Origin of the sequence: Mesorhizobium sp. CA13 (assembly GCF_020165235.1) — a bacterium.
In the GTDB taxonomy this organism is placed as follows: Bacteria; Pseudomonadota; Alphaproteobacteria; order Rhizobiales; family Rhizobiaceae; genus Mesorhizobium.
The window spans coordinates 1-54,671 of record NZ_JAIUHS010000004.1; the positions used below are offsets into that span (position 1 = coordinate 1).

Genomic DNA, 54,671 nt, shown 5'->3' on the forward strand with positions numbered 1-54,671 from the left:
GGGTTGGGTGGGGACTCGACCGGGTTTCTCCTTAGGCGCATCGCGTTGATGCGTAGCGCCTGGTCTCTGGTTCACGCGTGCCGGTCCCCCAGAGCTGCGCGTTGGTCGCCATGGATCGACGCCTTCAGCGGACGCTGGCGACCGCGTCGGCGCGGCCGTCGTTGATCGTCACCCATACGCCGGAGTTGGTATCCGACTGTCGCTTGAGGTAGGTGTAGTCGGTGTCCGTCCAGGACAGGACCTTGGTTTCCAGATTGTCGAGGATGAACTCGCCGAGGCTGGTGCGCACGGTCAGCACCGCATGGCCGTCACCGTTCGGCTGGCGCGCGACCGTCATCAACAGGTTGCCGGCCGGAACGCCGGCGTCCATCAGCTCGCGGCGCTTTTCCAGCGCGTAGTCCTCGCAATCGCCATAGCCATTGTCGGGATAGGCCCAATATTCCTCGACGCCATTGTTTTCCATGTCGGTGCGCGGCTTGATGCGGGTGTTGACCGAATTGTTGATGCTGACGATCGTCGCCCACAGCTTGCGGGTCAATTCGACCGGCGCCCCCTTGGGTGTCCGCTCGCTGCACTCGCCCGGTATGCGCCGGCAGAATTCATAGTGGCCGACAGGCTGTGTGGTGCGGCCGCCGGTGTGCATATAGGCCGGTCCCGCGGCATATGCTGATCCCCAAGCGGAAAGCTGCATCGCCATTGCCATCAGCAACAGCTTGCCCCTCGTTTTCTTCATTGTTCTTGTCTCCCCGTTCGAAGGAGACATTGCCACAGGTGGATTTATTCGACGCAAAAGCGCGCAGTAGATATTGAGTAAAACGCCCCTAGAATAAGTATCAATTTTGAAACTTTTGAGCGGTCAATCGTTTAACGTTTCGGGGACTGAAGTGCCTCGAATTGCGCTTTCGTGAAATACAAAAACCGGCCGCGAGGGCCGGTTTTGATTTGGACGCTGTTGCGCCTTCAGGCGCGCGGCGTGTTGAATTCCGAATCGAGCGTCTCAGGCCGCTGGATGACGGCGAATTCGATGGCGACGCCATCCTCGAAATGACGCACGATCTGTCCGCGCATGGTGCCGAGCATGACCTGGACGCCGATCGCCGGCTTGACGTCGATCTCGATCGCCGCGCCGGAGAGCGACAGGTCGATGATGCGGCACTGGTACTGACGCCCGTCGGTGAGCTGCAGGGTGCTGGTCGGGTTGCGGGGGGCGACGCGCTCGTGGCGGCGGTCTTCCGGCAGATCGAGCTCGTGCTTGTTGGCGAGCCACGTCAATTGCGCGGCGAGCTTGTCCTTCTTGCGGTCCGACGCAATCACCGTCATTGCGAAACCGTCCTGCAAGGTGCGGGTGACGACGCCTTCTATGCGGCCGATATGGTCGATATAGGCGATGACCTTTTCGCCGGGCATGCCGATGCGGTCCGTGCGAAGCGCGACGTTACCCGGCGACATATCGACGACCTGGCAAGGATGTTCGGTGCGGTCTTCCAACATGAAGCGCCCGTATATCTTGACCCGGACGCGCTGAAAGTTACGTCTCTCAGCTTGGGACGGCGCATAGTCGACCGCCGCTGACCTCATGACTGCCTACACCCCGTTTGGCATCCCCGCGCGCCGATGCCAGGGACTTCATCCCAGAACTACAGCAAAGCGGGTTAACAAAGGGGAAAAACGGGCCGGCGGGGCTGTAGGATCGTCAACTATTCCTCGCGCCCGCCATCGAAGACGACGAGGTGGCGAATGCGACGCGCGCGGCCGAGCGCGGAGATGGTTTCGGGCGCCTCCAGCTCGGCGGGAACAAGCGAGGGAACGTCGATCGCCGGGCGGCTCGCCAGCAGCTCTTTTTCCGGATCGATGACACGGATCGAATCGATCAACGCATCCGTGATCGGGTCGGCGCCCAGCCAGAACGGCTTCTCCACAGCGCTGATCACGCCGAGGCAACGCGGGTTTTCGACGCCGCCGTCCAGCGGCAAGGCAAGCAGTTCGAACTTGTTGGAACGGCCGTTGCGGCTGAAGCCCTCGAACATGATCAGCACGACGGATTTCTGGTCGAACACGCCATGGATCAGCTTCGAAACCAGCCGCTGGTCCTTCTCGCGCCACAGCGAAGGGAAGGAGAACCCCTTGAGTTCGCGGCCGTAGGAGGCGCAGAGCCTTGTGCCGGCCAGCCGGAACACAGCTTGCCCACGCGTGTCCCTTTCCAGGATGAACGTGTCGGCCAGCAGCGACTTGATGTCGGCCGGCTCTACTTCCGAGCGCTTCGGAGCAGGGCGTCCATCACGCAAGCGGTTCCAATACTGGAACAGCGTGATCGATCCGTTCTGGTTCATGCTAAGCAGCTCCGCGCATTCTGTCGTCTGATGTCCCATCGGTGAACAGAAGGGCGCCCTCCGATGACCTACATGCGTTGCGGAGCAGGAAGCGTGCCAGCGTCGTTAACACTTGTTCACGGGTCGGGGCCGTTAAGGTTAACAAGTGGTTTACGTTGCACCCAGGCGAGCCGCGTGGCACACAAAAACCACTCCAGAAGCGGTCGTTTCGCGACGATCGGCAGCACTTCAGTCAAGAGTTCGGGGGAACAGGGGACTCGACAGCCGTTCAAGGGAAACCTTGGACGGCTTTCTTTTGATTCGGCACTTTTGATTCGCGCTCGGCGATTCGCCCTTTGTGGTCCGGCGGGCAGTGGTCTAGATGCTCGCAACAACGAATCCTGGACCGAGTGCTAGTGCGCATGAGTGAACCTTTAAGCCCACCGGAAATGGAACAGGCGGATCGCGAGCCCGAGCCGCGTCGCGAGCCGGTCTTCAACCTGCCGCCGATCGTGCTGGCGGTGATCGCCATTTGCGTGGCCATCTACTTGTTGCAGCAATACGTGCTGAGTGATGCTCAGCAAATGACACTGCTTTACGACGGAGCCTTCATCCCTGTCCTCTACACCGGCCAATACGGCTTCGACTGGTTCCTGTTCACGCGGCCCTTCACCTATGCCTTCATGCATGGTGGATTTGCTCATATCGCCATCAACATGGTCTGGCTCGCTGCCTTTGGCTCGCCGCTGGCCAATCGGCTCGGAGCCTTCTGGTTCGCGTTGTTCTTCGCCGCGACGGGACTGGCTTCAGTGGCGCTTTTCTGGGCCATGCATCCATATGGCGAAGCGCCGCTGGTCGGCGCTTCCGGTGCGATATCGGGCATGATGGGAGCGGCGGCACGCTTTGGCTTCCGTACGGATCGTTCGGCGGGCAAAGCCGCATTCGCCGGCCCCGTACTGCCGATAGCAATGGTGCTGCGTTCACGTGGCGTGATGATCTTCCTTGCCGTTTGGATGGTGATCAACCTTGTCACCGGCCTTGTCGGCTTCGCCCCCGGCGTCGACAGCCAGATCGCCTGGGAGGCTCATATTGGCGGCTTTGTCGCCGGCTTCTTCGGCTTGCGCTGGTTCGACAGAAATTGGCAGCCGCTCGACTGGGAGACGACCGACCACCGCACTTGAAATGCAACCGATCGCGGCGCACGATGTTCACTCTTACGTGAAAGCCGGTCAGGGCAGGAACCGGTTGGCAAAGTAGAGGAGGACGCCATGACGGTTAAGGCCATTCTTGAGCAAAAAGGCCACGACGTGTTGACGCTCGGGCCGAACGAAAAACTGAGCGAAGCCATCCGCATCCTTGCCGAACACAGGATCGGAGCGTTGGTCATCACCAATGGAGACCGCAAGATCGTCGGCATCCTGTCCGAGCGCGACATCGTGCGCGTCGTCGCCAGGGAAGGCGCAGCCGCGCTCGACATAGCCGTTCGTTCCGCAATGACGCCGAAAGTGAAGATCTGCAACGAGAACCACACCGTCAACGAGGTGATGGAGATCATGACCCGGGGCCGCTTCCGCCATCTTCCGGTGGAAAAGGACGGCATGCTCGACGGCATCGTGTCGATCGGTGACGTGGTCAAGCGTCGTATCGAGGACGTCGAGCGCGAGGCTGAGGAAATCCGCGCCTATATCGCGACCGCCTGAGCGGTAAGCAACCGCCGGCCGCGCAAACGGCCGGCGGGGCGATAGCTACCTGTTGTCGAGTTCGGAGCGGACGAGTTGGAGCCCGCGCCGCGTGATGCGGTAGGGGCCGCCGTCCGACGACGAAACCGCCTTCTTGCGTTTCAGCTTCCGAAACAGGTCGAGGTCGACGCCGGGGTAGTGCCAGCCGTCGCGGGTCAGGCATTTGACGGAGGCGATCCGTTTCTTCTCGCTCTTTTCGATCTCGATGCGTCCGCCCTGCGCGAGCAGGTGCAGAACGCGTTGTTCAATACGCGAAATATCCATGGGAGAGTTTCCGGGAAAACAACAAAAGCCGCCGCCGCGAAGCTTCGCGGCATGGGGTTTCAGGTTTTCTGCCCTGCCTCGCTACGAGGTCAGGGCCTTACCGGGACTGAGCGTAAGTGGACATCCACTCTCCATTGGGATGGATGGGCTATAGGCGAAAACGGCGGAAAAGGCCAGCGGGCGGCTTTACGCTTGTCTCGCGATGCGCTTTGCACTAGCGAAGTTGCAAATCAGGATGTGCAAAACGCACGTTCCCATCGTTCTACTACGCAGGCCACCATGAGCATCATCGATACCCGCACGCCCGACGCGAAACGCCTGATCCCCGGCGCCACCGGCGATTGGGAAATCATCATCGGGCTCGAGGTCCATGCGCAGGTGACATCGGAAGCAAAACTGTTTTCCGGCGCTTCGACGTCGTTCGGTGCCGCCCCTAACGCCAATGTCAGCCTGGTCGATGCGGCAATGCCCGGCATGTTGCCCGTCATCAACGAGGAATGCGTCAAGCAGGCGATCCGGACCGGCCTCGGGCTGAAGGCGCAGATCAACCACAAGTCTGTCTTCGACCGGAAGAACTACTTCTACCCGGACTTGCCGCAGGGCTACCAGATCTCGCAGTTCAAGCAGCCGATCGTCGGCGAGGGCACGGTGATCGTCTCCGTCGGTCCCGATCGCCAGGGCGAGTTCGAGGACATCGAGGTCGGCATCGAGCGCCTGCATCTGGAGCAGGACGCTGGCAAGTCGATGCACGACCAGCATCCGACCATGTCCTATGTCGATCTCAACCGCTCCGGCGTGGCGCTGATGGAAATCGTGTCGAAACCGGACATGCGTTCGGCCGACGAAGCCAAGGCCTATGTCAGCAAGCTGCGCACCATCGTGCGTTATCTCGGCACCTGCGACGGCAATATGGACGAAGGCTCCATGCGCGCCGACGTCAACGTTTCGGTGCGCCGGCCGGGCGGCGAATTCGGTACGCGCTGCGAGATCAAGAACGTCAATTCGATCCGCTTCATCGGCCAGGCGATCGATTTCGAGGCGCGCCGGCAGATCGCCATCATCGAGGATGGCGGCACGATCGACCAGGAAACGCGGCTGTTCGACGCCGTCAAGGGCGAGACCCGGTCGATGCGCACCAAGGAAGAGGCGCACGACTACCGCTATTTTCCAGATCCCGACTTGTTGCCGCTGGAGTTCGACCAGGCCTATGTCGAATCGCTGGCCAAGGAGTTGCCGGAACTGCCTGATGACAAGAAGGCGCGGTTGATCTCCTCGCTCGGCCTGTCGACTTACGATGCCTCGATCCTGGTGTCGGAAAAGCCGATCGCCGACTATTTCGAGAAGGTGGCCGCTGGCCGCGACGGCAAGCTCGCCGCCAATTGGGTCATCAACGACCTGCTCGGACAATTGAACAAAGCTGGCAAGGACATTGAAAACGCTCCGGTTTCGCCAGACCAGCTCGGCGCCATCATCGATCTGATCAAGGATGGCACCATCTCCGGCAAGATTGCCAAGGACCTGTTCGAGATCGTCTGGAACGAGGGCGGCGACCCGCGCCAATTGGTTGAGAGCCGCGGCATGAAACAGGTTACCGACACCGGCGCTATCGAAAAGGCGGTGGACGAGGTGATCGCGGCCAACCCGGACAAGGTCGAGCAGGCGCGCGCCAAGCCGACCATGGCCGGCTGGTTCGTCGGCCAGGTGATGAAGGCGACCGGCGGCAAGGCCAACCCGCAGGCCGTCAATGACCTGGTCAAGGCCAAGCTGGGCATCGAGTAGACTATGTTCGTGCGCACCGCCGGGGATCGCGACCTCGCCGCCATCCGGGCGCTGCTGGTCGAGACTTGGCATGCGACCTATGACGCCATCTACGGCGCCGAACGGGTGACCGAGATCACCGATGAGTGGCATTCGATCGCCTCGCTCACGGCGCGGCTGGCGAAGCCGAACAGCGAGTTCCTCGTCGCCGACGATGGCCAGCGCATTGGCGGCATGGCATTTGCCGAGGCGGTCGATGGCGGCGGCTTGATCATGCTGAAGCAGCTTTACGTGCAGCCCGGCCTGCAGGGCCGGGGCATCGGCGGCATGCTTCTCGACGAGATCATCGAAAGCTTCCCTGAGGCCCGCGCCATCCGGCTGGAAGTGGAAGAGAAGAACACGCGCGCAATTGCCTTCTACCAGGCGAACGGCTTCGTCCGGACCGGCCGCACCGACAATTGCGGTTCGGCCCAATCCGCTATCCCGGCGCTCGTTTATGAAAGGCCGCTTGCCGCATAGCGGCGGACCTTTTCGGGTGCGCAATCCGGCGGGTCGAATTCAGCGATCGAGCCGCGGCCTAACTGGCGGAAACATCCACATTGTCGATCAGCCTGGTCTTGGCGAGCCAGGCGGCGGCGAGCAGGCGGCCCTCCTGTCCGCGGCGCCACGGCCCCAGCGTCCGGCTCTCGCGAGCTTCGACATAATCGACCTTCTGGAAACCGGCCGAAAGCAGGGCGCGGCTGGCTTCGCCTGTCGCGCCGTTCTGGTCGGCGCCGGCCGCCAGCGCCGCGGCTGCCTTGCGCAGGACCACGTTGAGCCGGCGGGCGATCTGGAGTTCGGCCTCGCCGAGATAGGCGTTACGCGATGACATGGCGAGGCCATGCGCGTCGCGGATCGTCGGCGCGCCGATGATCTCGACGGGCAGGTCGAGGTCGCGGCAGAGCTGCCTGACGACGCACAACTGCTGATAATCCTTTTCGCCAAAGACCGCGACGTCGGGCGACGCCTGCAGGAACAGCTTCGCCACGACGGTGGCGACGCCGTCGAAAAAAGTCGAAAATCCGATTCGAGCCCGGCGGAGGGACCGCCGACCGAGATTTTGGTGGCAAAGCCGGCAGGATACATCTCACCAACCCCAGGCGTGTAGGCAAGATCGGCTCCGGCCAAAGCCAGTTGATCGAGATCGCGGGCGAGTTGACGTGGATATTTGTCGAGATCCTCGCTCGGCGCGAACTGCGTCGGGTTGACGAAGATCGAGACGACGCAGCGCTCGGCTCGTTCGAGCGCGATCCTGACCAGCGACAGGTGCCCTTCGTGCAAGGCGCCCATTGTCGGCACCATGGCGACGCGAAGGCCGTCGCGCCGCCAGTCGCGGATCCGCGCGCGAAGGCCGGCGACCGTGTCGACGACGAGGGGCCGGCTCATCTGTTGTCCTTGCCCAAGGTGGCCGAAAAGACATTTTCGGGGCCGGGGAATGTCCGGTCTCGTACCTCGCTGGCGTAACGTGCGGCCGCATGCGAGACCACGCTGCGCAAATCGGCGTACTCCTTGACGAATTTTGGCACGCGGTCGACGGTGAGCCCGACCATGTCGTCTATGACCAGGATCTGGCCGTCGCAAACGCCGCTCGCGCCGATGCCGATGGTCGGGATGGCGATGCGGCGGGTGATTTCGGCCGCGACCGCCTCGACCGTGCCCTCGATGACCACTGAAAAGGCGCCCGCTTCTTCGACGGCGCGCGCATCGGCAAACAGCGCTGCCGCATTCTCGTCGGTCCGGCCCTTGATCCTGTAGCCGCCATCCTTCTCGACGGATTGCGGCAACAGGCCGATATGGCCCATGACCGGGATGCCGGCATCGACGACCGCGGCGATCTGCCGGGCCATGCCGACGCCGCCCTCGAGTTTCACTGCCTGGCAGCCGGTATCGCCAACGATACGCCGCGCCGAGGCAGCCGCTTGGGCCGCCGAATCTTCATAGCTGCCGGCCGGCATGTCGACGACAACGCAAGCCTTGGCGGAGCCGCGCATCACCGCTTGCCCATGCGCGATCATCATCTCCAGCGAGGCGCCCAGCGTCGTTTTGTGGCCATGCAGGACCATCGCAACGCTGTCGCCGACCAGGAGCAGGTCGATATGCTCATCAAGCAGGCGGGCGATGGGGTAGGTATAGGCGGTGAGACAGACGATCGGCACGCCATGCTTGCGGCGGCGAATGGCGTCGGCGCCGGTGCGAATGTCGGCGGTCGGCGATTCCGTGGCCAATCGTCACCTCCTTCGGCCAATTGTCGGCCGGATACCCACACGGGGCGGGCGCGCAGAGCTTTAGAAAGGCTGAGGGTGCTTGGCAAGCACCATACGGCGCGGGCCAATGCATCACAGGCTTGTGTCGCCTTACCGGCGCGCCATTTGCGCCCTCCAGGCGGCAAGACCCTTGCCTTCCCGAAGGGCTGACGCCATAAGCAGGAAACGGGCGCCACGGGCGCGAGGGTTTTGAAGATGAAGACTTTCCTTACGCAGTTTTTCACCTGGTGGAACGGCCAGACGCTTGGCACGCGCCTGCACACCTGGCGCTACGGCAGGAAGGTCGGGCAGGACGAGGTGGGCAACGTCTACTACGAAGGCGGTGTCGATTCCGAAGGACGCACGCGCCGCTGGGTCATCTATCGCGATTATTCCGAGGCTTCTTCTATCCCGCCCGGCTGGCACGGCTGGATCCATCACCGCGTCGACGTCGCGCCGCCGAGCGACGACTACAAGCCGCGCGACTGGCAGAAGCCGCATCAACCGAACCTGACCGGCTCGCCCTCGGCCTATCGTCCGAAGGGCTCGGTGCTGACCAACCAGCACCGTCCGCAGGTCACCGGCGACTACGACGCCTGGACGCCCGGATCGTAAGCGGGCGTCGGTCCTTTATCGCCACAATTGGTGTTTAGCTGCTTGCTGATCAAAAAACGGCGACTAGCCTTTGTGATAAAGAGAATCACCCGGGCGCTAACCACCGGTATCCCTGCATGAGCATTTCCAGCCTGACATCGATGGGCGCACTGATGGTAGCCGCCGGGCTCACCGTTAGCACCGCGGCACTTGCCGCTTCGCCAGAGCCGGCCGCACCCGCGCCGGCGCCGGGGTCGGATCGAATCACCAACCCGGTCGCCGAATTCGCCGGCATCGACAAGATCACCGGCCGCATCATCACCTTCGACGTCTACATCGACGAGACGGTGCAGTTCGGTGCTTTGCAGGTGACGCCGCGCGTCTGCTACTCCCGGCCGCAGAACGAGGAGCCGAAGACCGATTCCTTTGTCGAAGTCGACGAGATCACGCTCGACCGCAAGATCCGCCGCATCTTCACCGGTTGGATGTTTGCCGAAAGCCCTGGTCTCAATGCCGTCGAGCATGCCGTCTATGACGTCTGGCTGAAGGCCTGCAAGCAGAAGTCGGATGTGCCAGCGCCCGATGCGGCCAAGACCGATGCGGCCAAGCCCGATACGGCCCAGCCGAATGCCACGGCCGCTCCGGCTGCGGCCGAACCGGAAGCCACGGAACCGTCTACGACCAGCACCAACTGATCCTTCGGAACCGCCTTGACGGCAACGCGTTGGGCCCTGACTGCCATACGATGCGCGCCGGGAGGATTTTCCGATGTCTGCCAGAAAGCGGATCACCGCCAGCATCAAGGAACTGCTTGAGCTCGAAAAGGGCTTCTGGACAGGAGATTCGGCATTTTTCGCGGCCAATGCCGACACCGAGTGCCTTGTGGCATTTCCGCGGATGGCCCAGACCATGAGCAATGCCGATCTCGCCGAAACCGCCGCCGATCCCAAGCGATGGCGTGATCTCGAGATCGATCTCAGGGGCGTGGTCGAACCAGGCAGCGACATCGTCATCCTGGCCTATGAGGCGCATGCCGTGAGGGGCAATGGCGAAGCCTACGCGGCGCTGGTCAGCACCGGCTATGTCCATCGCGTCAACGGCTGGAAGATGATGTTCCATTCGCAGGCTCCGCTGGAAACGAAGGTCCGCTGACGGGCTGGATCATCAGGGGAAAAATACCGCTTCACCCTTCAGCGCGTCGGCCAGCATCTTCTCGTATTTACCGCGCGGCACGTCGATTGCGCCGAAGCGCTTGAGGTGTTCGGTGGTGAACTGCGTGTCAAGCAGCGCGAAACCGCGCGCCTGCAGGCGTTCGACGAGATGCACCAGGCAGATCTTCGAAGCGTCCGTTTCCCGGGAAAACATGCTTTCGCCGAAGAACACCCGCCCCAGCGAGACACCGTAGAGGCCGCCGACCAGCCGCTCCTCGCGCCAGGCCTCGACAGAATGGCAATGGCCGATGCGATGCAACTGCACATAGGCCTCGCGGATCGGCGCGTTGATCCAGGTGGAACGGCGCTCCTCGCGCCTTTCGGCGCAGCCATCGATCGTCGCCTCGAAATCGAAGTCGAAACGGATGTCGAAGACCTCTCGCCGAAGCGCCTTCTTCAGACTTTTCGGCGTGTGGAAGCGGTCGAGCGGGATGATGCCGCGCGTCTCTGGCCGCACCCAGAACACTTCCGGGTCGGCGGCACTTTCGGCCATCGGGAAGACGCCCGAGGCGTAAGCCTTGAGCAGAAGGTCGGTCGGGATACGATAGCCTGGCGCGTAGGGGCGAGTCATCGCTTCATTATAGCGGCAAGTCGGGGGCTATTCGCCTTTGGCCAGATATTTTTCCAGCCAGTGGATGTCATAGTCGCCATTGGCGATGTCGGCGTTGCCGACGAGGTCGCGAAACAGCGGCAACGTCGTCTTGATTCCGTCGACGACGAATTCGTCCAGCGCCCGGCGCAGCCGCATCATGCATTCGACGCGGTTGCGCCCGTGCACGATCAGCTTGCCGATCAGGCTGTCGTAATAGGGCGGGATCTTGTACCCGGAATAGACGCCGGAATCGACGCGGATGCCAAGACCGCCTGGCGTGTGGAAATGGGTGATCGTGCCGGGCGAGGGCGTGAAGGTGCGCGGATCCTCTGCATTGATGCGGCACTCGATGGCATGGCCCTGGAAGCGGATGTCTTCCTGCTTGACCGAAAGACCGCCGCCCGAGGCGACACGGATCTGCTCATGCACCAGATCGATGCCGGTGATAGCCTCCGTCACGGGATGCTCGACCTGCAGGCGCGTGTTCATCTCGATGAAATAGAACTCGCCATTCTCGTAGAGGAACTCGATCGTGCCTGCGCCGGAATAGCCGAGGTCGGCGATGGCCTTGGCGCAGATATCGCCGATGCGCGAGCGTTCCTCGGCGTTGAGGGCGGGTGAGTTGGCCTCTTCCCAGACTTTCTGGTGGCGGCGCTGCAAGGAGCAGTCGCGCTCGCCGAAATGCACGCCCCGGCCAAAGCCGTCGCCGAACACTTGCACCTCGATATGGCGCGGCTTTTGCAGGTACTTTTCAATATAGACGGCGTCATCGCCGAAGGCCGCGCCCGCTTCCGAGCGGGCCGTCTGCAAGGCGACTTCGAGGTCGGCCTCGGTATGCGCCACTTTCATGCCGCGTCCGCCGCCGCCGGCCGATGCCTTGATGATCACGGGATAGCCGATCTCTGCGGCGATGCGCTTGGCGTCCTTTTCTTCGGTCACTGCGCCGTCGGAGCCGGGAACCACCGGAATCCCGAGGCGCTTGGCGGTGCGCTTGGCTTCGATCTTGTCGCCCATGATGCGGATATGGTCGCCGGTCGGACCGATAAAGGTAATGTTATGCGCGGCCAATATGTCGGAAAACTTGGCGTTCTCCGACAGGAAACCGTAGCCGGGATGCACGGCGTCGGCGCCGGTGATCTCGCAGGCGGCAACGATCTGGTGGATATTGAGGTAGCTGTCGCGCGATGGCGGTGGCCCGATGCATACGCTCTCGTCGGCGAGCCGAACATGCATGGCGTCGGCGTCGGCGGTCGAGTGCACCACCACCGTCTGGATGCCGAGCTCCTTGCAGGCACGCAGCACCCGAAGCGCGATTTCGCCGCGATTGGCGATGAGAATCTTCTGGAACATTAGGGCCGCTCTACTCGATCACGACGAGCGGCATGCCGTATTCGACCGGCTGTGCGTCCTCGAACAGGATCGCCGTCACCGTGCCGGCGCGCGGCGAGGGGATCTGGTTCATCGTCTTCATCGCTTCGATGATCAGCAACGTCTGCCCTTCCTTGACGTTCTGGCCGATCTCGATGAACGGCTTGGCATCCGGCGAGGGCGCCAGGTAGGCGGTGCCGACCATGGGGGAGGCCACGGCGTTTTTCGACACGTCGGCCGCGGCCGGAACGGCTGCGGTGGCAGGTTGGGCCGCCGGCGCCGGCGCAAAGGCCGGCTGCGGCGCGGCGATCGCGTGAACCGCCGGTGCCTGCCGCGATACGCGCACCTTCAGGTCACCCAGCTCGACTTCGATCTCGGTGAGATTGGTGTCGTTCAGTATGCCCGCCAGGTCGCGGATCAGCTGCTGGTCAACACCGGTCTTCTTTATCGACATTTTCGAGCCTTCTGTTTGTTGGCCGGTCATAGGCGTGCGGCCAGCGCCTGCAGCGCCAGCGTGTAGCCGAGCGGCCCAAAGCCACAAATCATGCCGACAGCGACCGGCGCGACCATGGAGACGTGGCGGAATGATTCCCGCGCATGGATGTTGGAAAGATGAACCTCGGCGACCGGCAGCGGCGCCACGGAACGGATGGCGTCGTGGATCGCGATCGAGGTGTGGCTATAGGCGCCGGGATTGATGACGATGCCGGCGGCCTTGTCGCCGGCTTCCTGGATCCAGTCGACGAGGTCGCCCTCGTGGTTCGACTGGCGGAAATCGATTTCGAGCCCGAGCGCCGTGCCCGCCTCTCTGCAGTCGTCCGCGATGGCGGCAAGCGTCTTGCCGCCATAGATGCCAGGCTCGCGCTTGCCGAGCGCGTTGAGATTGGGACCGTTCAGGACGAAAACCGTTTTCAAAAAATGCCGACCTTTTCCGGCACCGGCGTCAAACCGGCGCTGGGCCCTCTATAATGGGCATAGACGCCCGCGGAAAGAGCGCAAGTGCGTTCTTTCACTGTCCACAACAGGCGGAAATGCGCCCGTGAAGAAAACCCGCGGCCGATCAAAGCGCGGCTTTCGCCGCCTCGATCTTCTCCGCCAGGACTTCCTGTCCGAGCGCCCCGAACACGACCTCGTTGCCGACGACATAGGACGGCGTTCCGGTGATCGCCAGCTTGTTGGCGAGATCGTAGGTCTTGGAGAAGGCTTCGGTGATGGACGGGTCCTTCATCTTTTCACGCAGCGTCGCTTCGTCCGCGCCGAGCGAAAGCGCGACCTTGATCGCCGCCGCCTCGGTGGCGCGTCCCTGGCCGCCGAGCAGCGCATTGTGGAACTCGCCGTACTTCTGCGGCATCATCAGGTGGAAGGCCATCGAGACGACGCTGGCCTTCTGCGAATCCGGGCCGAGGATCGGGAACTCCTTGAGCACGAAACGCAGGTCCGGATCGGCCTTGGTCAGCGCCTGCATGTCTTCGATGGCGCGTTTGCAGAAGCCGCAATTGTAGTCGTAGAACTCGACGATCGTGACCTTGCCGTTCGGGTTTCCGACCACGCCGTCGAAGGAGGAGTTGAAGATCTGCTCCTTGGCGCCCTTGATGACGCCGAGATGGGCGATGCGCTGCTCTTCCTTCTGCTTGGCCTCGAGCGCATCCTGGACTTCCAGCAGCACTTCCGGATTCTTCAGGAGATAATCGCGGATGATGCCTTCGACCTCGGTGCGGTCGATCTTGGTATCGGCCGCTGCCGTCTGAAGCGGTTGCGCCGCACCGGCTTCCGCGGTTTGCGGGCTGCCGGCCACGAAACCGAACGCCAGCATGGCAAGGGCTATCGCAACTCCCGTGGTGCCCAGCAACAGTGCCTTTTTCATCGTTCGTTCCTTTGCCTGTTTTCCGGTCCGGCTGCGTCGCAGCGCACGGCCGGAAGGTTCATTATACCTTGCCCGACGGCTTGTAGTTTATGATGTCCTGGGCGCGAATCCATCGCGGCTCGCCGCGTTTGAGTTGCTGCTGCGCTCGCATGGCGAAGATCTTCGCATCCTTGTAGTTACCGGAATAGAAATGACCCTCGGCCGTGGCAAGCTCGGCGCCCGGTATGTCTCCCAATTCGCCATAGGCCTGCGCCAGATAGCGGTATCCCACGGAATTTTCCTTGTCGCGTCGCAAGCCGTTGTTGATCTGCACCACGGCCTTTTTCAGAGCGTCGGGAGTGCCCGTCGCCATCAACGCCTGACCGAGCGAAACCGGCAGCAATCCGGATCGCGCCTTGTCGAGGCTGACTGCCTTGGCGTAGGCATCGGCAGCTTCCTTGGGCTTGTTCGCCTTCATCAATATATCGCCGCGCAATTCCTGGAAATAGGCGTTGCCGGGCTGGGCCTTGATCAAGGCGTTGGTCTTGGCGAGTGCGGTGGCGATGTTGCCGAAAAGATAGGCCGATTGGGCCTCGCCATACTGCGCGGCAAGGCTGCCCTGCATCTTTCGCATCAGCCGCGACGCGGCGGCCTGGCCTTCCATGTAGACAGCGATCTTCACCCGCATCATGTCGTGGCGCAATTGCAGGGCCGGCGCATCGACCTTGTCGAGATAGGGGCTCTGCTTGACCAGCACTTCGAGGTTGGAGATTCGGTCGCGCGGCATCGGATGGCTGATCCGGTAGGGATCGACCTGCGCGCCCGACAGCGACAAGGCCGTCTGGAAACGCTGAAACGTCTTCAGCATGCCCATGCCGGACTGGCCGGTGGCGTTGAGATAGGTGATCGCCGAGCGGTCGGCCGTCATCTCCTCGGTGCGCTGATAGGCGAGAATGCTGCGCTGCGCCATCTCGCCGCCGCCAGCCGCCACGCCCACGCCGGCGCCGGCAAGTCCGCGGCTGTTGGTGGTCGCTCCCGCGACCATGGCGCCGGCGCCCAGCAAGGTTGCGATGATGGCCATCGTCTTGGCGCGCTCGAGCTGGTCACGCAGTTTCTGCTGGTGGCCGCCCGCGATGTGGCCGGCCTCGTGGGCGATGACGCCGATGATCTCGTTGGGCGTTTCGGCTTCCATCAAGGCGCCCGTGTTGATGAACAGCCGGCGTCCGGTGACGAAGGCATTGAAGCTCTGGTCGTTGACCAGGACGATGTCGATGCCGTCATTCGCCAGACCGGCGGCCTTGAAGATCGGGCGGGCGTAGTCGCGCACCAGCGCCTCGATCTCGGCATCGCGCACCACCGGCACGTTCTGGGCGAAGGCGCTGATGGAACCAGACACCGCGACGGCGACGCCAAGCGAAAGCGTCGCAACGACGCGCGCTGCCCGGGCAACCATCGATTTGGGTCGGCTCAACATGACGTGTCCACTGGTAGACGAGCGGGCGAAAGATGAAAAGTCGGCACCGGAAAAACTTCCTCAACTTGTGATCCTCACACCAATCGGGCATTTGTGCGGCGCATGCGCCAGGATGTGGCGCGCTCAATCGTCGGATCGAGGTCAAAATGGTCGTTTCGCTCTCACGCCGTGGCAATGTCGAACCCTTCCACGCCATGGATGTGCTGGCCGAGGCGAACCGGCTGAGAGCGACGGGCGCGCCGGTCATTTCCATGGCCGTCGGCCAGCCGTCCGATCCGGCTCCGGCCCGCGTTCGTGCCGCGGCGGCCAGGGCTTTGCAGGACGGGCGCATTGGCTATACCGATGCGCTGGGCCTGGCTGGATTGCGCAAGGCGATCGCCGAACACTATGGGGACCACTACGGGCTTGATGTCGCGCCCGACCGCATCGCGGTCACCACGGGATCCTCGGCCGCCTTCAATCTCGCTTTCCTGGCAATGTTCGATCCTGGTGACCGCGTCGCCATCGCAGCGCCGGGCTACCCCGCCTATCGCAATATCATGGCGGCGCTCGGCATCGAAGTGATCGAGATCGAGCTCGGCGATGCGGCCTATCTTCATGCCGCTCACCTGGAGACCGCGCATCGCGAAAAGCCGCTGAAGGGCGTGCTGTTCGCAAGTCCGGCCAACCCGACCGGCGCGGTCATCCCGGCCGATGATCTCGCGGACCTGGTCCGGACGGCGGAGGCGCTTGGCATTGCCGTCATCTCCGACGAGATCTACCATCGGCTGGCCTATGCGGCGCCCGACACCACCGCACTCGCCTTTGGCACCGGTGTCACGGCGATCAACTCCTTCTCGAAATATTATTGCATGACCGGCTGGCGCATCGGCTGGATGGTGCTGCCTGAAGCGCTGGTGCGGCCCATCGAGCGCATTGCGCAGAGCCTCTACATCTCGCCGCCGGAACTGTCGCAGGTCGCCGCAATCGAGGCCTTTGCCGCTACCGAGGAGCTGGAGGCGATCAAGGGTCGCTATGCCTCGAACCGCGAGCTCTTGATGACGCGTCTGCCAGAGCTCGGCTTTCCGCTTGCCGCACCGATGGATGGTGCCTTCTATGCCTTTTGCGACGTCACCCGGCACAGCAATGACAGCATGGCCTTCGCCCGCAAGATGTTGGCCGAGGCGCATGTCGCGGCCACGCCCGGCCGGGATTTCGACACCCAGGCCGGGCACCGCACCATGCGGTTCTCCTATGCCGGCAGCCATGACGACATGGTCGAGGCATTGGCGCGCATCGAACGCTGGCTGAGATAGATCCATGCCGGAACTCGAGCAGGCCCTGGCCGAAGTCGCGGCCGAAATGGCCGAACGCACCGATCGCGGCGAGGTCGCCACCTATATCCCGCAACTCGGCAAGGTTGATCCCAAGAAATTCGGCATCGCAGCCGTCACCAATGACGGCCGTGTGCTGATGGCGGGCGACGCCGACCAGCCCTTTTCGATCCAGAGCATCTCGAAAGTGTTCACCTTGACGCTGGCACTGGGCAATGTCGGCGATGCGCTGTGGAAAAGGGTCGGGCGTGAACCCTCGGGCAACCCGTTCAACTCGATCGTGCAGCTCGAGCATGAGAACGGCATTCCGCGCAATCCATTCATCAATGCCGGCGCCATCGTCATTTCCGACATCCTGCTTGCCGGCCATCAGCCGCGCGAGGCGATCGGCGAGATCCTGCGCTTCATCCAGTTCCTCGCCGACGACGAGACCATCATCATCGACCGCGAGGTCGCGGCCTCGGAGCGCGCCACCGGCTACCGCAACTTCGCGCTCGCCAATTACATGAAATCCTTCGGCAATCTTCAACATGCGCCGGAGCTGGCGCTCGGCGTCTATTTCCACCATTGCGCCATCGCCATGAGCTGCCGGCAGCTGGCGATGGCCGGCCGGTTCCTCGCCAATGGCGGCAAAAATCCGGCGACCGGACATTCCGTGGTGTCGGCCGAGCGGGCACGCCGCATCGGCGCCATGATGCTGACCTGCGGCCACTATGACGGCTCCGGTGATTTTGCCTTCCGCGTCGGCATTCCGGGCAAGAGCGGCGTCGGCGGCGGCATATTGGGCATCGTGCCCGGCGTCGCCTCGCTCGCCGTCTGGTCGCCCGGCCTCAACGCCAACGGCAATTCCAAGTTGGGCTCGATCGTCCTGGAAAAGCTCGCCAGGATGATGAACTGGTCGATCTTCGCGCCGTAACGTTCCGGCAGATATGAAAAATCCCGCGCCGTCTTTCGACCGCGCGGGATTCTTTCATTCAGAAAATCAGTTCAAAGGGCTGAAATCCTAGAAGAAGCCTTTCCGCTGCCACCAGCCGGCGCGCTTCGGCTTCTCTTCGGTCTTGGTTTCCGGCTCTTCGGCGACGGTCGAGGAAACCACCGGCACGACCGGAGCATCGATGGCCGCCGGCTTGCGTCGCGACGGACGGGCCTTCGGTGTGTCCTCGGCGGTCGCTGCCGCTGCCGCTGCCTCGTCCGATGCCGTGGCTGGCGTCTCGGCGGGTGCCGGAACGGCCAGTTCAGCAGTCGGCTCCTCGGCGACAGCCTCGACGGCTGCCTTCTTCGGCTTGGCTGCACGCCGCGGCTTCTTGGGCTTCTCGGCGGTCGTCGCCTCGTCGCTTACCAGAGCCATCGGCTCTTCGACAGCGGCGATTGCTGCCGGCTCGATCGCAGGCTCGCTTTCGGAAGCATCGACCCCGGAAGGCTCGGTCGCTTCATCGACGCTCGCCTCGGCCTCGCCTTCGCCGTCCTCGCGCCGGTTGCGCTTGCCACCGCGTTTGCCGCGGCGACGCTTCTTGCCCTGGCCCTCGTCGGATGCTTCCGCCGTTTCGGCCGTTCCGGCTGCGGGGACCGGAGCCTCGTCGCCGGCTTGCGGCTCGTCACGACTCACCGGGCTTTCCGACGTGGACAGATCGTCGGCCTGCGCGGACACGGAAGCACCGTCGGTGTGGCCATGTTCGCGATCGCGATCCTTGCCGCCGCGGCGTCTGCGACGCTTGCGGCGCTTGCGGTCGCGGCCTTCGCCCTCTTCGCCGGGCCTCTGCTGGTGCTGACCTTGCTGCGGCTGACGCGGCTGCTCGGCCTGGGCCGGTGCCTCGTCTTCCTCCTCGGCGATGGTCTCATCCTCGGGCTCTTCCGGTTCGACATAGGCCGGCAGGGTGCGCGCTTCGACGAAGCCTTCCGGCTTTTCGGCCAGCGCGCCGCGGAAGATCGCATAATGCTGCGAACCGACCGTGTCGTCGGCCTCAAGCGTGATGGTCAGGCCGAAGCGGCTTTCCAGTTCCACCAGCGTGCCGCGCTTGTGGTTGAGCACATAGAGCGCGGTCGCCGCGGGCGTGCGAACCGTGATGTGGCTGCGCGAATCCTTGAGCAGGAACTCCTCGATCGCCCTGACCACCATCAGTGCGACAGACGAATCGGAGCGCACATGGCCGGTGCCGCCGCAATGCGGGCAAGGCTTCATGGTCGATTCCAGCACGCTGGCGCGGATGCGCTGGCGCGACATCTCCATCAGGCCGAAATGCGAGATGCGGCCGACCTGGATGCGCGCGCGGTCGTTCTTGAGGTGATCCTTCAACCGCTTCTCGACGGCGCGGTTGTTGCGGTTCTCCTCCATGTCGATGAAGTCGATGACGATCAGGCCGGCAAGGTCGCGCAGCCTGAGCTGGCGGGCGACTTCCTCCGCTGCTTCCAGATTGGTGTGGAGCGCGGTGTCCTCGATCGAGTGCTCCTTGGTCGAACGGCCCGAATTGACGTCGATGGCGACCAGCGCCTCGGTCTGGTTGATGATGATGTAGCCGCCGCTCTTCAGCGTCACTTGCGGCTGCAGCATGCGGTCAAGCTGCGCCTCTATGCCGTTGCGCACGAAGATCGGGGTCGTATCGCGGAACGGCTGAACCACCTTGGCGTGGCTCGGCATCAGCATGCGCATGAAGTCCTTGGCCTCGCGGTAGCCCTCTTCGCCGGAGACGAGGATCTCATCGATGTCCTTGTTATAGAGGTCGCGCACCGAACGCTTGATCAGGCTGCCTTCCTCGTAGACGAGGGCAGGGGCGGTGGACTGGAGCGTGAGATTGCGCACGTTCTCCCAAAGCCGCATCAGATATTCGTAATCGCGCTTGATCTCGGCCTTGGTGCGGCTCTCGCCTGCGGTGCGCAGGATGACGCCCATGCCTTGCGGCACTTCGAGATCGGCGACCACTTCCTTGAGGCGCTTGCGGTCGACAGCACTGGTGATCTTGCGCGAAATTCCGCCGCCGCGCGCCGTGTTCGGCATCAGCACGGAATAGCGGCCGGCAAGCGACAGATAGGTGGTGAGCGCTGCGCCCTTGTTGCCGCGCTCTTCCTTGACGACCTGCACCAGCAGGATTTGACGGCGTTTGATCACTTCCTGGATCTTGTACTGGCGGCGCATCGGCTTACGGCGGTTGCGCGCTTCCTCCAGGGCATCCTCGGCGCCGACCGATTCGACCTCGTGATCGTCCGAATGCGAAGATTGAACCTCTTCCAGCATGCCGCGATCATCGTCGCTGGATTCACTGCCCTGTTCCGTCTGCGGGACAGGTTCGGAAATCACTTCGGCGTCGACGGAGGCGGCGATCGACGTCGGACCGCCCTCGCGGGTCTCGCCTTCGTTCTGTCCAGAAGATTCCTCGCTCTGCTCGGGGGAGGCTTCGCCAGGATTGGATGCATCCGCGGCCCGTTCCGAGATATCGGCCGCATGTTCGATGGTTTCCGAACCGTGGGAAGTGTTCTCCGAGACGGCGTCGTTGCCATTGTCGGCGTCGCCTGCCTCGCCGGCCGTTTCGGTTGCCTCGTCGGCATCGGCCCCGCTCGCATCGCGCCTGTGTTCTGCGCGGTCGCGGCCCTTGCCGCCGCGCCGGCGCCCGCGCCGGCCGCGATCGCGGCTCTGGCGGTCGTCGCCTTCGCCGTCCTCATCGTCCTCATCCTCGGCTTCCTGCGCTTCAGCGCGCAGCAGCGCCTGACGGTCGGCGACGGGGATCTGGTAGTAGTCGGGGTGTATTTCACTGAAGGCGAGGAAACCGTGACGGTTGCCGCCGTATTCGACAAAGGCTGCCTGAAGGGAGGGTTCGACGCGCGTTACGCGGGCGAGATAGATGTTTCCTTTGAGCTGCTTCTTGTCCTGTGATTCAAAGTCGAATTCTTCGATACGATTACCGCGTACGACGACAACGCGTGTTTCCTCCGGGTGGGAGGCGTCTATCAGCATTTTGTTGGGCATTATTTCGTTTCCCCCCGGCAGCCGTCAGCCGCAGCTTGCGGCGCAAAGGCCGCTGCTGTGTGTCTGGATGAATGTGGGTGCCGGATGTCTGAATGTCCGCCGGACGGTGCCTGCGCGCCATGGCGGTGCCGCCCGCAGCCATATTGGCGCGGTTTGATGCGGACCTTTCCATGATTGCGCTTGAAGCCATCGTCACCAGCAGAACCTTTTGAACCAAAGCCCGGAAACCGGACCAGCTTGTTTGCTCATACAGAGCCGGCGCGGGACAAACCCGGCCGTTTTCCTCACGCAGGCGATTCCCCCGCCACGGGCGCACACCTGCGAAATTCGTCGCGATCACCTGAACCCTTCTCGCATGGAGCGAAAGGAGCCGCCTTTCGTCTCACCTGTAGCGGGAAGCTGCGGAGGAGGGCGGTTCCAGGATTGCAGTGATCCACTATCGCTTTTATGATTTGGCGGGTTGGAAGGCAACCCCGATTTCCGACGCCGGCAAAAGCGGTTCCGGCACGTAAGCATGGGTCCGGGCCTCGCGTGAAAAGGCTTGGTTAACCTTCTCTGGATACCAATCGTTAATCGAGTTCGCGGCCTAACCGGCACTTCGACTACATGACCGGGCGCCTTGGCGCCAAACCGGGAGCGACTGCAAAGAGATGGGATTGGCAGGCTTCACAGACAAGGGCAGTCGTGCCGGCGGCCGTTTGCTCGCGATCTTCTGCGTCCTGCTGTCGATGACCATTTCGTTGGTCGCCAACGCCGCCGATGCCCCGCTCGCGGCAACCGGTTACAAGATGGCGGGCGATGCCACCAAGATGCGCATCGTCATGAATTTCGACCGTGAGCCCGACGTCAAATGGTTCCTCTTGCGCGGGCCCAATCGTCTGGTCATCGATCTGGCGAATACCAGATTGGCCATCGATGCCAAGGATTTGAAGCCTCGCGGGCTGGTCAAGGGCGTGCGCCTGGGTGAACTCGATGCAGGCGTGTCGCGGCTGGTTCTCACCGGCAAGGGGCCGTTCGCGGTCGACAAGCTCGATGTTCTCAAGAACAAGGACGGCGCGGGCTACCGCATCGCCATCGACATGTCGGCGGCCTCCGAACGCGAGTTCGACACTGCCCTTGCCAATCAGGCGCTGACCACCGGTTCCACGGTTTCGACCGAAAAGGGCGGGCGGGTCGGCACCGGGCCGGTCTCCAATCCGGGCCATCGCTTCACCGTCGTCATCGATCCGGGCCATGGCGGCGTCGATGGCGGTGCCGAGGGCCTGAACGGCACAGTCGAAAAGAACGTCACGCTGGCTTTCGCCACGGAACTGCGCGACAAGCTCGCCGCCGTCGGCAGATACGATGTCTTCATGACGCGCGACACCGACGAATATTTGCGGCTGGACGACCGCGTGCGCATCGCCCGTCAGCATGAGGCCGACCTGCTCATCTCCATCCATGCCGACACCATCAGCCTCAAGGGTATCCGGGGCGCGACCGTCTATACCGTTTCCGACAAGGCTTCGGATCCGGAAGCACAGGCGCTTGCCGATCGTGAAAATCTCTCCGACCAGTTCGCCGGCATGGAGATCAAGGACGACAACAAGGAAGTTACCGATATCCTGATCGACCTGATCCGCCGCGAGACTCACACCTTCTCGATGAGTTTCGCCCACACGCTGGTCGGCCAGCTGTCGACCAGTGTCGGCCTCATCAACAATCCGCAGCGTTCCGCGGGATTCAAGGTGCTGAAAGCGCCTGACGTCCCGTCCGTGCTGGTCGAACTCGGCTATCTCTCGAATGCCAAGGACGAGGCGCAGCTGCTCGACGCCGACTGGCGCGGCAAGGCGGCGCAGAGCATCACCAACGCCGTCGCGCTGTTTGCTTCCGCGCGTGCCGGAACGGGAACCGGGGGCTGAAATGCCTGACGACGCCTGCAACCACAGGCAGCGTTGCGCAACGACAACGCCCGACGCTTTTATTTGCTGCTTTAGGCCACGAAATCCGGCCTTGCCGTATTTTGCCCACATGGCGGCGACATGGGTTTTCGATTACGGGTTGGGACCGGCTCGAAAGCTTGCGCGGAAGGCGGCTTCGTCTAGGAAATTCCCGAACCAAGGACTGGAGCGGGCATGATTCGTCTCATTGGCTATTTCTTCGGCATCGGCACGACGCTGGCCCTGCTGGTCGCGGCGGGCGTTGCCATCTATATCGGCCATTTGTCGAAGGATCTGCCCGACTACGAGGTGCTGGCCAAATACGAGCCGCCGGTGACGACCCGCATCCATGCCTCGGACGGCGCGCTGATGGCCGAGTACGCGCGCGAGCGGCGCTTGTACCTGCCGATCCAGGCCATCCCCGACCGCGTCAAGGCGGCCTTCCTGTCGGCCGAGGACAAGAACTTCTACAACCACCCCGGCATTGATGTGACTGGCCTCGGCCGCGCTATCATCGTCAACCTGCAGAATTTCGGCTCGGGCAGGCGTCAGGTCGGCGCCTCGACGATCACCCAGCAGGTGGCGAAGAATTTTCTGCTGACCTCGGACCAGACCTACGAGCGCAAGATCAAGGAAATGATCCTCGCCTTCCGCATCGAGCAGGCCTATTCCAAGGACCGCATTCTCGAACTTTACCTCAACGAAATCTTCTTCGGTTTCGGCGCCTATGGCGTTGCGGGTGCCGCGCTCACCTATTTCGACAAGTCGGTGAACGAACTGACCGTGGCCGAGGCCGCCTATCTGGCCTCGCTGCCCAAGGGGCCGAACAATTATCACCCCTTCAAGCATGCCGACCGTGCGCTTGAGCGCCGCAACTGGGTCATCGACCAGATGGTCGAGAACGGCTACGTCACGCGCGAGGAAGGCGACAAGGCTAAGGCGGAGCCCCTCGGCGTCACGCCGCGCCGCAAAGGCACCTATCTGTTCGCCGGCGAATACTTCACCGAGGAGGTGCGCCGCCAGATCATCGCCCGCTACGGCGAGAACGCGCTTTATGAAGGCGGCCTGTCCGTCCGCACCACGCTCGACCCGAAGATCCAGCTCATCGCCCGCAAGGCGATGCAGAACGGCTTGATCAAATACGACACGCTGCGCGGCTACCGTGGGCCGCTAAAGACGATCGACGTGTCCGGCGACTGGGGTGTGCCGCTGGGCAATGTGAAGGGGCTGGAAGACGTTCCCGAATGGAAGCTCGCGGTGGTGCTCGACAGTTCGGCATCCGGCCTGTCGATTGGCTTGCAGCCGGCACGCCAGGCGTCGGGCGACATCGTCAAGGAGCGCGTCGAAGGCACCGTTAGCAAGGAAGACATGGGCTTTGCCATGCGCCATGTGGTCGGCGGCAAGACGGTCAGGGCCAAGTCGCCGGCCGATGTGCTGAAGCCGGGCGACGTCATCTTCGTCCAGAAGAACGAAGGCTCCGACGACGCCTACAGCCTGCGCCAGGTCCCCGAAGTGGAAGGCGGCCTGATTGCCATGGATCCGCACACCGGCCGCGTGCTGGCCATGGTCGGCGGCTTCTCCTACGCGCAGTCGGAGTTCAACCGCGCCACCCAGGCCATGCGCCAGCCCGGCTCTTCGTTCAAGCCGATCGTCTATTCCGCGGCGCTCGACAACGGCTATACGCCGGCATCGGTGATCATGGACGGGCCGATCACCATCCAGAGCGGCAACACGACCTGGACGCCGAAGAACTACGACGGCACGGTTGCCGGTCCGGCAACCCTGCGCTCCGGCATCGAAAAGTCGCGCAATCTGATGACTGTGCGCCTCGCCAACGACATGGGCATGAAGCTGGTCGTCGAATATGCCGAGCGCTTCGGCGTCTATGACCATCTGGCGCCGTATTTGCCGATGGCGCTGGGTTCCGGCGAGACGACGGTGATGCGCATGGTTTCGGCCTATTCGATCATGGCCAATGGCGGCAAGTCGATCAAGCCGACACTGATCGACCGTATCCAGGACCGCTACGGCAAGACCGTCTTCAAGCAGGACGAACGTGGCTGCGAAGGCTGCAACGCAGCCGAATGGCAGAACCAGCCGGAACCCGAGCTTGTCGATAATTCCGAACAGGTGCTCGATCCGATGACCGCCTACCAGATCACGTCGATGATGGAAGGCGTCGTCCAGCGCGGCACCGGCGCCACCATCGCCGAGCTCGGACGCCACATCGCCGGCAAGACCGGCACCACCAACGACGAAAAGGACGCCTGGTTCATCGGCTACACGCCGAACCTCGTCGTCGGCCTCTACATGGGCTACGACACGCCGCGCGGCCTTGGCCATGGCGCTACCGGCGGCGGCCTCGCGGCCCCTATCTTCAAGGATTTCATGCGCGTGGCGCTGGATGGCACGCCCAATGTCGACTTCAAGGTTCCCGAAGGCATGAATCTGGTCGCCATCAACCGCAAGACAGGCATGCGGGCCAATTCGGGCGATCCCGGTACCATCATCGAAGCCTTCAAGCCGGGCACCGGGCCAGCCGACAGCTATTGGGTGATCGGCATGGGCGCTGACGGGTCCAATGCCTCCGGCGGCGCGCTGTCGCCTCAGGCCAACCAGGCCATCCAGTCGGGCGGCGGCGGCCTCTACTGACGGGGATGAAAATGCAGGGTTGGGCCGGCCCCGGGCCGGTCCAATTTGCTTTACAGGCGGCGGCGCCATCCCTATGTATCGCGCCGACCAGGCGTCACTTTCAGCAACAGGATAAAACACCAGGCCATGCGCGCGGAAACGCAGAATATTGTCGACGAGATCAGGCAGGCGATTACCCTGCTGAGGAGGCATCTTTGACTGGGATCAGGCCATAAAGCGGCTTGAATACCTGAATGTCCGCGCCGAGGACGCCAGCCTCTGGAACGAACCGCTGGAAGCGCAGAAGCTGATGCGCGAGCGCCAGGGCCTCGAAGAAGGCATCGCGGCGGTCAGGGGCCTGACCCAGGCGCTTGAAGACAATATCGGCCTGATCGAACTCGGCGAGGAAGAGGGCGACGAGAGCGTCGTTGCCGAGGCTGAGGCCGCGATCCGCTCGATGCAAGGCGAGGCGAAGGCCCGCCAGGTCGAGACGCTGCTATCGGGCGAAGCCGACGCCAACGACACCTATCTCGAAATCCACGCAGGCGCCGGCGGCACCGAAAGCCAGGACTGGGCTTCGATGTTGCTGCGCATGTACACGCGCTGGGCCGAGCGCCGCCGCTTCAAGGTAGAGGTGCTGGAAGTGCATGACGGCGAAGAGGCCGGCATCAAGTCCGCGACGCTGCTGATCAAGGGCCACAATGCCTATGGCTGGCTGAAGACAGAGTCCGGCGTCCACCGGCTGGTGCGCATTTCACCCTATGACAGCAACGCGCGCCGGCACACATCCTTCGCCAGCGTCTGGGTCTATCCTGTCATCGACGATACGATCGAGATCGACGTTTCCGAATCCGACGTGCGCATCGACACCTATCGTTCGTCCGGTTCAGGCGGCCAGCACGTCAATACCACCGATTCGGCGGTGCGCATTACCCATCTCGCCACCGGCATCGCGGTCGCCTGCCAGGCCGAACGCTCGCAGCACAAAAATCGGGCAAAGGCCTGGGAGATGCTGCGCTCGCGGCTTTACGAGGAAGAGCTGAAAAAGCGTGAAGCCGTCGCCAACGCCACCGAAGCATCGAAGAGCGACATTGGCTGGGGTCACCAGATCCGCTCCTACGTGCTGCAGCCCTATCAGCTGGTGAAGGATCTGCGTACTGGCGTGGAAAGCACCAGCCCGTCGAGCGTGCTCGACGGCGACCTCGATGACTTCATGGAAGCCTCGCTGTCGCAACGCATCGAGGGTGGTTCTGGAGAAGCAGTGGCGGACCTGGATTAGGGCCGGCACCTACAGCGCCACACATTTGGATTGGATGATGGCTCGCAAGCTTGTTGGAAAGTGCTTCTGCGGCGCTGTGCACTATGCGGTCGCTGACGAGTTCCTGTACGCGGCGAATTGCCATTGCTCGAACTGCCGGCGCACGACAGGTTCGGCTTTCAAGCCCTTCGCGGGCATCGAACGCGCCAAGTTTGTCCTGACCAAGGGCCACGACATGTTGCTGGTCTTCGGCGACGACAATGGCCATGACGCGCACTGCAAGCGGTGCGGTTCGCTGCTCTATTCGGTCGTGCGTGAGGGCGCCTTCGTCCATGTCGCGATGGGAACGCTCGTCGACGACCCGAGCATCCGTCCGACCGAGCATATCTTCGTCGGTTCCAAGGCGCGGTGGTATACGATCAACGACGGCCTGCCGCAGTATGACGAACACGTGATCGCAGGACCTGCCGGCGAATAGGCCGGAACTTCTCTCGCTGAATCTCGTTATCTGCGATCCCGTCTTCTGGGCATGGCTGTGCCTGCCTATCCACTCGAGAGACGGCGCCTGTTTTCTGTTGCCGATGCGCGGCATTCAGCCTGCGACATCGGCGTGCAGTGGTTTCTTGCGCCGACTCACAAATCGGCTCACCATCCATGGTCGAGGGGAGACAAAAGCATCTATGGCCGGGCGCGGCAGAGCTACCCGCTGACGATCCGGCCGCTGGGAAGACACGTTTCAGGAACGGGCAAGCGAAACGCTTGATGCTCGTCGAAAGGAGCGCTTCCATGTCTGCTGCCCCATCAAGATCGGCTCGGGCCGCGGTGGGCCGACTCATGCTCTGCCTGCTTGCAATCGGAGCGATTGCGTTGCCGATGGCGCCTGCCTTCGCCCACGATGCCAAGCCTACAGCGGCGAAGCCGCTGGGTTGGAGCTATCCGTTCGCATGCTGTGCCAACTACGATTGCCGCACGGCCCATACAGGCGAGGTTTTGGAAAAGCCCGAGGGTTATGTGATCGCCGGGACAGGGGAAGTTGTCCCGATGACCGACAAGCGTGTGAAGGACAGCCCGGACGGCGAATTCCACTGGTGCGCGCATCAAGCGGGTCTAGACGCCGGTAAGACGATCTGCCTGTTTGTGCCGCCGCGCTCCTACTAAGCCCGGGAGGCGCAGCGGCGACCTAGCCCGGGGCGATGGGCGGCGGGCCGCCTGCTGAGGACGGTTGCCAGGACGGCTCCTTTGTGTTGCGCTGCCTGCGGGCGGCGGACAAGGGAGAGGTAACGTCCATGACCATCAAGGGAAGCTGCCACTGCAAGGCGACGATATTCGAGGTTTCGCAAGCACCGCAGACGCTCACGCAGTGTACCTGTTCGTTCTGTTCGAAGCGCGGTTCGCTCTGGGCCTACTACACTCCGGCGCAGTTCAAGCTCCTCACGCCGCAGAAGAATGTTTCCTTCTATCTGTGGGGATCGAAGACCGTTAAGCACGGCTTTTGCGACACCTGCGGCTGCGGGACCTTCACCGAAACACCGGACTGGTCGAGCGGAGAGCCGGATTTCGACAACCCCAAAATCAGCGTCAACTCGCGGCTATTTGACGATTTCGATCTGGACAAGGTGGAAGTGGTGGTCATCGACGGCAAGAATCTCTGGTAGATTCCCGGATGCCCAATCGGAAATTTGTGCCCCGGGGAAAAGCCATGGCCGGCGCTTTTCCCGTTCCGTTTTTCGCCGCATTTCATGGTACAAGTCGCGCGAAGGGCTGATTTGGCGCCACCGCAAGGCGTGACTTGGAGAGGGACAATCCTATGAAGAAGACCGTGCTCGTCGTCGTGGCGACGGCTGTGCTGGTGAGCGCCTGCACCACCACCGATCCGTATACCGGCGACCAGAAGATTTCCAACACCGCGGCCGGTGCCGGCCTCGGCGCTCTGGCCGGCGCCAGCCTTGGCCTGCTTGCCGGCGGCAATGATCGCCGCAACGCGCTGATCGGCGCCGGCATCGGCGCGCTCGCCGGCGGCGCCATCGGTGCCACCATGGACCAGAACGAAGCCGAACTGCGCCGGCAGTTGGAGGGCACAGGCGTCAGCGTAACCCGCTCCGGCGACCAGATCATCCTCAATATGCCGTCCGATATCACCTTCAACGTCGATCAGGACGCGGTGAAGCCCGGCTTCTACCAGGTGCTGAATTCGGTCGCGCTGGTGCTGAAGAAGTTCAAGCAGACCACGGTCGACGTGTTCGGTCATACCGATTCGACCGGCGGCGACCAGCACAATTTCGATCTGTCGCAGCGCCGCGCGCTGGCGGTCGCCAACTACTTGGCCGGCCAGGGCGTCGATTCGCGCCGCTTCGCCGTCACCGGCTTCGGCAAGACCCGTCCGATCGCGTCCAATGCCACGGCCGAGGGCCGCGCCCAAAACCGCCGCGTCGAGATCCAGCTTTCGCCACTCACCTGAGCAGCATCGATCAGAATGCAAAAACGGCCTCGCAAGGGGCCGTTTTTTGTTTGCAAAATGCGACCGATGGTGAGGCCTGCGGCCCCGGGTTCTTCTATAATGTTGCGGTGGGGTCGGCTTATCGACCGTCATTCATTGGATCAGGCGCTGCCGCCGGACGACAAGGGCAACGATCAGTCCATGAATGAGCAGTCCGACCGCAAGTCCAAGGACATGGAAGCCCGTTCCCGAACCGGAAAGCGTCAGGATCGACCAGATGGATGTGGGTAAGAACAAGACAATTGCGGTGATGAGCCCCGGGTTATAGCTGCGCATCCTGATTGCCTGCGCGATGTGAACGAAAGCGTTGATCAGGGTGGTGTAGGCGGCGATCAGCCCTATCCCGGCATTGACCGTGACAGCGAGGGTGAAAACCAGGGAGTAGATGCCCCATACACCCGGTACGTTGATCACAAAGACATCGAAACGCGTAAGCAGCGGCGCCCCGCCGCCGAGCATCTTGTTGACAAAAAGCCGGAACCGGTCGTCCGCATGCTCCTCGTATTGGTGGAGCATGTAAATCGGGATCAGCAGGAAGACCGCGAGCTCGGCTGTCTTTAATCGAGCGGCCAGCCCGATCGCCACCACGCATAGAGTGAGGCCGGCAAGCACGCCACCATAGACCCAATCTTCCACCAGACGCTTCATCACACCATCTTCGGCGACGCCGTGCGTCCTTGCAACACACGACGATATCAGACCTTGGCAACGATGCGCATGAAGGCCGGTGTGTCGTCGCCAACGGTGGCGTCGCTCGGCGATGACGGCAACAGCTTCGCCGGCCCCGACCGGCCGCTCTCAGAGTGAGATTGGCGTGCCGGAGAATTAGCTAGTTCTAAATAACCGCTTTCCCGCAGCCATGGAAAGGGTTAGCATGGTTGCTGTTCCGGAGGGGATGAGGCGGTACACCCGGCCGCGCAATAAGCATTTTTCAGCCTCGGTCTTGCACGGCCAGATCAGAAAAATCTGGGAGGAATGCATGACAAGAACAGCCGGCCTTGGGCGCTGCGGCGTCCTCGCTTTAACAGGTCTTGTGAGCGCATGGCTGGGTGTCGCGGCGGCTCGGGCCGAGGACGCCAACAAAGCTGACATCGAGGCCTTGAAAAAGTCGCTCGCCAAATATGAGGACTACACCGCCGCCGTCCGCGACCTTTATCTGTCGACGGTCGGCTGCGTCTACTATAGCGGAGAAAAGATATCCGGAGCGATGTATTACCCGAAAGGCGCCATGGGCATCCATTTCGTCAACGTCCCAAGTGTCGGCCAGAAGCTCGATCCGATGCGCCCCAATGTGCTGATCTACGAGCCGACGAAAAACGGTCTGCGCCTGGTCGGGGCGGAATGGCTGGTGCCGCTGACGCCGGATCTCAAAGAGCCGCCGAAGCTGTTTGGCCAAACCTTCATGGGTCCGATGGAGGGACACTATCCGCTCATCCCGAGGGAGTTCGTCCACTACGATCTTCACGCCTGGCTGGGTGATAATCCGAACGGCATGTTCAGTCCGACGAACCCGAACGTGAAATGCAACAAGGCCGAGTTTCCGATGTTGGAGAAGCCGACCAAGATGATGCCTGGGCCGATGTAACGGCCAGCCCAGCCAGGAACTTGCCGGGAGGGCAAGCCGGATGGCCGTCTTGCCTGGAACTAGTCGTCGGTCAGCCCTTGGCGACGATACGCATGAAGGCCGGCATGTCGTCGCCGAAGCCGACGGTGCCGTCGTTTTCGTCGTCTCGGTTGCGGGCAGGGCGACGGTCATCTCGCTGAGGCCTGGTATCGCCGCGCTCCGGTGCACGCTGCTCGCTGCGCGCCGCGGAGCCCTTGCGCCCGGAATTTTCCGAGCGGATAGCGTCCTTGCGCGTGCGCCGCTCACCGATGTCGGCGACCGTCTCCTCGGCCACGACCGGCTGTTCATCGCGCACGGTTTCCGGCGCCGCGTCTTCGCTGTGCTTGGCCTGGCGTCCGCCTCTCTTGCGCTCGCCCCTGTCCTTGCGGTCGTCGTCCTTGCGGCCGGCGCGACGCGGCGCACCGCGGCCACGGCGCGGAGCTTCGTCCTCGCCTTCACTGGCCACCACCGTCGACAGGTCACCGTCATGCCATTCGATCTTGGTGCCGATCAGCCGCTCGATGGCGTCGATGTACTTGGTGTCGGACTTGGTCGCGATGGTAAAGGATTTTCCGGAGCGCCCGGCGCGGCCGGTACGGCCGATTCGGTGGACATAATCCTCGGCATGGATCGGCACGTCGTAGTTGAAGACGTGGCTGACGTCGGGAATGTCGAGGCCGCGCGCCGCCACGTCCGAGGCGACCAGATACCGAAGCTTGCCGTCGCGGAAATTCGCCAGCATCTGCATGCGTGCGCGCTGGTCCATGTCACCATGCAGCGCGCCGGCGTCGAAATCATATTTCAGCAGTGAGCGGAACAGCTCCGACACCTCGATCTTGCGATTGCAGAAGATGATGGCGTTCTTCAGCTCCGCATCCTCGGCGCGCATCAGATTGCGCAGCGTCTCGCGCTTGTCCCAAGGTTTTGAGCCTGACTTGACCAGCCGCTGGGTGATGTTTGTGGCGGTAGAGGCAGCCTTTGAAACCTCGACGCGCACCGGCGCGTGCAGGAATTTTTCGGTCAGCTTGGTGATCTCGGGCGGCATCGTCGCCGAGAAGAACAGCGTCTGCCGGGTGAAGGGGATCATCTCGCAGATGCGCTCGATGTCGGGAATGAAGCCCATGTCGAGCATGCGGTCGGCTTCGTCGATGACGAGGATCTCGACGCCGTTGAGCAAGAGCTTGCCGCGCTCGCGGTGGTCGAGCATGCGGCCGGGCGTCGCGATGAGCACGTCGGCGCCACGCTCCAGTTTCTTGTCCTGTTCGTCGAACGACACGCCGCCGATCAACAGTGCGATGTTGAGCTTGTGGTTCTTGCCGTATTTTATGAAGTTTTCCTCGACCTGCGCCGCAAGCTCGCGGGTCGGCTCCAGGATTAGCGTGCGCGGCATGCGGGCGCGGGCGCGGCCCTTTTCCAGTCGTGTCAGCATCGGCAGCACGAAGGAGGCCGTCTTGCCGGTACCGGTCTGCGCTATGCCCAGCACGTCCTTGCCCAGAAGGGCGTGCGGAATGGCGCCGGCCTGGATCGGCGTCGGCTTGAGGTAGCCGGCATCGGTGACTGCGGAAAGGACCTTCGGCGATAGGCCGAGGTCCGCGAAAGTCAACGCTTCTTGAGCGGTCTGGGTGTCTGAGGACAAGTTCTGGCTGTCTTTGGCTGTTCGGGGAAGCGCAACGGCATCCGTCGCGGCAGGCGCCGCGCGCCCGCAAGATCATCACTGCAACTAGGCGCAAGCCCGCGATTTGTCAACACAAACGGCCGGGAATGGCTCGATTGTGAAGTCGTAACCTTAATTGCTATGTCTGATCCGGCCGCTTATCCGCGCGCCGGCTCAATATCGGCTCAATAACGGAACTGTTCCGCCAGTATGCGTTCGTTCCACGAGTGATTGGGATCGAACAGCAAAGTTGCGGTCGCCGTCGCTGATTCCCGCACCGTCACGGAAGCCACGGCCTTGACTTCCGTATGGTCGGCGGCGGCGTTCACCGGCCGCTTTTCCGCCTCCAATATGTCGAAGCGCACGGTCGCCTTGTTGGAAAGCAAAGCGCCGCGCCAGCGGCGCGGGCGAAACGGGCTGACAGGGGTAAGCGCAAGCAGCGGCGCGTCGAGCGGAAGGATGGGCCCATGCGCCGAAAGATTGTAGGCGGTGGAACCGGCTGGCGTGGCGATCATCACGCCGTCGCAATTCAGTTCCTCGAGCCGTACCTGGTCGTCTATGGTGATGCGGATCTTGGCCGTCTGATAGGACTGGCGCCATAGCGCCACTTCGTTGATGGCCAGCGCCGAGACGGTTTCGCCATCGGAGGTAACGGCCTGCATCTCCAGCGGGCGGATCGTTTCGGCGACCGCTGCCGCGATGCGCTCGGCGAGACCTCCGGAACGGTATTCGTTCATCAGGAAGCCGATGGTGCCACGGTTCATGCCGTAGACCTTTTTGCCGGTTCCCATCGTATCGCGCAAAGTTTGCAGCAGGAAACCGTCGCCGCCGAGGGCCACGACGACCTCGGCGTCCGCGACCGAATGCTGGCCATAGCGCGCCGACAGGCTTTCCAGCGCCGCTTTGGCGTCAGGCGTACCGGACGAGACGAAGGCGATGCTGTTGGCGGCTTTGCTCATGGCTCTCCGACGATGACCGGTTGGCGGCTGGGCCGGGGTAGCATGGGCGGGCCTGTGTGCAAAGAGAGCGCGCAGCCGTGCGGTTTCGAACCGGCAGTCGCGAATCATATCAGGGAACGAGCCAATGTGATGGTTAAGGCCGGGCTTAAACTCTCGTAAAGCCGCATCGATCATGTTAGCCGGCATGGGTGGCGTGGGGGCGCCCGCAGCGATTTTATGCCTTTCAGGATACGAAAGACGCTGTGGCACTTTTGATCGTGCGTGAATCCTTCGAGAGTCGAGTCCGATTTCGGGGACACGCGCCAGCCGGGACCAACATATTGCTGGTAACACGCCTGATCATCATCTCCGTCGTGCTGGGAAGCTTCGCGCTTGTCTTCGCCGAACTGGTGCGCCACGCGGAAGAAACAAGCCTCAGGCCATTGCCCACGGCCTCGCGCTGCGGCGACGCCGTGGGAACGCCTTGTCCGCAAAGGGCGCTATAGATCAAAACTAGCTGATTGCTAGGAGCGTGGTTGCAGATGGCAGCCGGCCTGGCGTTTCTGTGCCAGATACTCGTCGATCAACTGGCGATAGCGCGCCTTGCCGAAACTCGGGAAATGGCCGCCATGCACGACCGAGACGTCGAGGTCGCGCATGGCAAACAGCGTCCCCAAATAATCACCGATATCGGAATGGTAAACGTCGTCGATCAGCGGGCCGTCATAGATGATGTCGCCGGAAAGCAGGATGCCGGTCTTCTTCTCGTACAGCGCGATGCCGCCTGGCGAATGGCCGGGCGTGTGGATCACCTCGAAGGCGCGATCGCCGAGGTCGACGATGTCGCCATGTTCGAGCAGGCGGTCCGCCGGGGCGGGCATGATGCGATAATGCGCCGTGTCCCAACCTTCCGGCTGGCGATCGAACATCTCTTCATTGGCGTAGCGGTCAGCCACCGTCCGTTCGTTGCGCGGATCGGCGAGGATTTCAGCCTCGGCCGCATGCACGCAACGTTCGGGAAATTCATGGTGGCAGCCTATATGATCGAAATGCGTGTGGCTGGCGACGCAGGTGAGCTTGCGCTCGCTGACCAGCGGCACATGGCGCCTGAGGCTGAAATGGCCAAGCCCGGTATCGAACAGCAGGTCGCGGTCGCGGCCGCGCACATGCCACATATTGCAGCGGAAGAATGGTTTGATCCATGGTTCGTGGATCAGCGTGACACCGTCGCCCATGCGGATGGTTTCGTACCAGTCAGGTGCGTCGACGACCGCAAGCATGCCCATGTTCAATCCGTCAGCAGGATGATCTTGTCTGTATCGCAGGAAACCGAGACCGTGTCGCCCGGTTGCACGGCGGACGTCGCGGGCAGTTTGGCGATGAACTGCAGCGTGGCGTCTTCAGCGGAGACCGCGAGCACGCGCTTGAAGCTGCCCTGGAAGACGACGTCGCTGACCTGCGCCTTTCCCAGCTTGGTGGCGCCTGACGTCGCGGCCAGGGTAAGGTGCTCCGGCCGGATGGCCAAGGCAACCGCCGATCCCACCGGCAACGCTCCGGATGCCGAGACCGGCCCGACCTGTGTCGCGACAGTGCTTGTCCTGTCCTTGATCTCCATCACCGTTCCGCCAAGAATGGTGCTCTCGCCCATGAACGTCGCCGAAAAGCGTGTCTTTGGGCGCGCATAGACGCGCTCGGGCGGCCCTTCGTCCTCGATGCGGCCATCATTCATGACAACACAGTGGTCGGCCAGCGCCATAGCTTCTTCCTGGTCGTGGGTGACGTGGATGAAGGCGGTGCCGACGCGCTTCTGAATCGCTTTCAGCTCATCCTGCATCTGCCGGCGCAGCTTGAGGTCGAGCGCGCCGAGCGGCTCGTCGAGCAGCAGCACCGCCGGCTCGATCACCAATGCGCGCGCCAGCGCCACGCGCTGCCGCTGGCCGCCGGAAAGCTGGTGCGGCTTCTTGTCGAAGGCGGCAGCCAGTCCGACGAGCGCCAGCGCCTCGCGCGCTTTCGCGGCGCGTGTCGCGCCGTCGACGCCTTGCATACGCAGGCCGAATCCGACATTGGCGCCGACGCTCATATGCGGAAACAGCGCATAATCCTGGAACACCGTCGTTGTCGGGCGCTTCGCCGGCGGAACCGCGGTGCAGTCCTCGCCGCGTATGAACACCTTGCCTTCGCTCGGTGTGACGAAGCCGCCCAAAATCGACAAAAGCGTCGTCTTGCCGGAGCCCGACGGTCCGAGCAGGATGGTATAGCTGCCGGGCTCGATCCGCAGCGAGACGTCTTTCAGCACCGCCAACTGGCCGAAACGGTGCGAGACGCAGCGGATATCGACCAGGGGCGCGCTCATCCCGGCCTTCTCCGCAGCAATGTCAGTTCGAACAGCACGACCAGCACGATGGAGACGGCGAACACCAACGAGCCGACTGCGTTGGTCTTGGGGTTGAGGCCGGAGCGTAAGAGATTCCAGATTTCGACCGGCAGCGTGGTTTCGAAGCGCGTCAGCAGGAAGGAAATCACGAATTCGTCCCAGGAAAAGGTCATCGACAGGAAGAAGCCGGCGAAGATGGCCGGCGCCATCACAGGCACGGTGATCAAGAGCAGCACTTTCCACTCCGGCGCGCCGAGATCGCGCGCGGCGCGCTCGATATTGATCTGGTGGTCGCCCATCTGGCTGTAGACGATGGCGAAGCAGAGCGGCAGGTTGATCACGACATGGCCGATGCCGGCGGCCATCAGCGATTTCGGCACACCGGCCCAGTTGAACAGCACCAGCAGCCCCATGCCGATGATGAGATAGCTGACGGTCAGCGGCAGGGTGATCAATCCCCGCAGCAGGGCCGAACCCGGCAGCACGAAGCGCGCGAACGCCCAGGCGCTGAGGAAGCCAAGCGTGACGGCCGCGAGCGACGAAAGGACGGCCACCAGCAGCGAGTTCATCAGCGCCGAGGTCAGCCGCGTATCGGACAGGACGGCCTGGTACCAGCGCAGCGACGGGCCGGTGAAGGGTGGGATGGGGAAGGAGGTTGCCTGCAGCGAGAACAGCACGAGCACGACCACCGGCAGGAAAATGAAGGCATAGATGGCGATCGTGTAGAGACAGGAAGCGATTCGGACGATCCGGCGCATCTCAGGCTCGCTCGATCTTCAGCCAGCGGGCGCAGGCGAGATAGGCGATGGTCACGACCGCCATCAGGATGATCGAGAGCGCCGAGGCCAGCGGAAAGTCGCCGCGCCGGCCGATCTGCATCATCACCAGCTGCGGCATGACCAGCTCGTTGTTGCCGCCCAGAATCTGCGGCGTGATGTAGTCGCCGATGCACAGCACGAAGGTGAGAAAGGCGCCGACCATGATACCGGGCAAGGTCAGCGGTAGGATGACATGCAGGAAAGTCCGCACCGGCCCGGCGCCGAGATCGGCGGCGGCCTTGCGGTAGCTCGGACTGAGCTGCTTCAAATTGGCGAAGATCGTCAGCGTCAAAAGCATGACGAAGAAATGCACGAAGCCGGTCACGGTGGCGAAGCGGGTGTTGGCGAGCTGCAGCGGTTCGCTGGTCAAGCCGATACCGGTCAGCGTCCGGTTGATGACGCCGTTCTGCGCCAGCACCAGAAGCCAGGAATAGGAGCGCACGACATAGGAAGTCCAGAACGGCAGCACGGCCAGCATCAGCGCCAGCCGCTGCCAGCGTTCCGGCACCTGTTCGGCCAGGATCCAGGCGAAAGGATAGGCGAGCAGCACCGAGACCACGGTGACGATTGCCGTCACCTGAAGCGAGTTCACCATCGCTTGCCAATAGGCAGGATTGGTGAAGAACTGGCTGTAGTTGGCTGATGTGAAGCCGCCGCCCTCATGCGACGTCAGGCTGGAAAGCCCCATGGCGATGAAGGGCAAAACGAAGAACAGCAAGGTCCAGCCGAGCGCCGGCGTAACCAGCGCCCAGGGTAGGGCCTTGTTCGCGGTGCTGCTCACGACGCCCGTCTACTGCGCCTGCAGCATCTCGGTCCACATGTCCTGCATCTTCTTGTCGAGGTCGGCATTCGGCGCCGGATAGGCCTGGGCGCGGGCAAGGAATTCGGGCTGCTCGTCGAAGCGCAGGATCTTCTTCTGGTCGTCGGTGAGCGCCGCCTTGCTATTCGCCGGCATGCCCCAGTAGCAGGACGAGGTGGCAAGCCGGGCCTGACCCTCCGGGCTCATGATGTATTGGATGAATTTCAACGCCATGTCCTTGTTCTTGGAATCCTTGAACATGGCCAGCGACTGCGACCACAGCACCGCTCCCTCCTTGGGTATCGAGAAGTCCAGCGCCGGGTTCTCCTTGGCCAGGCCCGCCGTCACCCATTCACCACCGCCGACCAGTATGTCGACCTCGCCGGTGGCGAGCGCCGTCTGGCTGGCGGTCACCTCGCCAACCAGCTTGGCGTTGGCCTTCATCTTGAGCAGCTCGGCCTTGAGGGCGGGAAGGTCGGCCTCCGTGAGTTCAGCCGTCTTCTTGCCGATGGCGAGTGCTGCCATGCCGATGACCGGCAGGTAATAATCGTAGATGGCGACCTTGCCCTTGTACTTGTCGCTTGTCAGCGACGCCAAGGATTCCATGTCGGCCGGGTCGACCTTGGTCTTGTTGAAGCCGATCGTGTTGTAGCCGAACTTTTCGGTGATGCCGTAGCGCTTGCCGGCGACCACGGTGGAGCTGTCCATCTTCACCTGCGGGAAGAGGTCGCCCAACGGCAGCTTGTCCTCCGGCAGCGGCTCGAACAGGCCCTTTTCCACGCCGCGCGGCACATCGATGCTGTCGACCACCATCACGTCCCAATCGCCGGGTTGCGACTGCTCGACGATGGCGAGCCCCGCGCCGGTGCCCTCGAATTCCTTGACGTTGACCTTGATGTTGTTGGCCTCTTCGAAGGGCTGCAGCAGCGCCGGATCGGCGTGATCGCACCAGATCAGGGCGTTGAGATCGGCGGCTTGGCTGGCGCCGGCTGCTGAGAGCATCAGTGCCGTGGCGCCACAAGCGGCGCGCAGATGCCTCTTCAGGGTTGAAAGCGGATTGTTGGACCGTGCGGACATCGAGTGTTCTCCCTTGCCTTTGTGGCTTCTTGCAAAAAATTGAACCAATTCTAAAATTGAGTCAATTCTGTTTTTGTGGCAGACAGCCGGCATGAGTGGATTGAGGGCAAGGCAAAAGGCCGACCGGCACCGCCGCATCATTGAGGCGGCGGCCGAGCTTTTCCGCGAGGCCGGTTATGAAGGCGCGAAGATCGAGGCGATCGCCGCCCAGGCCGAAGTGTCGATCGGGACGATTTACAATTACTACCAGAATAAGGGCGACATCCTCGGCGCCATCGTCTCCATGGAAGTCAACGAGGTGCTGAATGCCGGGCAAGGCGTGGTGGACAGCCCACCGGCCAATGTCGGCGATGCGCTGGACACGCTGATCGGCATCTATATCGAGCACTCGCTGAACTATCTCAGCAAGGAAATGTGGCGTCAGGCGATGGCGATCTCGACGCAACTGCCCGACAGCCCGTTCGGCCAGGCCTATACGGCACTCGATCGCGCCTTGACCGAGCAGATCCGCGCCCTGATCGCAAGGTTGCTGGAGATCGGCCTGGTGCGGCGCGACATCGACGGGCAGGCCGTGGGTGAGCTGGTCTTCAACAACATGAACATGATGTTCATCGAGTTCGTGAAGCGCGAAGAGGCAAGGATACCGGAGCTGCGCGCGGCGATCCGACGGCAGAACCGCATCCTGGTGGCGGCGATCGGGGTGTGAGGATGGAAGCGACCGCGGCATGAAGCCAGCTTCCGCCAGCGTGACTGACGATGAGTGCCAACGGCGGCATCCGTCTACACCGCAGGACTCCCGTGCGCGGGATGACCTGGCGGCTTGACGTTGCGGCGATTGACAGCGTAGCCGCCGGCCCTAACCAGCGATCCGTTCGAAGCATCGACCGAAGGGAAAGCAGACGCGCGGCCGCAGTGGCGCAGGTAAAAATCAGTGATCGGCCGGATCGATCTTCGTCAGGCGCTCCCGCGCTTCGGTGACGCGCCGCTGCGCGGACCTTATCCTGCTGCAAAGCGCAAGATTGATGCCGACGCCACAGTCTCCGTCCAACATTTCTTCCGCGCGTTTGAGGGCGAGTTCCGCTCGGCCAATCCGCTGCCTGGCCTGGGCCAGTTCCATGTCCAAGAGTTCGATCATCGTTCCGCTACAGAATTTGCGGTCCCTTCGATCGTTAACCGCCTCCGGCCGGGTTTGGTTCCAGGTTATCGGCTTAAGAGCCAGGAACAGGCAGGAGAAAATCGCCGCTTTGGCATCGACCTCATTGTACGCGAGTTCACCTCTTGAGTTGAGCTTAAAATCTGATACAACCTATAAGGGCAGACAAAAGGGGGAAGATGGTCAATGGGGACGTTTTCAATCTGGCATTGGGTGATCGTGCTGCTGATGATCGGCGTGCCTGTTTTCTTTGCGGTTCGCTCAGCCGTAAAGCCGTCACAGGGCCCAGCGGCTCTTGTAGGATTCGGTGGCTGGCTTATGCTACTGGTGATCGGTCAGGTGTTGTCGCCGCTGCGCACGCTTGCCGAGTTGGCCAATTCGGTCGAGGGTTACCAGCAACTCATGCCCCTGCCAAATGGGCCGCTTGCGGTGTATAGCGAGTTTGCCCTCAATCTGGCATTTCTGGCGCTTCAACTGGTTGTGCTCATTTCGATGCTGCGGCGAAGCCGACGCTTTCAACAATTGTTTCTGTTCCAGTGGATTGCGATACCGGTTGTGTTCGTCCTGGACACGATCTTGATCTCATCAACTCTAGGCGTCCCGGTGAGCCAGATCCTCGCTGGAGATGCGCTGATGACACCCGTTCTGTCGTTCATCCTCACCGGGGCCTGGGTCGCCTACGTCTACAAGTCCGTCAGGGTAAAGAACACGTTCGGCGGGGAAGTGGCAGCCGGCCAGGTTGCGACGGCCGCCTAGCGAGAATCCGATGGGTTTCGCCTCTTCGCATGAGCAGTCCTCTTTCGCCGAAGGCTTCGGAGGACACTTCTTCCTTTTGCGAGATCTGGTATTCTTACGGGCTCTGGGTGGCCTGCCACCCGAAGCTCGAAGAGCGAAGGGTGGTGCCCCCGGCAGGAATCGAACCCGCGACCTTCGGTTTACAAAACCGCTGCTCTACCAGCTGAGCTACAAGGGCATGCGGCACCGGTTAGCCATATTTGCGGCGCCAGTAAAGACAAATGTCGGTTTTGAGGCGCTCATGAACGCTGCCGGGGGACAGATACGGCATCCTGAAAATGGCCAATTCGCTTCCTATATCCTACGGCAGGTGCAATCGCTTGGGCGAGGCTGTCGCATGATCAGATTCGTCATCATCCTGCCGATCGTCGTCATAGCCTGGATGCTGCTGGTGAAGCTTATCAGAAGCGTCAAGAACGCCAATATCGACTGGACCGGCGTCACCACCATCATCGGCTTCATCGCGCTCGCCTTCTGGCTGCGCCATGTCACGGGCATGGGGTGGTGAGTAGTGAACCGATGTCGGTCGTACGGTTCACTACTCACTACTCACTACTCCCCCACCTCCGAAAAAATCTCCTCCCCCTTTCGAACCTTTTCCCGCGCCGCGCCGACTGATGGTCAGAGGCGAATGGGTCGCCTCGATCAAAAGATCCAGGAGATCATCATGTTCAAGCGCACTCTCGTTTCAGGCCTCGTTGCCATCTTCGTCGCCACCGGGGCGCTCGCCGGCACCGTCGGCACATCGTCGGCCCACGGCATGCACGGCCATCATCATCACCACCACCACCATCACAAGAAGCACTTCAAGAAGTTCTGGTGGAAGCACCACAACCATCATCACCACAAGCACGGCAAGGTGATCATTTTCCTTTGATGGAGGGACCCAATTCTCCCGAAAGGGCGGCTTCGGCCGCCCTTTTTGCGTTGGGCGAAGTGGGACGGTCATCAATGTCCTCGCCAGGCCCTTGCAGGCCGCCGTCAGCACGACCTCCTCGGTTCACGTTCAAAAAAGATTCGAACCTTTTTCTTGTGCCGAACGACAGATGATCAAGAGGCGGATGGGTCGCCTCTCCAAACGAAGCAAGGAGATCATCATGTTCAAGCGCGCACTCGTTTCCAGCCTCATCGCAACCACCGTCGCCGCCACCGCTCTGGTCGGCACCGTTCAGCCCTCGGCGGCTCATTCGCATCACCACCACCATGGCCTCGGCATTGGCATCGCCGCCGGCGTCGGCGGTTTTGTTCTCGGCAGCCTGCTTGCCCAGCCCCGCGCCGTCTACGTCGATGAGGACGGCGGTTCGTGGCACGTCCGCCGCTGCTTCGATCGCTATTCGAGCTACGATCCGGACTCTGACACCTATGTTGGTTACGACGGCTATCGTCACTACTGCCGGCTCTGAAGAGGAGGAGCATCGTTCAGCACCGGAAGAGGGGCTCAGGCGAGCCCCTTTTCTGTTGCTTGGACGGTGGGGCACCTGTTGGATTGGCCGACTTTCAAGGAGATGCCTGAACCCACGGTCATCGGCCTTTGTCGACGCGATCGGCAATGTACAGGCATTTCCCGAAGGCCTAATCTGCTTTGGCGATGATGGGGGAGGGTGACCCTTGGACGAGCAGGACCCGAAAGAGGAACAGGTCGAAACGATTTTCCGCAACGGCACGGTCACGACCGTCGGCATCCTGCTGGCGTTTTCGCTGGGTTTCATCACGCATTGGGCCGCCAACCCGATCCCGTGGCAGACCTATCACCTGACCGCCGTGCTACCGATCCTGGCCGGCATCGCCTTGCAGATGCGGGCACTGTGGCTTCTGCTCGACACAAAGTGCCTGCAGCGGCGCGTTTTCGAGCGCGCCAACCGCATCTTCATCGCCGGCCTCATCTTCACGGCCTGCGGCGTCGGCATGGCGATCCTGCTCGATTTTTTCGATATTGCGGCGAGGAGCGCGCTGCCCGGGGCAGGTTGATCATCCGGTTTGCACGCCACCGATCATCCTGGTGACCTCGGCCGCGGCATTGCGCACCATCGGCCCGATCTCGGCAAGCCGCTCAGGCGTCACCCGGACCGTGGGGCCTGATACGGAGACACCGCCGATCGGCTCGCCGAATTCGTTGAAGATGGCTGATGCCACGCAGCGCATGCCTGGATGCCGTTCCTCGTCGTCGACCGACCAGCCGCGCAGCTTGATCGTCGCGAGATCGCGCGCGAGGGCGGGGATGTCGGACAGCGTCCTGTCGGTAAAGCGCTGCAGGCCGGCCTTGCGCAGGATGGTTCCGACGCGCTCCGGTTCCAGATGCGCCAGCACCGCCTTGCCGATGCCTGAAGCATGAAAGGGGCTGCGCGTGCCCGGCCGGAAGAAGGCGCGGATCGCCTGGTGCGTCTCGACCTGGCTGACGAAGACCACGCAATCGTCCTCGGCGACGCCGAGATTGGCGGTCTCGCCGGTTTTCTCCATCAGTTCCTGCATGACGATGCGGGCGCGGTCGACCAGCTTGCGGCGGCGCAGGAACGCCGCTCCCATCCGGTAGGTCTCGACGCCGATCGACCAAAGCTGGTCCGAGCTGTCGAACTCGACCATGCCGTGGTTTTCGAGCGTCGTCAGCATGCGGTAGGCGGTGGAGGCGGCCAGACCGCTTTGCGCTGAAATCTCGCTCAGCGACAGGCCGCTGCCTTCGGCAACGATGGCCAGGATGCGCAAGGCCCGGTCCAACGACTGAACCGAAGCCGATTCCGACGGGCCGTTGAAGGCGCGCGGCCGACCGCGCTGGCGTTTTTCAGCGGTATCCATGGCGCCATCATGCCCGATTTTTCCGAACGGACAATGAAAAAGTTTTTCACGCATTCTGCACTGCCACTTTTTGGAAAACAAAAAGAGGAATGAAATCAACATACAACGGCAGCTTCTTAGAAATGAAAAAATATTCTGAAAAAATTGAAAAATAGCCGGCTTGCTGACATTCTCGGCCATCCAACAATGACAACCCTGTGGAGGGCCGGAAAATGGCCAGGATGCGCGCTGTCGATGCGGCGGTTCTCGTTCTCGAAAAGGAAGGCATCGCCTGCGCCTTCGGCGTCCCGGGCGCGGCGATCAATCCATTCTACTCGGCCCTGAAGGCGAGGGGCACCATCCGCCATGTGCTGGCCCGCCATGTCGAGGGCGCCTCGCACATGGCCGAGGGTTTTACCAGGGCCAAGGCGGGCAATATCGGGCTCTGCATCGGCACGTCTGGCCCGGCCGGCACCGACATGATCACCGGGCTCTATTCGGCATCAGCCGATTCCATCCCGATCCTCTGCATCACCGGCCAGGCGCCGCGGGCGCGGCTGAACAAGGAGGATTTCCAGGCCGTCGACATCGCCGCCATCGCTTCGCCCGTCGCCAAATGGGCGGTCACGGTCATGGAGCCCTATCTCGTGCCGATGGCACTTCAGAAGGCATTCCACCTGATGAGGTCTTCGCGCCCGGGACCGGTCCTGATCGACCTGCCGGTCGACGTCCAATTGGCCGAGATCGAGTTCGACATCGACGCCTATGAGCCGCTGGCGCCGTTCAAGCCGGCGATGACGCGCGCCCAGGCCGAGAAGGCGCTTGCGATGCTCAACGCCGCCGAGAAGCCGCTGATCGTCGCCGGCGGCGGCATCATCAACGCCGATGCGTCGGACCTTCTGATAGAATTCGCCGAGATTACCGGCGTGCCCGTCATCCCGACGCTGATGGGTTGGGGCGCGATCCCCGACGACCACCGACTGATGGCCGGCATGTGCGGGCTGCAGACATCGCACCGCTACGGCAACGCGACGATGCTAGAGGCCGACTTCGTGTTCGGCATTGGCAATCGCTGGGCAAACCGCCACACCGGTTCCGTCGATGTCTACACCAAGGGAAAAAAGTTCATCCATGTCGATATTGAGCCGACGCAGATCGGCCGTGTGTTCGCACCCGATCTCGGCGTCGTCTCGGATGCGGGCGCCGCGCTGAAGATGCTGCTCGACGTCGCCACCGAATGGAAAACGGCCGGAAGACTGCGCGACTGGTCGGGCTGGGCGAGGGAATGCCAGGGCCGCAAGAAGACGATGAAGCGCAAGACGCATTTCGACCAGGTGCCGCTCAAGCCGCAGCGCGTCTATGAGGAGATGAACAAGGCGTTCGGGCGCGACGTCACCTATGTCACCACGATCGGCCTGTCGCAGATCGCCGGCGCGCAGTTCCTGCATGTCTACAAGCCGCGCAACTGGATCAATTGCGGCCAGGCCGGCCCGCTCGGCTGGACCCTGCCGGCAGCCCTTGGCGTGCGCGCCGCCGATCCCGACCGCACCATCGTGGCGCTGTCGGGCGACTATGACTTCCAGTTCATGATCGAGGAGCTGGCGGTCGGCGCGCAGCACAGGCTGCCCTACATCCACGTCGTCGTGAACAACGCCTATCTCGGCCTGATCCGCCAGGCGCAACGCGGCTTCTCGATGGATTACGAGGTCAGCCTCGCCTTCGAGAACATCAACCGGTCAGACGACCCAGAGGCCGGCTACGGCGTCGACCACGTCGCTGTTGCCGAGGCGATGGGTTGCAAGGCGGTCAGGGTGCGCAAACCGGAAGAATTCGCCGGTGCCTTCAAGGAGGCGCAGCGGCTGATGAAGGAGCATCAGGTTCCGGTGGTGCTCGAATTCATCCTCGAACGCGTCACCAACATCTCGATGGGCACCGAGATCGACAAGATCACTGAATTCGAAGACCTTGCCGAACATCAAGAGGATGCCCCGACGGCGATCGTGATGCTGGACTAGGAGAAAGAGAATGCCGCGTTTTTCAGCCAATCTTTCGATGCTCTTTGGCGAGCATGACTTCCTCGACCGTTTTGATGCAGCTGCCCGCGCGGGCTTCAAAGGCGTCGAATATATAGGCCCCTACGACCATGCCCCCGAGGTGGTGGCCGCGCGGCTGAAGAAGAACGGCCTGACACAGGTGCTGTTCAACCTGCCTGCGGGCGATTGGGGGAAGGGCGAGCGCGGTATCGCCGTTTTGCCGGACCGCGTGCCTGAATTCCGCCAGGGCATCGCCAAGGCGATCGCCTACGCGCAGGCGCTCGGCTGCTCACAGGTCAATTGCCTGGCAGGCATCGCGCCCGCCGGTGTCGACCGTAAGGTGCTCGAGGATGTGTTTGCCGAGAACCTCGCCTTCGCTGCGGAGAAACTGGAGCAGGCCGGTATCAAATTGCTGATCGAGCCGATCAACACGCGCGATATCGAGGGCTTCTTCCTCAACTATTCCGACCAGGCGCTGGCGCTGATCGACCGTGTCGGCTCGAAGAACCTGTTCCTGCAATACGACATCTACCACATGCAGATCATGGAGGGGGATCTCGCCCGTACCATCGAGGCAAACCTCGGCCGCATCGCGCATATCCAGCTTGCGGACAATCCCGGCCGTCACGAGCCGGGGACGGGCGAGATCAACTATCCCTTCCTTTACGAGCACATAGACCGCATCGGTTATTCCGGCTGGGTCGGGGCGGAATACAAGCCGAAGGCGGGGACCGAAGCGGGATTGGGCTGGTTCAAAGAGTCGGCTGGGCAAGGGAGCGCGGCGGCTTAGCAGTAGGAATTTGAACCCGCGCTCTACGGCGCCCCCTCTGGCCTGCCGGCCATCTCCCCCACAAGGGGGGAGATCAGACGTCATCGCGGGCCTTCGCCAATCTCCAACGTTGTAGAGGGGGGCGAGGCGCTGAAGCTGCCATCTCCCCACCTGTGGGGGAGATGGCCGGCAGGCCAGAGGGGGGCGCCGTAGAGCGCGGCTTAACAATAAAGACGGAGATACAAATGGAAACCATCGGCTTCATCGGCCTTGGCATCATGGGCGCGCCGATGGCGGGACATTTGCTGGATGCCGGCTACACGGTCATCGCCAGCGACCACCGCTCCAAGCCGCCGGCCGATCTCGTGGCCAAGGGACTGAAAACTGTCTCTGACCACGCTGCCGTGGCCAAGGCCGCCGATATCATCATCACCATGGTGCCCGACACACCGCAGGTGGCCGAGGTGCTGTTTGGCGGGAACGGCGTCGCATCAGGTCTTTCCGAAGGCAAACTGGTCATCGACATGAGCTCGATCTCGCCGATCGAGACAAAGACCTTCGCCGGAAAAATCAACGAGATGGGCTGCGATTATCTCGACGCGCCGGTCTCGGGCGGCGAGGTGGGAGCCAAGGCCGCATCGCTCACCATCATGGTCGGCGGCGAGGAGAGGGCCTTCGAGCGCGCCAGGCCCGTTTTCGAGAAGATGGGCAAGAACATCACACTGGTCGGACCGAACGGCGTCGGCCAGACCACCAAGGTCGCCAACCAGATCGTCGTCGCGCTGACCATTGAAGCCGTGGCCGAAGCGCTTGTTTTTGCTTCAAAAGCCGGCGCCGACCCGGCCAAGGTCAGGCAGGCGCTGATGGGCGGGCTGGCCGCCTCGCGCATTCTCGAAGTGCATGGCGAGCGCATGGTCAGGCGCACCTTCGCGCCGGGCTTCCGCATCGAACTGCACCAGAAGGATCTCAACCTCGCCCTGGAAGGCGCAAGGGCGCTCGGCGTCTCCCTGCCCAACACGTCGACCACCCAGAAACTGTTCAATTCCTGCACCGCCAATGGCGACGCCAGGGAGGATCACTCGGCCCTGGTCAGGGCGCTGGAGCGGATGGCCGGGCATGAGGTAGGCAGAGGCGAATAGCGAGTAGGGAATAGCGAATAGGGGTTGCAGCCGCGGATAGCCGGGATTGGAGTTCGCTGCTCGCTGCTCGCTGCTCGCTGCTCGCTGCTCGCTGCTCGCTACTCGCTACTCGCTACTCGCTACTCGCTAAAAATTTCCGTGCCGCATAAAGGCTTACCGCCGCCGCGTTCGACACGTTGAGAGAGCGGATGGCGCCGGGCATGTCGAGGCGGGCCAGTGTCGTCACCGTCTCGCGCGTCTTCTGGCGCAGGCCCTTGCCTTCCGCACCCAGCACCAGCGCAAGCTTGTCGCCGGCAAAGCTCGTTTCGAGTTCGGCCGGGCCGCCCGAATCGAGACCGATTGTCTGGAAGCCGGCCTCATGCAGTTGCCCGAGCGCGTCGGCCAGGTTCTTCACCTCGATCTGGTCGATATGTTCGAGCGCGCCCGAGGCTGATTTCGCCAGCACGCCTGATTCCTGCGGGCTGTGGCGCGCCGTGGTGATCAGCGCGCCGGCATCGAAGGCGACCGCCGAGCGCAGGATGGCGCCGACATTGTGCGGATCGGTGATCTGGTCGAGCACCAGCACCAGTCTTGTATCGCCGAGCGCGTCGAGGCGCTTGGGCTTCAGCGGCTCGGCCTCGATCAGCACGCCTTGGTGCACGGCATCCGAACCCGTGATCTTGTCGATGTCCCTGGGTTCGGCCAGCTCCGCCTTGAAGGGCAGGGCCGCGAGGTCGGCCAGTCCCAGCCTCTCGGCGGCATTGCGCGTCACCAGCATTTTTTTGACCTTGCGGCGCGGATTGTCGAGTGCCGCCCGCACCGTATGCAGGCCATAGAGCCGCACCAGGCCGTCGGCTGCGTTCTCTCCTGGCGGCACGGGCTGGCGCGGCCGGAACGGCGGCGCGCCGCCGCTCTTCTCGTCGCGGTGCGCACGGCGCAGCTTGGCGTAGTGGGTGTCTTTCGGGGTGCCGGTCTTGTTGCTCATGGCCGGCTTCTATAGCGGTCTCCGGCGGCCAGGGATATGGTCCGTCGCCGCAGCCGGCGAACAACATCGAAAAACCCTTCCCGCGCGGTTGACACCCACTGGCCTTGCCGCCATAAGGCGCTTCGCTGATTTCGGAGAAGTGATACTCGGGTCCGGATCGGCAAGAATGCCTCGTTGCATGGCTCCGGCGGCAGACTGGAGAGGTGCCCGAGTGGTTAAAGGGGACGGACTGTAAATCCGTTGGCTTAGCCTACGTTGGTTCGAATCCAACCCTCTCCACCACTGCCGGCCCGGAAGCCCTGAAACGTGAAAGCATCGGAGGCGGAAAGCGCATGGCGCTTTTCCAGGAAATCCGATACTTCAGTGCAAGGCGCGGGTATAGCTCAGTGGTAGAGCAGCAGCCTTCCAAGCTGAATATGCGGGTTCGATTCCCGCTACCCGCTCCAGATTTCCAACCGCGCCATCGGTAAGCTGAAACACTGCGCGGCCAGGTCGCGCAGCGCTCCAGAGGATGGCTGTCCACTCGTTTCAGCTGTTGAAGGCCGATGCGACCTGGTGTTGCTGCGGCACCTGGCCGTTCGGCGTCAGCTTGTCGACGATGCCCGGCAGGGCTGCGGACAGTTGCTTGAGCAGCTCCTGCTCGTCGAGCCCGGTCCGTTGCGCGATTTCCCGGATGACCTGCGGTCCGATCGCATTTCCCAGGTCATTGGGGTTGATCGGCTGGTTCTGGCCGGTGCCGACCCAGGAATCGGCGACGTTGCCGTGGCCGGAATTCTTCAATTTGTCGAGCAGGCCGCCCAGCCCGCCAAGAAGGCCGCCATCGCCTGCCGTGGTTTCATTGGGCTCGGCCGGTACGGGAGCTTGGGCTTGCTCCGGCTGTTCGGCGCTCCTGCCGCTCAGCATCTTTCCGACCAGCAACGCGCCGAGCGCGATCATCAGGGGTTTGGTGATGTTGCCGCTTGGAACGGCATTGTCAAACAGTCCCATCGTGGATCTCCTTGTCAGCCAAGCCCGTCCCATCCTCACAATGACGCAAACGGGCGGAATTTCAAGCTGGCTTGAGCTTTTGACAATCATATGAAAATGATGGACGCGGCAGGGGATTGGAGAGGAAAAATGTCAATCATCAGCTGGATTATTCTGGGCGTCGTTGCCGGCTTTCTTGGCAGCAAGATCGTCAACAAGAGCGGCCAGGGCATGATCATGGATATCGTGCTCGGCATTGTCGGCGCCATTGTCGGCGGCCTGATCTTCAGCGCATTCGGCGCGTCGGGCGTCACCGGCCTCAACATCTACAGCCTGATCGTCGCCGTGGTGGGCGCCGTGGTCGTGTTGTGGGCCTACCACCAGTTCGCCGGCAAGCGCACGATTTAAGCGCCAGCGCCGAAACTGTCTGATACTTCGAATTCCGCCGAGGCAACACCGGCCGCCGGCCGGCATGCGCGGCAGGCTTGCCTATGGCATCAGGATTGCGTCGGCCGCGGCGAAAAAAATCAGCGTTCCCGCGATGAACACCGCCCAGCCGACAAGCGACTTGCGGATGGCCGCCTTGTGCTCGGCGTCGGAGTGCTTGTTCTGGTCAAAATCGGTCATGGGGAATCTCCCTTGGCTGATCATCATGTCTTCGTCGATCAGACGATGATTCGCCGATTAGACGATCAATCTGGCTACTGCAATATCAGCTGAAAGGGCATATGCGGGCGCCTGCTAGGGCGCCAGGCCTATGCGACGACGGTCAGCCGGCGCTTGCGCTGGTCCAGCGAGACGATGGCCAATCCGCTGCCGACAACCAGAAGGATGCCGCAGACCGCCAGCGCGTTTGGGAATTGTCCGAACACCAGCAGGCCCGAAATCACCGCCCAGACGGTGAAGCAGTAGTAGAACGGCGCCACCGCGCTGGTCGGCCCGACGCGATAGGCCATGAAGATGAAGAAATGGCCGAAGATCAGGAAAAATCCGGCTCCGGCCATGAGCAGCAAATGATGCGGTTCGGGCATGATCCAGCGCTCTGAAACCAGGTGTGCCGCACCGGCGCCGATCAGCACCACCACGACGGCGGAAATAGCCACGATCATTCCCGGCACCTCGGCCGAAACCCGCCTGCCGGTGAGATCGCGCGCGGCCGACAATGCCGCGTTGCCGAGCGCCAGCAAGGCGTAGACCGAGATGCCCTGCATGGTCGGTTGCGCCACCATCAGCGCGCCGATGAAGCCAAGGCCGATCAGCGCCATGCGCTGGCCGCCGATCCGCTCGCCGAACAGGATGGAGGAGCCGACCAGCATCAAGAGCGGCGTGACCTGTCCGAGCGCGGTGGAATCGGCGATCTGCATGTTGGCGAGCGCCACGACGTAACAAAGAATGGCGGCCAGTTCGAGCAGGTTGCGGTGCAGTACGCGCTTGTCGAAGATCAGCGGGATTTGTTTGCCATAGCCGAGCGCAAACAGCAGCGGAAAGCCCCAGAGCGCCGCCGCCGCGCCGCGCAGGAACAGCACTTCATAGGACGGCAGGCCTGCCGTGGCGAGCTTCATCATCGTATCGTTGACGAGATACGACCCGGTCGAGACGATCATGAACAGGGGGCCGCGAACGGCTGTCGGGATGAAATGCATCGGTGCAGGAAATCAGAGCGGGAACGCCGCCGCAATGGGCCATGGAGCGCCGACCAATCCGACAGCGATCGACGAGCGGCGCGCGCAATGCCGGCGCCGTTGCGCAGGGCATGGGCCCATTCCATTTCGCGCGACACGTTCCTATATCAGCGCCATATCCCCGCAATCGGATCGCGAGTTCGGACCGAGTGAGACGGCGCCCGGGCAAAAGACGCTTGTGTTTTTTAGCCTTTGTCGCTAATCGCCCCGCATTCGACTGAACTGAAGGTCCAGGCCGTCCAAGGAAAGAGACTATGGCAAAAGGTAAATTCGAGCGCACCAAGCCGCATGTGAACATCGGCACGATTGGCCACGTTGATCATGGCAAGACGTCTTTGACGGCAGCGATCACCAAGTATTTTGGCGAATACAAGCGCTATGACCAGATTGACGCGGCGCCGGAAGAGAAGGCGCGCGGCATCACGATTTCGACGGCTCACGTTGAGTACGAGACGGAGAACCGTCACTACGCCCACGTCGACTGCCCCGGCCACGCCGACTATGTGAAGAACATGATCACCGGTGCCGCGCAGATGGACGGCGCGATCCTGGTCGTGTCGGCCGCCGACGGCCCGATGCCGCAGACCCGCGAGCACATTCTTCTGGCCCGCCAGGTCGGCGTGCCGTCGATCGTGGTGTTCTTGAACAAGGTCGACCAGGTCGACGATGCCGAGCTGCTTGAGCTGGTCGAGCTCGAGGTTCGCGAATTGCTGACCAAGAACGAGTTCCCCGGCGACGACATTCCGATCGTCAAGGGTTCGGCGCTGGCGGCTTTGGAAGATTCGGACAAGAAGATCGGCGAGGACGCGATCCGCGAGCTGATGGCTCAGGTCGACGCCTACATTCCGACGCCTGTCCGTCCGCTCGACAAGCCGTTCCTGATGCCGATCGAGGACGTGTTCTCGATCTCGGGCCGCGGCACGGTGGTGACCGGTCGCGTCGAGCGCGGCGTGGTCAAGGTCGGCGAGGAGCTGGAGATCATCGGCATCCGTCCGACCACCAAGACGACCTGCACGGGCGTTGAGATGTTCCGCAAGCTGCTCGACCAGGGCCAGGCCGGCGACAACATCGGCGCGCTGCTGCGCGGTGTCGACCGTGAAGGTGTCGAGCGCGGCCAGGTTCTGGCCAAGCCCGGTTCGGTGAAGCCGCACAAGAAGTTCGTGGCCGAAGCCTACATCCTGACCAAGGACGAGGGTGGCCGTCACACGCCGTTCTTCACCAACTACCGCCCGCAGTTCTACTTCCGCACCACCGACGTGACCGGCATCGTGTCCCTGCCGGCCGGCACCGAGATGGTGATGCCTGGCGACAACATCACGGTCGACGTCGAGCTGATCGTGCCGATCGCCATGGAAGAGAAGCTGCGCTTCGCCATCCGTGAAGGCGGCCGCACCGTCGGTGCCGGCATCGTCGTCACCATCAAGGAATAGTCGACACCGGCATCAGCCGGATCGAGAAGGAAGGGCGGTCCTCGGGCCGCCCTTTTTTGTTGGCGACCGAAGATCAGCCATTGGCATGCCGGGGCCGACGCACAGTCGAACGGTAGCCGCGTCATCGAACTGGCCATCGAGGCAGGTTGAGTGTTGCTCGATTTTTCCGCTACCGTCGCTGCAGGCGGCGCTGGGCGGAGATCAAGTATGAGCCAGGATGTTCCGACACTGTATGAATGGGCCGGCGGCAGCGAGGCGCTGAACCGGCTGACGCAGACCTTCTATGACAAGGTGGCGCGGGATCCGGTCGTCGGGCCGGTGTTCAAGCATATGTCGCCCGACCACCCCGCCCACGTCGCGGCCTTTATCGGCGAGGTTTTCGGCGGCCCGAAAACCTACAGCGAAAAATTCGGCGGCCACCGCGAGATGGTGATGCATCACCTGGGCAAGCATTTGACGGAAGAGCAGCGCCGCCGCTGGATCAGTCTGCTGGCCGATGCCGCCGATGCGGTCGGCCTGCCTGACGACCCGGAGTTCCGTTCCGCCTTCATGGGCTATGTCGAATGGGGGTCGCGGCTCGCCAAGATGAACTCCAATCTCGGCGAAACCTGCGACCCCGAGACCGAGCCGATGCCGGCCTGGGGCTGGGGCGTGCCTGGCGGGCCGTACCGGGTCCCGGACACCAAATAGCCGGCCAACGGATACACCGGCCGGCAGGCAAGATCTCCGCGAATGGCATGCCGACGCACTCGTGCGTGAACCGGCGATCGATGGCGGCGGGCTGGCATCGGCCATCCCGATTTCCGGCAAAGGGGATGAAGGCCCTTTTGCTTGCAAACCGCTCTTTACAGAGCGCGCGGAAGCTTTTAGGAAGCCCCTGCTGCGCCGAGGCGCACGTGTACGGGCATAGCTCAGTTGGTAGAGCGGCGGTCTCCAAAACCGCAGGTCGTAGGTTCGAGCCCTGCTGCCCGTGCCATTTCGAGAAATGGCACGTCAAAACAAAAACTCAGCCATTTCCTAAATGGCTATCAGAAACGATATTTCTGAGGGCTGCCCTTTGAAAATCGGCGACCGGCTTGCCATATTAGGCCGATTGAGGCATAAGGGCGCCATAGCCGGGACGGAACGACTGGATGGTTCCGAGGCGGCGTTTGGTCATAAAGCGGACACTTGCCACTTGCGTGGATCAAGAATCGGTTTTATGTAGACGAAACAGACACGCGACGCGTGGAGCTGGGAAGCCGGCTTTACGCGTCTGATTTGCATGGGCGAAATGATTGTGCCGATTCGGCGCGAAAATGGACCCAGGCGGCACGTCCCGGCCAGCGGGATCATCCAGGAGACCCGGCCAACGGGTCTTGAAGACAGAGCGGCATATGGCTTCGAAAACCACAAATCCTTTCGTCTTTCTCCAGCAGGTTCGCGCGGAGACCGCCAAGGTGACTTGGCCATCGCGGCGCGAAACGATGATCTCGACGGTGATGGTTCTGGCCTTCGCTGTGATCGCGATGATCTTTTTCTTCACCGCCGATCAGCTCATGGGCCTCGCGGTCGAACAGATTCTGGGCATTGGACGCTAAGTCCGGCGATTACGGAGAAGTCGTGAAATGACTACGCGCTGGTACATCGTCCACGCCTATTCGAACTTTGAGAAGAAGGTCGCCGAGGACATCGAGAACAAGGCCAAGCAGAAGGGCCTGTCCGCCGATATCGAGCAGATCGTCGTGCCGACCGAGAAGGTCGTCGAGGTTCGTCGCGGCCGCAAGGTCGACGCCGAGCGCAAGTTCTTTCCGGGCTATGTGCTCCTGAAGGCCAACTTGACCGACGCCGTGTTCTCGCTAGTCAAGAACACGCCGAAGGTCACCGGCTTCCTGGGCGACTCCAAACCGGTGCCGATCACCGAGGCCGAGGCGCAGCGCATCCTTAACCAGGTGCAGGAAGGCGTCGAGCGGCCGAAGCCCTCGGTTACTTTCGAGATCGGCGAGGCGATCCGCGTTTCGGATGGCCCCTTCGCGTCCTTCAACGGCTTCGTCCAGGAAGTGGACGAGGAGCGGGCGCGGCTCAAGGTGGAAGTTTCGATCTTCGGGCGCGCCGTGCCTGTCGATCTGGAATTCGGACAAGTCGAAAAAGGCTGATCCGAAATCCCTGGCGCCGTTCCGGTGGTCAGGGGAGGCGGCGCGGCAACGCGCGGCCTGAGAACGGTGGGAGGCGAATGCGGCTTTAGCCAGCCGCAGGAACCGCACCACCAGACTGCAACAGCCGGTGCTTTCCCAGATCGTGGGACCGGCATAGACAAAGGCAGGAATAGAGATGGCTAAGAAAATTGCAGGCCAGCTCAAGCTCCAGGTTGCCGCGGGCTCGGCTACGCCGTCGCCCCCGATCGGCCCGGCGCTTGGTCAGCGCGGCATCAACATCATGGAGTTCTGCAAGGCGTTCAACGCGCAGACCCAGGAAATGGAAAAGGGATCGCCGATTCCGGTCGTCATCACCTACTACCAGGACAAGTCGTTCACTTTCGTCATGAAGACGCCGCCGGTGAGCTACTTCCTGAAGAAGGCCGCGAACCTGAAGTCGGGCTCGAAGGAGCCGGGCAAGGTCAAGGCCGGCACGATCGGCCGCGACAAGGTCCGCGCCATCGCCGAGCAGAAGATGAAGGATCTGAACGCAAACGACGTCGAGGCGGCCATGCGCATGGTCG

General features: G+C 62.5%; 58 protein-coding genes, 4 tRNA genes and 1 pseudogene (1 of these 63 running past the window's edge). 36 read left to right on the forward strand and 27 right to left on the reverse strand.

The window, feature by feature from the left end; genetic code table 11:
- Positions 1 to 124 precede the first annotated feature (124 nt).
- The 3 genes from LB566_RS11385 to LB566_RS11395 all read right to left on the reverse strand — a co-directional run bounded on the left by LB566_RS11385 (position 125) and on the right by LB566_RS11395 (position 2,330).
- Complete coding sequence (locus LB566_RS11385; protein WP_224624495.1) at positions 125 to 733, reverse strand: transglutaminase-like cysteine peptidase; 609 nt, start codon at positions 731 to 733, stop codon at positions 125 to 127.
- 227 nt (positions 734 to 960) lie between these two features.
- Positions 961 to 1,578, reverse strand: a complete 618-nt coding sequence (locus tag LB566_RS11390) for a PilZ domain-containing protein (RefSeq protein WP_224624496.1) — start codon at positions 1,576 to 1,578, stop codon at positions 961 to 963.
- 119 nt (positions 1,579 to 1,697) lie between these two features.
- Complete coding sequence (locus LB566_RS11395; protein ID WP_140548768.1) at positions 1,698 to 2,330, reverse strand: PAS domain-containing protein; 633 nt, start codon at positions 2,328 to 2,330, stop codon at positions 1,698 to 1,700.
- 401 nt (positions 2,331 to 2,731) lie between these two features.
- Here LB566_RS11395 and LB566_RS11400 point away from each other — a divergent pair, with 401 nt between their 5' ends.
- Both LB566_RS11400 and LB566_RS11405 read left to right on the forward strand, forming a co-directional pair.
- Positions 2,732 to 3,490, forward strand: a complete 759-nt coding sequence (locus LB566_RS11400; RefSeq protein ID WP_224624751.1) for a rhomboid family intramembrane serine protease — start codon at positions 2,732 to 2,734, stop codon at positions 3,488 to 3,490.
- 87 nt (positions 3,491 to 3,577) lie between these two features.
- Complete coding sequence (locus tag LB566_RS11405) at positions 3,578 to 4,009, forward strand: CBS domain-containing protein (protein ID WP_140493682.1); 432 nt, start codon at positions 3,578 to 3,580, stop codon at positions 4,007 to 4,009.
- A gap of 45 nt (positions 4,010 to 4,054) precedes the next feature.
- Here LB566_RS11405 and LB566_RS11410 read toward each other — a convergent pair whose 3' ends face one another.
- A complete protein-coding gene (locus LB566_RS11410) occupies positions 4,055 to 4,312 on the reverse strand; it encodes a YjhX family toxin (protein WP_140493680.1) in 258 nt (85 codons plus the stop codon).
- A 279-nt stretch (positions 4,313 to 4,591) separates the two neighbouring features.
- Between LB566_RS11410 and gatB the strand changes: the two genes are divergently transcribed.
- Together gatB and LB566_RS11420 are read left to right on the forward strand one after the other, a co-directional pair.
- Positions 4,592 to 6,091, forward strand: coding sequence for an Asp-tRNA(Asn)/Glu-tRNA(Gln) amidotransferase subunit GatB (gene gatB, locus LB566_RS11415; protein ID WP_224624497.1), 1,500 nt, complete (start codon positions 4,592 to 4,594; stop codon positions 6,089 to 6,091).
- Positions 6,092 to 6,094: 3 nt separating this feature from the next.
- Positions 6,095 to 6,589: a GNAT family N-acetyltransferase gene (locus LB566_RS11420; protein ID WP_140548760.1), complete on the forward strand. Its 495-nt coding sequence runs from the start codon at positions 6,095 to 6,097 to the stop codon at positions 6,587 to 6,589.
- A 58-nt stretch (positions 6,590 to 6,647) separates the two neighbouring features.
- On the opposite strand, the pseudogene panC reads toward LB566_RS11420, so the two are convergent.
- Positions 6,648 to 7,495: pseudogene (panC, locus tag LB566_RS11425) on the reverse strand (pantoate--beta-alanine ligase).
- On the reverse strand, positions 7,492 to 8,334 hold the full coding sequence (panB, locus tag LB566_RS11430) for a 3-methyl-2-oxobutanoate hydroxymethyltransferase (protein WP_140548756.1): 843 nt from the start codon (positions 8,332 to 8,334) through the stop codon (positions 7,492 to 7,494). The pseudogene panC and the gene panB overlap by 4 nt, the downstream one beginning before the upstream one ends.
- A 234-nt stretch (positions 8,335 to 8,568) precedes the next feature.
- Here panB and LB566_RS11435 point away from each other — a divergent pair, with 234 nt between their 5' ends.
- The 3 genes from LB566_RS11435 (at position 8,569) to LB566_RS11445 (ending at position 10,098) form a co-directional block, all read left to right on the forward strand.
- Positions 8,569 to 8,967: an NADH:ubiquinone oxidoreductase subunit NDUFA12 gene (locus LB566_RS11435; protein WP_140548754.1), complete on the forward strand. Its 399-nt coding sequence runs from the start codon at positions 8,569 to 8,571 to the stop codon at positions 8,965 to 8,967.
- 116 nt (positions 8,968 to 9,083) lie between these two features.
- Positions 9,084 to 9,641: a DUF2155 domain-containing protein gene (locus LB566_RS11440; RefSeq protein WP_224624498.1), complete on the forward strand. Its 558-nt coding sequence runs from the start codon at positions 9,084 to 9,086 to the stop codon at positions 9,639 to 9,641.
- Positions 9,642 to 9,714: 73 nt separating this feature from the next.
- Complete coding sequence (locus LB566_RS11445) at positions 9,715 to 10,098, forward strand: hypothetical protein (RefSeq protein WP_224624499.1); 384 nt, start codon at positions 9,715 to 9,717, stop codon at positions 10,096 to 10,098.
- A 12-nt stretch (positions 10,099 to 10,110) separates the two neighbouring features.
- Here LB566_RS11445 and aat read toward each other — a convergent pair whose 3' ends face one another.
- From aat to LB566_RS11475, 6 genes are all read right to left on the reverse strand, one after another.
- Positions 10,111 to 10,728 carry a leucyl/phenylalanyl-tRNA--protein transferase gene (gene aat, locus LB566_RS11450; protein ID WP_224624500.1) on the reverse strand — a complete coding sequence of 206 codons (618 nt, stop codon included), beginning with the start codon at positions 10,726 to 10,728 and terminating at the stop codon, positions 10,111 to 10,113.
- Positions 10,729 to 10,755: 27 nt separating this feature from the next.
- Complete coding sequence (accC, locus tag LB566_RS11455; RefSeq protein ID WP_224624501.1) at positions 10,756 to 12,099, reverse strand: acetyl-CoA carboxylase biotin carboxylase subunit; 1,344 nt, start codon at positions 12,097 to 12,099, stop codon at positions 10,756 to 10,758.
- Between the two features lie 10 nt (positions 12,100 to 12,109).
- Complete coding sequence (gene accB, locus LB566_RS11460) at positions 12,110 to 12,571, reverse strand: acetyl-CoA carboxylase biotin carboxyl carrier protein (protein ID WP_140493661.1); 462 nt, start codon at positions 12,569 to 12,571, stop codon at positions 12,110 to 12,112.
- 26 nt (positions 12,572 to 12,597) lie between these two features.
- On the reverse strand, positions 12,598 to 13,032 hold the full coding sequence (gene aroQ / locus LB566_RS11465; protein WP_140548744.1) for a type II 3-dehydroquinate dehydratase: 435 nt from the start codon (positions 13,030 to 13,032) through the stop codon (positions 12,598 to 12,600).
- A 145-nt stretch (positions 13,033 to 13,177) separates the two neighbouring features.
- Positions 13,178 to 13,981 (reverse strand): DsbA family protein, encoded by an 804-nt coding sequence (locus LB566_RS11470; RefSeq protein ID WP_140548742.1) that lies wholly within the window; start codon positions 13,979 to 13,981, stop codon positions 13,178 to 13,180.
- A gap of 61 nt (positions 13,982 to 14,042) precedes the next feature.
- Positions 14,043 to 15,434 carry a M48 family metalloprotease gene (locus LB566_RS11475; RefSeq protein ID WP_140522130.1) on the reverse strand — a complete coding sequence of 464 codons (1,392 nt, stop codon included), beginning with the start codon at positions 15,432 to 15,434 and terminating at the stop codon, positions 14,043 to 14,045.
- A gap of 146 nt (positions 15,435 to 15,580) precedes the next feature.
- Between LB566_RS11475 and LB566_RS11480 the strand changes: the two genes are divergently transcribed.
- Complete coding sequence (locus LB566_RS11480) at positions 15,581 to 16,729, forward strand: pyridoxal phosphate-dependent aminotransferase (RefSeq protein WP_224624502.1); 1,149 nt, start codon at positions 15,581 to 15,583, stop codon at positions 16,727 to 16,729.
- Between the two features lie 4 nt (positions 16,730 to 16,733).
- Positions 16,734 to 17,663, forward strand: a complete 930-nt coding sequence (locus LB566_RS11485) for a glutaminase (protein WP_224624503.1) — start codon at positions 16,734 to 16,736, stop codon at positions 17,661 to 17,663.
- Positions 17,664 to 17,750: 87 nt separating this feature from the next.
- On the opposite strand, the gene LB566_RS11490 is transcribed toward LB566_RS11485, so the two are convergent.
- Positions 17,751 to 20,705 carry a ribonuclease E/G gene (locus LB566_RS11490; RefSeq protein ID WP_224624504.1) on the reverse strand — a complete coding sequence of 985 codons (2,955 nt, stop codon included), beginning with the start codon at positions 20,703 to 20,705 and terminating at the stop codon, positions 17,751 to 17,753.
- Between the two features lie 650 nt (positions 20,706 to 21,355).
- Here LB566_RS11490 and LB566_RS11495 point away from each other — a divergent pair.
- From LB566_RS11495 to LB566_RS11525, 7 genes are all read left to right on the forward strand, one after another.
- Entirely contained in the window at positions 21,356 to 22,606 is a 1,251-nt protein-coding gene (locus LB566_RS11495) for an N-acetylmuramoyl-L-alanine amidase (RefSeq protein WP_224624505.1), read from the forward strand.
- Between the two features lie 213 nt (positions 22,607 to 22,819).
- Positions 22,820 to 25,276, forward strand: a complete 2,457-nt coding sequence (locus LB566_RS11500; protein ID WP_224624506.1) for a penicillin-binding protein 1A — start codon at positions 22,820 to 22,822, stop codon at positions 25,274 to 25,276.
- 126 nt (positions 25,277 to 25,402) lie between these two features.
- Positions 25,403 to 26,534, forward strand: a protein-coding gene (gene prfB / locus LB566_RS11505) for a peptide chain release factor 2 (RefSeq protein WP_140548727.1) whose coding sequence is annotated in 2 segments (ribosomal slippage) — positions 25,403 to 25,468 and positions 25,470 to 26,534 — 1,131 coding nt in all. Because the reading frame shifts where the segments join, the coding sequence is not laid out codon by codon here.
- 37 nt (positions 26,535 to 26,571) lie between these two features.
- A complete protein-coding gene (locus LB566_RS11510) occupies positions 26,572 to 26,991 on the forward strand; it encodes a GFA family protein (protein ID WP_224624507.1) in 420 nt (139 codons plus the stop codon).
- Positions 26,992 to 27,299: 308 nt separating this feature from the next.
- Complete coding sequence (locus tag LB566_RS11515; RefSeq protein WP_224624508.1) at positions 27,300 to 27,671, forward strand: hypothetical protein; 372 nt, start codon at positions 27,300 to 27,302, stop codon at positions 27,669 to 27,671.
- Between the two features lie 128 nt (positions 27,672 to 27,799).
- Positions 27,800 to 28,168: a GFA family protein gene (locus LB566_RS11520; protein WP_140548721.1), complete on the forward strand. Its 369-nt coding sequence runs from the start codon at positions 27,800 to 27,802 to the stop codon at positions 28,166 to 28,168.
- A 152-nt stretch (positions 28,169 to 28,320) separates the two neighbouring features.
- Positions 28,321 to 28,971, forward strand: a complete 651-nt coding sequence (locus tag LB566_RS11525) for an OmpA family protein (RefSeq protein WP_224624509.1) — start codon at positions 28,321 to 28,323, stop codon at positions 28,969 to 28,971.
- 132 nt (positions 28,972 to 29,103) lie between these two features.
- Here the strand turns inward: LB566_RS11525 and LB566_RS11530 are convergent, their stop codons facing one another.
- Entirely contained in the window at positions 29,104 to 29,658 is a 555-nt protein-coding gene (locus LB566_RS11530) for an HXXEE domain-containing protein (protein ID WP_224624510.1), read from the reverse strand.
- 331 nt (positions 29,659 to 29,989) lie between these two features.
- Here LB566_RS11530 and LB566_RS11535 point away from each other — a divergent pair, with 331 nt between their 5' ends.
- On the forward strand, positions 29,990 to 30,595 hold the full coding sequence (locus LB566_RS11535; protein WP_224624752.1) for a hypothetical protein: 606 nt from the start codon (positions 29,990 to 29,992) through the stop codon (positions 30,593 to 30,595).
- 70 nt (positions 30,596 to 30,665) lie between these two features.
- Here LB566_RS11535 and LB566_RS11540 read toward each other — a convergent pair whose 3' ends face one another.
- The 7 genes from LB566_RS11540 to LB566_RS11570 all read right to left on the reverse strand — a co-directional run bounded on the left by LB566_RS11540 (position 30,666) and on the right by LB566_RS11570 (position 38,273).
- Positions 30,666 to 32,249 carry a DEAD/DEAH box helicase gene (locus LB566_RS11540; protein ID WP_224624511.1) on the reverse strand — a complete coding sequence of 528 codons (1,584 nt, stop codon included), beginning with the start codon at positions 32,247 to 32,249 and terminating at the stop codon, positions 30,666 to 30,668.
- A 203-nt stretch (positions 32,250 to 32,452) separates the two neighbouring features.
- Entirely contained in the window at positions 32,453 to 33,226 is a 774-nt protein-coding gene (locus tag LB566_RS11545) for an NAD kinase (protein ID WP_140548715.1), read from the reverse strand.
- Positions 33,227 to 33,729: 503 nt separating this feature from the next.
- Positions 33,730 to 34,491 carry an MBL fold metallo-hydrolase gene (locus LB566_RS11550; protein ID WP_224624512.1) on the reverse strand — a complete coding sequence of 254 codons (762 nt, stop codon included), beginning with the start codon at positions 34,489 to 34,491 and terminating at the stop codon, positions 33,730 to 33,732.
- A gap of 2 nt (positions 34,492 to 34,493) precedes the next feature.
- Positions 34,494 to 35,558, reverse strand: coding sequence for an ABC transporter ATP-binding protein (locus LB566_RS11555; RefSeq protein WP_224624513.1), 1,065 nt, complete (start codon positions 35,556 to 35,558; stop codon positions 34,494 to 34,496).
- A complete protein-coding gene (locus LB566_RS11560; protein WP_224624514.1) occupies positions 35,555 to 36,337 on the reverse strand; it encodes an ABC transporter permease in 783 nt (260 codons plus the stop codon). The genes LB566_RS11555 and LB566_RS11560 overlap by 4 nt, the downstream gene beginning before the upstream one ends.
- Position 36,338: 1 nt before the next feature.
- Positions 36,339 to 37,178 carry an ABC transporter permease gene (locus LB566_RS11565; protein WP_224624515.1) on the reverse strand — a complete coding sequence of 280 codons (840 nt, stop codon included), beginning with the start codon at positions 37,176 to 37,178 and terminating at the stop codon, positions 36,339 to 36,341.
- Positions 37,179 to 37,187: 9 nt separating this feature from the next.
- Positions 37,188 to 38,273 carry a spermidine/putrescine ABC transporter substrate-binding protein gene (locus LB566_RS11570; protein ID WP_224624516.1) on the reverse strand — a complete coding sequence of 362 codons (1,086 nt, stop codon included), beginning with the start codon at positions 38,271 to 38,273 and terminating at the stop codon, positions 37,188 to 37,190.
- A gap of 91 nt (positions 38,274 to 38,364) precedes the next feature.
- Between LB566_RS11570 and LB566_RS11575 the strand changes: the two genes are divergently transcribed.
- The 3 genes from LB566_RS11575 (at position 38,365) to LB566_RS11585 (ending at position 40,182) form a co-directional block, all read left to right on the forward strand.
- On the forward strand, positions 38,365 to 38,979 hold the full coding sequence (locus LB566_RS11575) for a TetR/AcrR family transcriptional regulator (RefSeq protein ID WP_224624517.1): 615 nt from the start codon (positions 38,365 to 38,367) through the stop codon (positions 38,977 to 38,979).
- Positions 38,980 to 39,204: 225 nt separating this feature from the next.
- The gene (locus tag LB566_RS11580; protein ID WP_224624518.1) at positions 39,205 to 39,555 is read left to right on the forward strand and encodes a hypothetical protein; all 351 of its coding nucleotides are present in this window, start codon (positions 39,205 to 39,207) and stop codon (positions 39,553 to 39,555) included.
- A gap of 57 nt (positions 39,556 to 39,612) precedes the next feature.
- The gene (locus tag LB566_RS11585; protein ID WP_224624519.1) at positions 39,613 to 40,182 is read left to right on the forward strand and encodes a DUF2569 family protein; all 570 of its coding nucleotides are present in this window, start codon (positions 39,613 to 39,615) and stop codon (positions 40,180 to 40,182) included.
- Between the two features lie 141 nt (positions 40,183 to 40,323).
- Here LB566_RS11585 and LB566_RS11590 read toward each other — a convergent pair.
- Positions 40,324 to 40,399 (reverse strand) — tRNA-Thr (locus LB566_RS11590).
- 159 nt (positions 40,400 to 40,558) lie between these two features.
- On the opposite strand from LB566_RS11590, the gene LB566_RS11595 reads away from it, so the two are divergent.
- The 4 genes from LB566_RS11595 to LB566_RS11610 all read left to right on the forward strand — a co-directional run bounded on the left by LB566_RS11595 (position 40,559) and on the right by LB566_RS11610 (position 42,189).
- Positions 40,559 to 40,729, forward strand: a complete 171-nt coding sequence (locus LB566_RS11595; protein WP_140493589.1) for a hypothetical protein — start codon at positions 40,559 to 40,561, stop codon at positions 40,727 to 40,729.
- A gap of 159 nt (positions 40,730 to 40,888) precedes the next feature.
- Positions 40,889 to 41,098: a hypothetical protein gene (locus LB566_RS11600; protein ID WP_224624520.1), complete on the forward strand. Its 210-nt coding sequence runs from the start codon at positions 40,889 to 40,891 to the stop codon at positions 41,096 to 41,098.
- A 220-nt stretch (positions 41,099 to 41,318) separates the two neighbouring features.
- Complete coding sequence (locus LB566_RS11605; protein ID WP_224624521.1) at positions 41,319 to 41,624, forward strand: BA14K family protein; 306 nt, start codon at positions 41,319 to 41,321, stop codon at positions 41,622 to 41,624.
- 205 nt (positions 41,625 to 41,829) lie between these two features.
- On the forward strand, positions 41,830 to 42,189 hold the full coding sequence (locus LB566_RS11610) for a hypothetical protein (protein ID WP_140548693.1): 360 nt from the start codon (positions 41,830 to 41,832) through the stop codon (positions 42,187 to 42,189).
- On the opposite strand, the gene bhcR is transcribed toward LB566_RS11610, so the two are convergent.
- Entirely contained in the window at positions 42,190 to 43,011 is an 822-nt protein-coding gene (gene bhcR / locus LB566_RS11615; protein ID WP_224624522.1) for an HTH-type transcriptional regulator BhcR, read from the reverse strand. It lies immediately after the preceding gene.
- A gap of 212 nt (positions 43,012 to 43,223) precedes the next feature.
- Here bhcR and gcl point away from each other — a divergent pair, with 212 nt between their 5' ends.
- From gcl to LB566_RS11630, 3 genes are all read left to right on the forward strand, one after another.
- Positions 43,224 to 45,005: a glyoxylate carboligase gene (gcl, locus tag LB566_RS11620; protein WP_224624523.1), complete on the forward strand. Its 1,782-nt coding sequence runs from the start codon at positions 43,224 to 43,226 to the stop codon at positions 45,003 to 45,005.
- A 10-nt stretch (positions 45,006 to 45,015) separates the two neighbouring features.
- A complete protein-coding gene (otnI, locus tag LB566_RS11625; RefSeq protein ID WP_224624524.1) occupies positions 45,016 to 45,813 on the forward strand; it encodes a 2-oxo-tetronate isomerase in 798 nt (265 codons plus the stop codon).
- Between the two features lie 161 nt (positions 45,814 to 45,974).
- A complete protein-coding gene (locus LB566_RS11630) occupies positions 45,975 to 46,931 on the forward strand; it encodes a 2-hydroxy-3-oxopropionate reductase (RefSeq protein WP_224624525.1) in 957 nt (318 codons plus the stop codon).
- Between the two features lie 112 nt (positions 46,932 to 47,043).
- Here the strand turns inward: LB566_RS11630 and LB566_RS11635 are convergent, their stop codons facing one another.
- Positions 47,044 to 47,895 carry a TrmH family RNA methyltransferase gene (locus LB566_RS11635; RefSeq protein ID WP_140548681.1) on the reverse strand — a complete coding sequence of 284 codons (852 nt, stop codon included), beginning with the start codon at positions 47,893 to 47,895 and terminating at the stop codon, positions 47,044 to 47,046.
- 197 nt (positions 47,896 to 48,092) lie between these two features.
- Here LB566_RS11635 and LB566_RS11640 point away from each other — a divergent pair.
- Together LB566_RS11640 and LB566_RS11645 are read left to right on the forward strand one after the other, a co-directional pair.
- Positions 48,093 to 48,177: transfer RNA gene (locus LB566_RS11640), tRNA-Tyr, on the forward strand.
- 90 nt (positions 48,178 to 48,267) lie between these two features.
- Positions 48,268 to 48,341, forward strand: a tRNA-Gly gene (locus LB566_RS11645).
- A gap of 82 nt (positions 48,342 to 48,423) precedes the next feature.
- Here LB566_RS11645 and LB566_RS11650 read toward each other — a convergent pair.
- On the reverse strand, positions 48,424 to 48,882 hold the full coding sequence (locus LB566_RS11650) for a YidB family protein (protein ID WP_224624526.1): 459 nt from the start codon (positions 48,880 to 48,882) through the stop codon (positions 48,424 to 48,426).
- A 129-nt stretch (positions 48,883 to 49,011) separates the two neighbouring features.
- Between LB566_RS11650 and LB566_RS11655 the strand changes: the two genes are divergently transcribed.
- Positions 49,012 to 49,269, forward strand: coding sequence for a GlsB/YeaQ/YmgE family stress response membrane protein (locus LB566_RS11655; protein ID WP_224624527.1), 258 nt, complete (start codon positions 49,012 to 49,014; stop codon positions 49,267 to 49,269).
- Positions 49,270 to 49,350: 81 nt separating this feature from the next.
- Here LB566_RS11655 and LB566_RS11660 read toward each other — a convergent pair whose 3' ends face one another.
- Positions 49,351 to 49,488 carry a hypothetical protein gene (locus tag LB566_RS11660; protein ID WP_181172379.1) on the reverse strand — a complete coding sequence of 46 codons (138 nt, stop codon included), beginning with the start codon at positions 49,486 to 49,488 and terminating at the stop codon, positions 49,351 to 49,353.
- A 128-nt stretch (positions 49,489 to 49,616) separates the two neighbouring features.
- Complete coding sequence (locus tag LB566_RS11665; RefSeq protein ID WP_224624528.1) at positions 49,617 to 50,504, reverse strand: DMT family transporter; 888 nt, start codon at positions 50,502 to 50,504, stop codon at positions 49,617 to 49,619.
- A 293-nt stretch (positions 50,505 to 50,797) separates the two neighbouring features.
- On the opposite strand from LB566_RS11665, the gene tuf reads away from it, so the two are divergent.
- The 6 genes from tuf to rplK form a co-directional block, all read left to right on the forward strand.
- Positions 50,798 to 51,973, forward strand: coding sequence for an elongation factor Tu (gene tuf / locus LB566_RS11670; protein ID WP_140515452.1), 1,176 nt, complete (start codon positions 50,798 to 50,800; stop codon positions 51,971 to 51,973).
- A 207-nt stretch (positions 51,974 to 52,180) separates the two neighbouring features.
- Positions 52,181 to 52,663, forward strand: coding sequence for a group II truncated hemoglobin (locus LB566_RS11675; protein WP_140548675.1), 483 nt, complete (start codon positions 52,181 to 52,183; stop codon positions 52,661 to 52,663).
- A 210-nt stretch (positions 52,664 to 52,873) separates the two neighbouring features.
- Positions 52,874 to 52,949 (forward strand) — tRNA-Trp (locus LB566_RS11680).
- Positions 52,950 to 53,349: 400 nt separating this feature from the next.
- On the forward strand, positions 53,350 to 53,553 hold the full coding sequence (gene secE / locus LB566_RS11685) for a preprotein translocase subunit SecE (RefSeq protein WP_013531408.1): 204 nt from the start codon (positions 53,350 to 53,352) through the stop codon (positions 53,551 to 53,553).
- 27 nt (positions 53,554 to 53,580) lie between these two features.
- The gene (gene nusG / locus LB566_RS11690) at positions 53,581 to 54,108 is read left to right on the forward strand and encodes a transcription termination/antitermination protein NusG (RefSeq protein ID WP_140501620.1); all 528 of its coding nucleotides are present in this window, start codon (positions 53,581 to 53,583) and stop codon (positions 54,106 to 54,108) included.
- Positions 54,109 to 54,283: 175 nt separating this feature from the next.
- Positions 54,284 to 54,671, forward strand: the 5' portion of a protein-coding gene (gene rplK, locus LB566_RS11695) for a 50S ribosomal protein L11 (protein WP_140501622.1). The gene runs 41 nt beyond the window's last position; 388 of the gene's 429 nt are visible here — the first part of the coding sequence; the start codon lies at positions 54,284 to 54,286; its stop codon lies off the right edge, out of view.

Bases quoted from the DNA above. Each gene is read 5' to 3' on its own strand.
- LB566_RS11385 (WP_224624495.1), bottom strand. From the start codon at position 733: ATGAAGAAAACGAGGGGCAAGCTGTTGCTGATGGCAATGGCGATGCAG.
- LB566_RS11390 (WP_224624496.1), bottom strand. From the start codon at position 1,578: ATGAGGTCAGCGGCGGTCGACTATGCGCCGTCCCAAGCTGAGAGACGT.
- LB566_RS11395 (WP_140548768.1), bottom strand. From the start codon at position 2,330: ATGAACCAGAACGGATCGATCACGCTGTTCCAGTATTGGAACCGCTTG.
- LB566_RS11400 (WP_224624751.1), top strand. From the start codon at position 2,732: ATGAGTGAACCTTTAAGCCCACCGGAAATGGAACAGGCGGATCGCGAG.
- LB566_RS11405 (WP_140493682.1), top strand. From the start codon at position 3,578: ATGACGGTTAAGGCCATTCTTGAGCAAAAAGGCCACGACGTGTTGACG.
- LB566_RS11410 (WP_140493680.1), bottom strand. From the start codon at position 4,312: ATGGATATTTCGCGTATTGAACAACGCGTTCTGCACCTGCTCGCGCAG.
- gatB (WP_224624497.1), top strand. From the start codon at position 4,592: ATGAGCATCATCGATACCCGCACGCCCGACGCGAAACGCCTGATCCCC.
- LB566_RS11420 (WP_140548760.1), top strand. From the start codon at position 6,095: ATGTTCGTGCGCACCGCCGGGGATCGCGACCTCGCCGCCATCCGGGCG.
- LB566_RS11435 (WP_140548754.1), top strand. From the start codon at position 8,569: ATGAAGACTTTCCTTACGCAGTTTTTCACCTGGTGGAACGGCCAGACG.
- LB566_RS11440 (WP_224624498.1), top strand. From the start codon at position 9,084: ATGAGCATTTCCAGCCTGACATCGATGGGCGCACTGATGGTAGCCGCC.
- LB566_RS11445 (WP_224624499.1), top strand. From the start codon at position 9,715: ATGTCTGCCAGAAAGCGGATCACCGCCAGCATCAAGGAACTGCTTGAG.
- aat (WP_224624500.1), bottom strand. From the start codon at position 10,728: ATGACTCGCCCCTACGCGCCAGGCTATCGTATCCCGACCGACCTTCTG.
- accC (WP_224624501.1), bottom strand. From the start codon at position 12,099: ATGTTCCAGAAGATTCTCATCGCCAATCGCGGCGAAATCGCGCTTCGG.
- accB (WP_140493661.1), bottom strand. From the start codon at position 12,571: ATGTCGATAAAGAAGACCGGTGTTGACCAGCAGCTGATCCGCGACCTG.
- LB566_RS11470 (WP_140548742.1), bottom strand. From the start codon at position 13,981: ATGAAAAAGGCACTGTTGCTGGGCACCACGGGAGTTGCGATAGCCCTT.
- LB566_RS11475 (WP_140522130.1), bottom strand. From the start codon at position 15,434: ATGTTGAGCCGACCCAAATCGATGGTTGCCCGGGCAGCGCGCGTCGTT.
- LB566_RS11480 (WP_224624502.1), top strand. From the start codon at position 15,581: ATGGTCGTTTCGCTCTCACGCCGTGGCAATGTCGAACCCTTCCACGCC.
- LB566_RS11485 (WP_224624503.1), top strand. From the start codon at position 16,734: ATGCCGGAACTCGAGCAGGCCCTGGCCGAAGTCGCGGCCGAAATGGCC.
- LB566_RS11490 (WP_224624504.1), bottom strand. From the start codon at position 20,705: ATGCCCAACAAAATGCTGATAGACGCCTCCCACCCGGAGGAAACACGC.
- LB566_RS11495 (WP_224624505.1), top strand. From the start codon at position 21,356: ATGGGATTGGCAGGCTTCACAGACAAGGGCAGTCGTGCCGGCGGCCGT.
- LB566_RS11500 (WP_224624506.1), top strand. From the start codon at position 22,820: ATGATTCGTCTCATTGGCTATTTCTTCGGCATCGGCACGACGCTGGCC.
- LB566_RS11510 (WP_224624507.1), top strand. From the start codon at position 26,572: ATGGCTCGCAAGCTTGTTGGAAAGTGCTTCTGCGGCGCTGTGCACTAT.
- LB566_RS11515 (WP_224624508.1), top strand. From the start codon at position 27,300: ATGTCTGCTGCCCCATCAAGATCGGCTCGGGCCGCGGTGGGCCGACTC.
- LB566_RS11520 (WP_140548721.1), top strand. From the start codon at position 27,800: ATGACCATCAAGGGAAGCTGCCACTGCAAGGCGACGATATTCGAGGTT.
- LB566_RS11525 (WP_224624509.1), top strand. From the start codon at position 28,321: ATGAAGAAGACCGTGCTCGTCGTCGTGGCGACGGCTGTGCTGGTGAGC.
- LB566_RS11530 (WP_224624510.1), bottom strand. From the start codon at position 29,658: ATGAAGCGTCTGGTGGAAGATTGGGTCTATGGTGGCGTGCTTGCCGGC.
- LB566_RS11535 (WP_224624752.1), top strand. From the start codon at position 29,990: ATGACAAGAACAGCCGGCCTTGGGCGCTGCGGCGTCCTCGCTTTAACA.
- LB566_RS11545 (WP_140548715.1), bottom strand. From the start codon at position 33,226: ATGAGCAAAGCCGCCAACAGCATCGCCTTCGTCTCGTCCGGTACGCCT.
- LB566_RS11550 (WP_224624512.1), bottom strand. From the start codon at position 34,491: ATGGGCATGCTTGCGGTCGTCGACGCACCTGACTGGTACGAAACCATC.
- LB566_RS11555 (WP_224624513.1), bottom strand. From the start codon at position 35,558: ATGAGCGCGCCCCTGGTCGATATCCGCTGCGTCTCGCACCGTTTCGGC.
- LB566_RS11560 (WP_224624514.1), bottom strand. From the start codon at position 36,337: ATGCGCCGGATCGTCCGAATCGCTTCCTGTCTCTACACGATCGCCATC.
- LB566_RS11570 (WP_224624516.1), bottom strand. From the start codon at position 38,273: ATGTCCGCACGGTCCAACAATCCGCTTTCAACCCTGAAGAGGCATCTG.
- LB566_RS11575 (WP_224624517.1), top strand. From the start codon at position 38,365: ATGAGTGGATTGAGGGCAAGGCAAAAGGCCGACCGGCACCGCCGCATC.
- LB566_RS11585 (WP_224624519.1), top strand. From the start codon at position 39,613: ATGGGGACGTTTTCAATCTGGCATTGGGTGATCGTGCTGCTGATGATC.
- LB566_RS11595 (WP_140493589.1), top strand. From the start codon at position 40,559: ATGATCAGATTCGTCATCATCCTGCCGATCGTCGTCATAGCCTGGATG.
- LB566_RS11600 (WP_224624520.1), top strand. From the start codon at position 40,889: ATGTTCAAGCGCACTCTCGTTTCAGGCCTCGTTGCCATCTTCGTCGCC.
- LB566_RS11605 (WP_224624521.1), top strand. From the start codon at position 41,319: ATGTTCAAGCGCGCACTCGTTTCCAGCCTCATCGCAACCACCGTCGCC.
- bhcR (WP_224624522.1), bottom strand. From the start codon at position 43,011: ATGGATACCGCTGAAAAACGCCAGCGCGGTCGGCCGCGCGCCTTCAAC.
- gcl (WP_224624523.1), top strand. From the start codon at position 43,224: ATGGCCAGGATGCGCGCTGTCGATGCGGCGGTTCTCGTTCTCGAAAAG.
- otnI (WP_224624524.1), top strand. From the start codon at position 45,016: ATGCCGCGTTTTTCAGCCAATCTTTCGATGCTCTTTGGCGAGCATGAC.
- LB566_RS11630 (WP_224624525.1), top strand. From the start codon at position 45,975: ATGGCCGGCAGGCCAGAGGGGGGCGCCGTAGAGCGCGGCTTAACAATA.
- LB566_RS11635 (WP_140548681.1), bottom strand. From the start codon at position 47,895: ATGAGCAACAAGACCGGCACCCCGAAAGACACCCACTACGCCAAGCTG.
- LB566_RS11650 (WP_224624526.1), bottom strand. From the start codon at position 48,882: ATGGGACTGTTTGACAATGCCGTTCCAAGCGGCAACATCACCAAACCC.
- LB566_RS11655 (WP_224624527.1), top strand. From the start codon at position 49,012: ATGTCAATCATCAGCTGGATTATTCTGGGCGTCGTTGCCGGCTTTCTT.
- LB566_RS11660 (WP_181172379.1), bottom strand. From the start codon at position 49,488: ATGACCGATTTTGACCAGAACAAGCACTCCGACGCCGAGCACAAGGCG.
- LB566_RS11665 (WP_224624528.1), bottom strand. From the start codon at position 50,504: ATGCATTTCATCCCGACAGCCGTTCGCGGCCCCCTGTTCATGATCGTC.
- tuf (WP_140515452.1), top strand. From the start codon at position 50,798: ATGGCAAAAGGTAAATTCGAGCGCACCAAGCCGCATGTGAACATCGGC.
- LB566_RS11675 (WP_140548675.1), top strand. From the start codon at position 52,181: ATGAGCCAGGATGTTCCGACACTGTATGAATGGGCCGGCGGCAGCGAG.
- secE (WP_013531408.1), top strand. From the start codon at position 53,350: ATGGCTTCGAAAACCACAAATCCTTTCGTCTTTCTCCAGCAGGTTCGC.
- nusG (WP_140501620.1), top strand. From the start codon at position 53,581: ATGACTACGCGCTGGTACATCGTCCACGCCTATTCGAACTTTGAGAAG.